Origin of the sequence: Streptomyces sp. NPDC058145, from assembly GCF_042884245.1 — a bacterium.
In the GTDB taxonomy this organism is placed as follows: Bacteria; Actinomycetota; Actinomycetes; order Streptomycetales; family Streptomycetaceae; genus Streptomyces.
The window spans coordinates 354102-411772 of sequence record NZ_JBHVUH010000002.1; the positions used below are offsets into that span (position 1 = coordinate 354102).

General features: G+C 74.0%; 32 protein-coding genes, 1 tRNA gene and 2 pseudogenes (2 of these 35 cut by a window edge). 13 read left to right on the top strand and 22 right to left on the bottom strand.

The annotated features are described in order from the left end of the window. On the bottom strand, positions 1 to 680 hold the 5' portion of the coding sequence (locus ACFVVO_RS05680) for a DUF2156 domain-containing protein (RefSeq protein WP_390051975.1). 328 nt of this gene lie to the left of the window's left edge; the window shows 680 of its 1008 coding nt (coding positions 1-680); it begins with the start codon at positions 678 to 680; its stop codon lies off the left edge, out of view. A gap of 174 nt (positions 681 to 854) precedes the next feature. Here ACFVVO_RS05680 and ACFVVO_RS05685 point away from each other — a divergent pair. The 4 genes from ACFVVO_RS05685 to ACFVVO_RS05700 all read left to right on the top strand — a co-directional run bounded on the left by ACFVVO_RS05685 (position 855) and on the right by ACFVVO_RS05700 (position 3927). Next, positions 855 to 951 (top strand) — tRNA-OTHER (locus tag ACFVVO_RS05685). Positions 952 to 1225: 274 nt separating this feature from the next. Further along, a complete protein-coding gene (locus ACFVVO_RS05690) occupies positions 1226 to 2011 on the top strand; it encodes a BTAD domain-containing putative transcriptional regulator (RefSeq protein ID WP_390051977.1) in 786 nt (261 codons plus the stop codon). A gap of 169 nt (positions 2012 to 2180) precedes the next feature. Then, positions 2181 to 3725, top strand: coding sequence for an acyl-CoA carboxylase subunit beta (locus tag ACFVVO_RS05695; RefSeq protein WP_390051978.1), 1545 nt, complete (start codon positions 2181 to 2183; stop codon positions 3723 to 3725). Between the two features lie 10 nt (positions 3726 to 3735). Next, positions 3736 to 3927, top strand: a complete 192-nt coding sequence (locus ACFVVO_RS05700; protein ID WP_199212386.1) for an acyl-CoA carboxylase epsilon subunit — start codon at positions 3736 to 3738, stop codon at positions 3925 to 3927. Positions 3928 to 3984: 57 nt separating this feature from the next. Here the strand turns inward: ACFVVO_RS05700 and ACFVVO_RS05705 are convergent, their stop codons facing one another. From ACFVVO_RS05705 to ACFVVO_RS05715, 3 genes are all read right to left on the bottom strand, one after another. Continuing rightward, a complete protein-coding gene (locus ACFVVO_RS05705; RefSeq protein WP_390051979.1) occupies positions 3985 to 4602 on the bottom strand; it encodes a DUF6299 family protein in 618 nt (205 codons plus the stop codon). A 72-nt stretch (positions 4603 to 4674) separates the two neighbouring features. After that, entirely contained in the window at positions 4675 to 5094 is a 420-nt protein-coding gene (locus ACFVVO_RS05710) for a RidA family protein (protein WP_390051981.1), read from the bottom strand. Continuing rightward, positions 5091 to 6227 carry an acyl-CoA dehydrogenase family protein gene (locus ACFVVO_RS05715; protein WP_390051983.1) on the bottom strand — a complete coding sequence of 379 codons (1137 nt, stop codon included), beginning with the start codon at positions 6225 to 6227 and terminating at the stop codon, positions 5091 to 5093. The genes ACFVVO_RS05710 and ACFVVO_RS05715 overlap by 4 nt, the downstream gene beginning before the upstream one ends. 157 nt (positions 6228 to 6384) lie before the next feature. On the opposite strand from ACFVVO_RS05715, the gene ACFVVO_RS05720 reads away from it, so the two are divergent. Both ACFVVO_RS05720 and ACFVVO_RS05725 read left to right on the top strand, forming a co-directional pair. Continuing rightward, complete coding sequence (locus tag ACFVVO_RS05720; RefSeq protein ID WP_390051985.1) at positions 6385 to 7977, top strand: AMP-binding protein; 1593 nt, start codon at positions 6385 to 6387, stop codon at positions 7975 to 7977. 15 nt (positions 7978 to 7992) lie between these two features. After that, positions 7993 to 8805 carry a PaaX family transcriptional regulator C-terminal domain-containing protein gene (locus tag ACFVVO_RS05725; RefSeq protein ID WP_390051987.1) on the top strand — a complete coding sequence of 271 codons (813 nt, stop codon included), beginning with the start codon at positions 7993 to 7995 and terminating at the stop codon, positions 8803 to 8805. A 10-nt stretch (positions 8806 to 8815) separates the two neighbouring features. On the opposite strand, the gene ACFVVO_RS05730 is transcribed toward ACFVVO_RS05725, so the two are convergent. From ACFVVO_RS05730 to ACFVVO_RS05740, 3 genes are all read right to left on the bottom strand, one after another. Continuing rightward, entirely contained in the window at positions 8816 to 9220 is a 405-nt protein-coding gene (locus tag ACFVVO_RS05730) for a hypothetical protein (RefSeq protein ID WP_390052352.1), read from the bottom strand. 138 nt (positions 9221 to 9358) lie between these two features. Next, positions 9359 to 11698: a bifunctional salicylyl-CoA 5-hydroxylase/oxidoreductase gene (locus ACFVVO_RS05735; RefSeq protein ID WP_390051988.1), complete on the bottom strand. Its 2340-nt coding sequence runs from the start codon at positions 11696 to 11698 to the stop codon at positions 9359 to 9361. 5 nt (positions 11699 to 11703) lie between these two features. Then, positions 11704 to 12531: an enoyl-CoA hydratase family protein gene (locus tag ACFVVO_RS05740; protein WP_390051990.1), complete on the bottom strand. Its 828-nt coding sequence runs from the start codon at positions 12529 to 12531 to the stop codon at positions 11704 to 11706. Between the two features lie 317 nt (positions 12532 to 12848). Here ACFVVO_RS05740 and ACFVVO_RS05745 point away from each other — a divergent pair, with 317 nt between their 5' ends. Beyond that, the gene (locus tag ACFVVO_RS05745) at positions 12849 to 13301 is read left to right on the top strand and encodes an ATP-binding protein (RefSeq protein WP_390051992.1); all 453 of its coding nucleotides are present in this window, start codon (positions 12849 to 12851) and stop codon (positions 13299 to 13301) included. Here the strand turns inward: ACFVVO_RS05745 and ACFVVO_RS05750 are convergent. From ACFVVO_RS05750 to ACFVVO_RS05780, 7 genes and pseudogenes are all read right to left on the bottom strand, one after another. Further along, a complete protein-coding gene (locus ACFVVO_RS05750) occupies positions 13261 to 14706 on the bottom strand; it encodes an amino acid permease (RefSeq protein WP_390051994.1) in 1446 nt (481 codons plus the stop codon). The genes ACFVVO_RS05745 and ACFVVO_RS05750 overlap by 41 nt on opposite strands. A gap of 137 nt (positions 14707 to 14843) precedes the next feature. Beyond that, positions 14844 to 15851, bottom strand: coding sequence for an ornithine carbamoyltransferase (gene argF, locus ACFVVO_RS05755; protein ID WP_390051996.1), 1008 nt, complete (start codon positions 15849 to 15851; stop codon positions 14844 to 14846). A gap of 62 nt (positions 15852 to 15913) precedes the next feature. Next, complete coding sequence (locus tag ACFVVO_RS05760) at positions 15914 to 17137, bottom strand: arginine deiminase (protein WP_390051998.1); 1224 nt, start codon at positions 17135 to 17137, stop codon at positions 15914 to 15916. A 100-nt stretch (positions 17138 to 17237) separates the two neighbouring features. Further along, positions 17238 to 19391: a RiPP maturation radical SAM C-methyltransferase gene (locus ACFVVO_RS05765; protein ID WP_390052000.1), complete on the bottom strand. Its 2154-nt coding sequence runs from the start codon at positions 19389 to 19391 to the stop codon at positions 17238 to 17240. 212 nt (positions 19392 to 19603) lie between these two features. Beyond that, the gene (locus ACFVVO_RS05770; RefSeq protein WP_390052002.1) at positions 19604 to 22144 is read right to left on the bottom strand and encodes a polynucleotide kinase-phosphatase; all 2541 of its coding nucleotides are present in this window, start codon (positions 22142 to 22144) and stop codon (positions 19604 to 19606) included. Beyond that, complete coding sequence (locus tag ACFVVO_RS05775; RefSeq protein ID WP_390052004.1) at positions 22141 to 23664, bottom strand: 3' terminal RNA ribose 2'-O-methyltransferase Hen1; 1524 nt, start codon at positions 23662 to 23664, stop codon at positions 22141 to 22143. The genes ACFVVO_RS05770 and ACFVVO_RS05775 overlap by 4 nt, the downstream gene beginning before the upstream one ends. Before the next feature lie 192 nt (positions 23665 to 23856). After that, positions 23857 to 24366 (bottom strand): annotated as a pseudogene (locus tag ACFVVO_RS05780) (DUF5753 domain-containing protein); the annotation flags it as partial. Positions 24367 to 24368: 2 nt separating this feature from the next. On the opposite strand from ACFVVO_RS05780, the pseudogene ACFVVO_RS05785 reads away from it, so the two are divergent. Next, positions 24369 to 24572 (top strand): annotated as a pseudogene (locus ACFVVO_RS05785) (SAM-dependent methyltransferase); the annotation flags it as partial. 280 nt (positions 24573 to 24852) lie between these two features. Here ACFVVO_RS05785 and ACFVVO_RS05790 read toward each other — a convergent pair. The 5 genes from ACFVVO_RS05790 to ACFVVO_RS05810 form a co-directional block, all read right to left on the bottom strand. After that, positions 24853 to 25776, bottom strand: coding sequence for an LLM class F420-dependent oxidoreductase (locus tag ACFVVO_RS05790; RefSeq protein WP_390052006.1), 924 nt, complete (start codon positions 25774 to 25776; stop codon positions 24853 to 24855). Positions 25777 to 25890: 114 nt separating this feature from the next. Beyond that, positions 25891 to 26376, bottom strand: coding sequence for a DUF6099 family protein (locus ACFVVO_RS05795; protein ID WP_390052008.1), 486 nt, complete (start codon positions 26374 to 26376; stop codon positions 25891 to 25893). A 179-nt stretch (positions 26377 to 26555) separates the two neighbouring features. Further along, entirely contained in the window at positions 26556 to 26900 is a 345-nt protein-coding gene (locus tag ACFVVO_RS05800) for a nucleotide pyrophosphohydrolase (protein ID WP_390052010.1), read from the bottom strand. Continuing rightward, positions 26897 to 28174: an AAA family ATPase gene (locus tag ACFVVO_RS05805; RefSeq protein ID WP_390052012.1), complete on the bottom strand. Its 1278-nt coding sequence runs from the start codon at positions 28172 to 28174 to the stop codon at positions 26897 to 26899. Before ACFVVO_RS05805 ends, ACFVVO_RS05800 begins: the two co-directional genes overlap by 4 nt. A gap of 96 nt (positions 28175 to 28270) precedes the next feature. Then, the gene (locus ACFVVO_RS05810) at positions 28271 to 28660 is read right to left on the bottom strand and encodes a cell division protein SepF (RefSeq protein WP_390052014.1); all 390 of its coding nucleotides are present in this window, start codon (positions 28658 to 28660) and stop codon (positions 28271 to 28273) included. 269 nt (positions 28661 to 28929) lie between these two features. Here ACFVVO_RS05810 and ACFVVO_RS05815 point away from each other — a divergent pair, with 269 nt between their 5' ends. The 5 genes from ACFVVO_RS05815 (at position 28930) to ACFVVO_RS05835 (ending at position 36834) form a co-directional block, all read left to right on the top strand. After that, positions 28930 to 30651 (top strand): hypothetical protein, encoded by a 1722-nt coding sequence (locus ACFVVO_RS05815; RefSeq protein WP_390052016.1) that lies wholly within the window; start codon positions 28930 to 28932, stop codon positions 30649 to 30651. Between the two features lie 108 nt (positions 30652 to 30759). Continuing rightward, positions 30760 to 32577, top strand: a complete 1818-nt coding sequence (locus ACFVVO_RS05820; protein ID WP_390052018.1) for a methylmalonyl-CoA mutase family protein — start codon at positions 30760 to 30762, stop codon at positions 32575 to 32577. Beyond that, complete coding sequence (scpA, locus tag ACFVVO_RS05825) at positions 32577 to 34751, top strand: methylmalonyl-CoA mutase (protein WP_390052020.1); 2175 nt, start codon at positions 32577 to 32579, stop codon at positions 34749 to 34751. The genes ACFVVO_RS05820 and scpA overlap by 1 nt, the downstream gene beginning before the upstream one ends. Positions 34752 to 34757: 6 nt before the next feature. Then, positions 34758 to 35762 (top strand): methylmalonyl Co-A mutase-associated GTPase MeaB, encoded by a 1005-nt coding sequence (gene meaB / locus ACFVVO_RS05830; RefSeq protein ID WP_390052022.1) that lies wholly within the window; start codon positions 34758 to 34760, stop codon positions 35760 to 35762. Positions 35763 to 36360: 598 nt separating this feature from the next. After that, positions 36361 to 36834, top strand: coding sequence for a hypothetical protein (locus tag ACFVVO_RS05835; RefSeq protein ID WP_390052024.1), 474 nt, complete (start codon positions 36361 to 36363; stop codon positions 36832 to 36834). On the opposite strand, the gene ACFVVO_RS05840 is transcribed toward ACFVVO_RS05835, so the two are convergent. The 3 genes from ACFVVO_RS05840 to ACFVVO_RS05850 all read right to left on the bottom strand — a co-directional run. After that, on the bottom strand, positions 36788 to 37492 hold the full coding sequence (locus tag ACFVVO_RS05840) for a GNAT family N-acetyltransferase (protein ID WP_390052025.1): 705 nt from the start codon (positions 37490 to 37492) through the stop codon (positions 36788 to 36790). The genes ACFVVO_RS05835 and ACFVVO_RS05840 overlap by 47 nt on opposite strands. Positions 37493 to 37632: 140 nt before the next feature. Further along, positions 37633 to 40866, bottom strand: coding sequence for an ACP S-malonyltransferase (gene fabD, locus ACFVVO_RS05845; RefSeq protein ID WP_390052027.1), 3234 nt, complete (start codon positions 40864 to 40866; stop codon positions 37633 to 37635). Next, positions 40863 to 57671 carry the 3' portion of an amino acid adenylation domain-containing protein gene (locus ACFVVO_RS05850; protein ID WP_390052029.1) on the bottom strand. Its footprint extends 1248 nt past the window's final position, so only the last 16809 of its 18057 coding nucleotides appear in the window; its start codon lies beyond the right edge, outside the window; its stop codon occupies positions 40863 to 40865. Before ACFVVO_RS05850 ends, fabD begins: the two co-directional genes overlap by 4 nt.

A 57671-nucleotide genomic window follows, 5' to 3' on the forward strand; every position in this document is an offset into this window, starting at 1 on the left:
GGGATTCGGCGGCTGAGGTCGTGCATCCAGCCGGCCCGGCTGCCGTAGACCGGCGAGTACGAGATGTACGCGACCGGGGCGCCGTCGATGGTGCCGACGAAGAGCCGGCGGTGTTCCTGGGCCTCGCCGCCGATCTGGCCGACGAGGAACTCCAGTTGCTGGGCGCCGCCCTTGGAGCCGAGCCAGGCCTGGTCGATGGTGGCGATGGAGTCGGCCACGTCGCCCGCGTCGACCTCCTGGATCCGCAGGCCGTTGCGGAGCGCGCGGGAGATCTTGTTGCGCAGCTGCATGAACTTGGTGCCGCGCAGGGTGAACTCGGCGAGGCTCACCGCCCAGGAGGCGCCGACCTGGTTGACGGTGAAGCCGAGCCGGGCGTACCGCTCGGCGTCGGCGCGCTGGAGCTGGATGCCGACGAGCCGCAGCCCCTCGTCGCGGACGTGGCCGCGGAAGGCGTCGAGCAGGGTGCCGTAGTCCTCCTCGGCGGCGAAGGGGCCGCCGAGCTGGACGGCCCAGCGGCCGGTGCGGCGGTACACGATCACACCGTCCGTGCCCGGGACGGTGAAGATACTGTTTCCGCTGTTGAGGGCGAGGAACGCACTCGCGTTCTCGCTTGCCGTGTGGGCGCGCAGGGCGTCCAGAACCGGGTTGTCCGTGACGGTTTCGGTGGTGGTGGCGGTCATTCCCATACCCCTTTCGGGAGCGTTTTCCTTCGAAGGGAGTACAACACCGGAAGGACGTCCGGGAAAAGAGCCGAAAGGAATTCATTGCCTGCGTCAGAAGCGTGTCAGCTTTCCGTCAGCGCAGGGTGCCAATGTTGTTCCCGTGAACGGCACGGGAAACCGGGCCGGAAACACGGAGAGGTGCCCGGAGTGGCTGATCGGGGACCTGGAGCACGCCTCGAGGTCGGGCCGGCGACGGTCCACGCAGGTTCAAATCCTGCCCTCTCCGCCACAGTCCGGAATTCCGCACGGGGGAAAGCGAATTGCTGATCCGGCATGCGAATCGCCCGTATCCCCCTCCGGTGCCGCGCCAATGGCGGCACGACACCGGATACCCCTGAACCGCCGGCCGCCCCCCGTCCCGGCGGAGCAACCGCCCCGGCGGGACGTCCAGGAAGCAGACGCCCGCCGGGGCGCGGCGCATTCGGTCACCCGGTCTTTTCACCGCAGCACCACCTCAGAAAGAGACAACCTTCGCCAGGAATTTTCACCAAAGGGGGGAAGACATGCTGAGGTTCTCCATTCTCGGCGCACTGCAGATACTCACCGCCGCCGGCCCGGCGGACATCTCGGGCGACCTGCAGCGCACACTGGTGCAGACGCTGCTGGTCAGCGAGGGCCAGCCGGTGTCCGGGGAGGGTCTGGCCGAGGAGATGTGGGGGGACGCCGTCCCCGACAACCAGGCCAACGCCCTCCAGGCCCATGTCAGCCGGTTACGCCGCAGGCTCCGCGACCTGGAGCCGGACCGGCCGTCCTCCCGGCTGACTATGCACCCCTCCGGCTACCGGCTGGGCGTCGGCGAGGGCGAGCTGGACGCGGCCGAGTTCATCAGGGCCGTACGGCTGGCCGAGTCGGCCACCGCGGCCGACGCGGCGCGCACCGCGCGGCTGCTCGCCGACGCGCTCGGGATGTGGCGTGGCCCGGTCTTCGGCGGATTCGCCGGCGGAACCCTGTGCCAGCTCGCGGGCGCCCGCTACGAGGAGTACCGGATGCGCGCCATGGAACTGCGCTTCGACGCCGAACTGCGGCTCGGCCGCCATGCCGCCGTGCTCGCCGAGCTGACCGAGGCGCACACCAACCACCCCCTGCGGGAACGGTTCTGCGAGCAGCTCATGGTCGCCCTGTACGGCTCCGGCCGGCAGGCCGACGCCCTCGACGTCTTCCACCGGATGCGCCGTCAACTCGACGACGAACTCGGCATCCAGCCCTCCCCCGCCCTGCGCCGCGTCGAGCACGCGATCCTCTCCCACGACCCCGCCCTCACCGGCGACGCCCGCCTCCAGCCCGTCTGACGCGCCCGCGCCGCGTAAGCGGTCCGTCAGTCCCCGGTCAGTCCGCATTGCCACGCTCGACGGGCGAGTGGAATCACCACGCCCCATGGGGCCTGTCCGACCATTCCCGCCTGCCCGGCGGGCGGACGACGGGTATCGCCGGACAGGCCCCACCCACGGAGGGGGAGACATGAGGTCCCAGGTCGAGGAACTGGCCGGCATACGCGAGCGCGTGCTCGCCGGCCCCAGCGAGAAGGCGACCGCCGCTCAGAAGGCCAAGGGCAAGCTCACCGTGCGCGAACGCATCGGCCTGCTGCTCGACGACGGCTCCTTCCAGGAGGTCGAACCGCTGCGCCGGCACCGGGCGAGCGGTTTCGGCCTGGAGACGAAGAAGCCCTACACCGACGGTGTCGTCACCGGCTGGGGCACGGTGGAGGGCCGTACGGTCTTCGTCTACGCCCACGACTTCCGGATCTTCGGCGGCGCCCTGGGCGAGGCCCACGCCGCCAAGATCCACAAGATCATGGACATGGCCATCGCGGCCGGCGCCCCCCTGGTCTCCCTCAACGACGGCGCGGGCGCCCGCATCCAGGAGGGCGTCACCGCGCTCGCCGGCTACGGCGGCATCTTCCGGCGCAACACGAAGGCCAGCGGTGTCATCCCGCAGATCTCGGTGATGCTCGGCCCGTGCGCGGGCGGCGCCGCCTACAGCCCGGCGCTGACGGACTTCGTCTTCATGGTCCGCGAGACCTCGCAGATGTTCATCACCGGCCCGGACGTCGTCAAGGCGGTCACCGGCGAGGAGATCACCCAGAACGGGCTCGGCGGCGCCGATGTGCACGCCGAGACCTCCGGCGTCTGCCACTTCGCCTACGACGACGAGGAGACCTGCCTGGAGGAGGTGCGCTATCTGCTCTCCCTCCTGCCCCGCAACAACCGCGAGAACCCGCCCCCGGCGCCCTGCGACGACCCGGCCGGCCGGCGCTGCGAGAGCCTCGCCGACCTGGTGCCCGCCGACGGCAACCGCCCGTACGACATGACCAAGGTCATCGAGGAGGTCGTCGACGACGGCGAGTACCTGGAGGTGCACCAGCGCTGGGCGCGGAACATCATCTGCGCGCTGGCCCGGCTGGACGGCCAGGTGGTCGGGGTCGTCGCCAACCAGCCGCAGAGCCTGGCGGGCGTGCTGGACATCGAGGCGTCCGAGAAGGCCGCCCGCTTCGTGCAGATGTGCGACGCGTTCAGCATCCCGATCGTCACCCTGCTCGACGTGCCCGGCTTCCTCCCGGGTGTCGGACAGGAGCACGGCGGCATCATCCGGCACGGCGCGAAGCTGCTGTACGCCTACTGCGACGCCACCGTGCCGCGCATCTCCCTGATCCTGCGCAAGGCGTACGGCGGCGCCTACATCGTGATGGACTCCCAGTCGATCGGCGCCGACCTCACCTACGCCTGGCCCACCAACGAGATCGCCGTGATGGGCGCCGAGGGCGCGGCCAACGTCATCTTCCGCCGCCAGATCGCCGAGGCCGACGACCCGGAGGCCCGGCGGGCGGAGCTGGTCAAGGAGTACAAGGCCGAGCTGATGCATCCCTATTACGCGGCCGAGCGCGGTCTGGTGGACGACGTGATCGATCCGGCCGACACCCGCCGCGTCCTGATCGGCGCGCTGGCGATGCTGCGCACCAAGCACGCCGAGCGTCCCGCCCGCAAGCACGGTAACCCGCCCCAGTGACGGAGGTTTCATGAGCGCGTCCCCCACTCCCCCCATCCGCGTCGAGAAGGGCCAGGCCACCGACGAGGAGCTGGCCGCCCTCGCGGTGCTGCTGCTCAGCCGCACCGCCCTGGCCGGGGCCGGCACCGAGCCCGGCTCCCCCGGCACCACCTCCTGGCGCCCGCACGCCTACCACGCCCCGCACAGCTGGCAGCGGGCCTGATCCGGCGGGCACCGAGTCCCCCTGCGGCCCGGCACACCCGGGCCGCAGGGGGCGCGCTCAGTCCTGGACGAGCTTGATGTCCTGCTGCCGGACGGCGTGGAAGTAGGGCATCGGCGCGAGGCCCGAGGGCCGCAGCTCCAGGAGGGCGGCCTCGACGTGCGCCGCACCGGCCTTGAGCGGCTCGGCACCGGCCTTGTGCGACTTCTTCCCGGCCTTCCGCGCCGCCTTCCCGGACTCGGCCGACGCGCTCCCGGCCTTCCGCGCCGCCTTCCCGGACTCGGCCGACGCGCTCCCGGCCTTGGGCGACGTCTTCTCCGCCTCGGCCGACGCCTTCCCGGTCGTGATGGATTCCGTACCGCTCTTGATCGCTTCCGTGTCGGCCTTGCCGGAGTTCGACCAGTGGTGGTCCGTGCCGTCGCACACGGCGCTGGTGCCGCCGATGGCGTACTTGATGCCGGGGTCGGTCCCGGTGACCGAGGAGCTGACGAACACCGGTCCGCTGCTGCCGATGCAGCGGTAGGTGCCGGAGAGGGTGATGGTGCCGTCGGCGGCGATCCGGCCGGTGGCGTCGACGGTGAGGCGCTCGGTCGGGTCGGCGCCGGCGGCCGGTGCGACGACGGCGCACAGCAGCGCGGCGGCGCCGAGGCCGGCGGCGAGGGCGGGGCGTACGGGCATGGGGGGTACCTCCCGGTCACGGGGTGTGGGGGTTCCACTCGTACCGGGCGGTCCGGGGGCCCGCCGTGACCGTCACCCCTTCGGTGGCGCGTCCCCCGGCAGCACCGCGAACCCGTCCAGCTCGACCAGCGCCCGCTCGTCCCACAGCCGTACGACCTGGACGACCGCCATCGCCGGATAGTCGCGGCCCGCCGACTCCCGCCAGACACGGCCCAGTCGGCGGGCGTGGGCGCGGTAGCCGGCGACGTCGGTGGTGTAGACGGTGACACGGGCGAGGTCGGCGGGGGTGCCGCCGGCCGCGCGCAGGGCGGTGAGCAGATTGGTGAGCGCCCTCTCGAACTGCTCGACCAGCGTGTCGCCGGTGACCTCGCCGTCGCCGTCGAGGGCGGTCTGGCCGGCCAGGAACACCAGCCGGCTGCCGGTCGCGACGACGGCGTGCGAGAAGCCCGTGGGCGGGGACAGCTCGGGCGGGTTGACGCGCTCGGTGCTCACCGGGCCTCCCCCTCGGGCCGCGTGGCGTACAACTCCTTTGCGATGATGCCCCGTTGCACCTCGCTGGCGCCCTCGTAGATGCGCGGCGCGCGCACCTCGCGGTAGAGGTGTTCCAGCAGGTGGCCGCGGCGCAGCGCGCGGGCGCCGTGCAGCTGGACGGCGGTGTCGACGACGTACTGCGCGGTCTCGGTGGCCAGCAGCTTGGCCATCGCGGCCCGCGCCGGCACATCGGCGGCGCCCTCGTCGTACGCCGTCGCCGCCGCGTACACCATCAGCCGGGCCGCCTCGGTGCGCAGGGCCATCTCGGCGACCTGGTGGGCGACCGCCTGCAGGTCCCGCAGCTTGCCGCCGAACGCGTCGCGTTCGCTGGTGTGCTCGAGCGTGGCGTCGAGCGCCGCCTGGGCCATGCCGACCGCGAAGGCGCCGACGCTGGGGCGGAACAGGTTGAGGGTGCCCATGGCGACGGCGAAGCCGCGGTCGGGCTCGCCGAGCACGTCGTCCGCGGTGACGGGGACGGCGTCCAGGTACAGGGCGCCGATCGGGTGCGGGGAGAGCATCTCCAGCGCGGAGCCGGTGAGGCCGGGCCGGTCCGCGGGGAGCAGGAAGGCGGTCACCCCGCGGGCCCCGGCGCCGGGCGTGGTGCGGGCGAAGACGGTGTAGAAGTCGGCCTCGGGGGCGTTGGAGATCCAGCACTTCTCGCCGGTGAGCCGCCAGCCGGAGCCGCGGTCCGATTCGGCCGTGAGGGCGAGGGCGGCCGCGTCGGAGCCGGCCCCCGGCTCGCTCAGCGCGAACGCGGCCACCGCGCTGCCCTCGGCCACCCGGGGCAGCCAGCGCTCGCGCTGGGCGGCGGTGCCGTGGGCGTGCACCGGATGGGCGCCCAGGCCCTGGAGGGCGAGGGCGGTCTCGGCCTCGGTGCAGGCCTGCGCCAGCGACTCGCGCATCAGGCACAGCTCCAGGGCGCCGGAGGTGAACAGGCGGGCGAGCAGGCCGAGTCGGCCGAGTTCGGCGAGGAGGGCCCGGTTGACCCGGCCCGGCTCCCCCTTGTCGGCGATCGGGCGCAGCCGTTCGGCGGCCAGGGTGCGCAGCTCGGCGCGCCGGGCGGTCCGCTCCGGTCCGAGTGAGAATGCGGGCACTGCCGGTCCTCCCTCCGGGGCGGGCCGGCGATGACCCTCCCGTCTTCTTCCGACGGTATCGCGCACAGTTGACTGTCGTCACCAACACGATACGCTCCAGATGCGAGCGCAGTCAGGACGCCCGTCTCGACGCCGTCAGGCAAGGGGGCGCACCGCCATGAACGTCTCCGCCCACGTCGACACCTTCACGCGCGACCATCTTCCGCCGCCGGACGAGTGGCCCGAGCTGCGCTTCGACCTGGCGGAGCTGCGCTACCCCGAACGGCTCAACTGCGCCGCCGAGCTGCTCGGCCACGGCGCCCCGGACCACCTGGTCTTCCACACCCCGGACGGCCCTTCGTGGACGTACGGCGTCCTGCGCGCCCGCGTCGACCGGATCGCCCATGTCCTCACCGGCGAACTGGGCGTCGTACCCGGCAACCGGGTCCTGCTGCGCGGGCCGACCACCCCCTGGCTCGCCGCGTGCTGGCTCGCCGTGCTGAAGGCGGGCGCGGTGGCGGTGACCGTGCTGGCCCAGCAGCGGCCGCACGAGCTGGCCACGATGTGCGAGATCGCCCGGGTCCGGCACGCGCTGTGCGACATACGGGCCGTGGACGACCTGGCGAAGGCCGGGATACCGGACCTGCGCATCCTCGCCTACGGCGGTGAGGCGCCCGACGACCTGCTGCGCCGCCCGGCGCCGGACACCCCCTTCCCGGCGGTCGGCACCGCCGCCGACGACGTCGCCCTGATCGCCTTCACCTCGGGCACCACGGGCCGCCCGAAGGGGTGCATGCACTTCCACCGGGACGTGCTGGCCGTCGCCGACACCTTCTCCGCGCATGTGCTGCGGCCCCGGCCCGACGACGTGTTCACCGGCAGCCCCCCGCTCGGCTTCACGTTCGGGCTGGGCGGTCTGGTGATCTTCCCGATGCGGGCGGGCGCCAGCGCGCTGCTCCTCGAACAGGCGGGGCCGCGCCAACTGCTGCCGGCCATCGCCGGGCACCGGGTCTCGGTGTTGTTCACCGCGCCGACCGCGTACCGCGCGATGCTGGAGGCGATGGACGGCCACGACGTCTCGTCGCTGCGGCGCTGCGTGTCGGCCGGCGAGAACCTGCCCGCGGCCACCTGGCGGGCGTGGCACGAGCGCACGGGGCTGCGCATCATCAACGGCATCGGCGCCACCGAGCTGCTGCACATCTTCGTCTCCGCGGCCGACGAGCGGATCAGACCCGGCACCACGGGGTTCCCGGTCCCGGGCTGGCAGGCGCGGGTCCAGGACGCGAACGGCGACCCGGTGCCGGACGGCGAGCCGGGACTGCTGGCCGTCCGCGGCCCGGTCGGCTGCCGCTATCTCGCCGACCCGCGGCAGCGGGAGTACGTGCGCGGCGGCTGGAACGTCACCGGCGACACCTACGTACGCGAGGGCGACGGCTACTTCCGTTATGTGGCCCGCGCGGACGACATGATCATCTCGGCCGGCTACAACATCGCGGGACCGGAGGTGGAGGACGCCCTGCTGCGCCACCCCGACGTGGTCGAGACGGCGGTGGTCGGCCGCCCCGACGAGGTGCGCGGCCAGGTGGCGGTGGCCTACACGGTGCTGCGGGACGGGGCGGCGCGCGACCCCGAGCCGCTGCGCGCCTTCCTCAAGTCGGAGCTGGCGCCCTACAAGTGCCCGCGCGAGTTCGTCTTCCTCGACGCCCTGCCCCGTACGGCCACCGGCAAGCTGCAGCGGTTCCGGCTACGCACCGCCGGTGACCGGCCGTGACACCGACGGCCTAAAATGATCAACGTGTCCGAGCAGCACGCCCCCAGGTCCCTCATCGTCACGCTGTACGGCGCGTACGGCCGCTTCATGCCCGGCCCCGTGCCCGTCGCCGAGCTGATCCGGCTTCTGGCCGCGGTCGGGGTGGACGCGCCCTCCGTCCGTTCCTCGGTGTCCCGGCTCAAACGCCGCGGGCTGCTGCTGCCCGCCCGTACCCGGGCCGGCACGGCCGGATACGAACTCTCGGACGAGGCGCGCCAGTTGCTGGAGGACGGCGACCGCCGCATCTACGCGACCGCTCCCCCCGAGGACGAGGGCTGGGTCCTGGCGGTGTTCTCCGTGCCCGAGTCGGAACGGCAGAAGCGGCACGTCCTGCGCTCCCGGCTGGCGGGCCTGGGCTTCGGCACGGCGGCGCCCGGGGTGTGGATCGCCCCGGCCCGTCTGTACGAGGAGACCCGGCACACCCTGCGCCGCCTGGCCCTCGACCCGTACGTCGACCTCTTCCGCGGCGAGCACCTCGGCTTCGCCGCCACCCCGCAGGCCGTCACCCGCTGGTGGGACCTGACGGCGATCGCCAAGACACACGAGGGCTTCCTGGACGCCCACTCGCCCGTCCTGCACGCCTGGGAGCGGCGCACCGGCACCCCGCCGGAGGAGGCCTACCGGGACTATCTGACGGCCCTGGACTCCTGGCGCCACCTGCCCTACACCGACCCGGGACTGCCCGCCCGGCTGCTGCCCGCCGACTGGCCGGGGGTCCGCTCGGCGCAGGTGTTCCGGGGGCTGCACGAGCGGCTGCGCGACGCGGGGGCGGAGTTCGTGGGGGCGTGAGCCCAGCGGGTCAGAAGCGCCGCAGCCGCATCGCGATGCCGTGCCCGACCGCGAGGTAGAGCACCGCGGGCAGTCCGTAGTCGAGCAGTACCCGGAGGTTCTCCGTGTCCATCGTGAAGATGTCCTGCGACCACCAGGCCAGCGCGTCGGCCACACCCTCCACGAACCCCACGAAGACGTTCGCGTGGTTGGCCTCCAGCAGGTAGAGCAGGATCCACAGCCCCAGGAACGCCGCCGCGACGTCGGCGACGGTGTGGATGATCAGGGCGGTGCGCTGGGTGCCCGAGCCGTCCCCGCGGCGCTGCCGGCCGGGGCCGGCGGGCCGGTAGGCGGGCTCCGCGTACTGCGGCTCCGGGGCCGGGGGGCCGCCGTAGCCGTATCCGGGGGGCTCGGGCAGGGGCCTGGTGTCGTTCATCGCGGTCTCGGTCTCTCTCGTCTCCGGCATGGACCAGCCGAACGTAGCCAGCCGAAGCGGAACAAGCGGTTCAGGAAACGTGCGAATCACGTGGAAGGCGTGTGACCGGTACCGCGCGGCTCCTCCTCGTCTCCCCGGTCATCGTCCGCCGAGCGACAGCCGGGGCTTCGGCGCGTCCGTGCGGCCGGTCTGCGGTCGTCTGCTGCCCGCCCGGTAGGGATCGGGCCAGGCCACGCCGGGCCCCTCGTAGCCCTGCTCGGCGGCCGCGTGCAGCGTCCAGTGCGGGTCGTACAGATGCGGCCGGGCCAGTGCGCACAGGTCCGTACGCCCGGCCAGGATCAGGGAGTTGACGTCGTCCCAGGAGGAGATCGCGCCGACCGCGATCACCGGGACCCGGACCTCGTGCCGGATGCGGTCGGCGAACGGTGTCTGGTACGACCGCCCGAACTCCGGCCGCTCCTCGGCCACCACCTGCCCGGTGGAGACGTCGATCGCGTCGGCGCCGTGTGCCGCGAAGGCCCGGGCGATGCCGACCGCGTCCTCGGCGCCGGTGCCGCCGTCGGCCCAGTCGGTGGCGGAGATCCGCACGGTCATGGGCCGTTCGTCCGGCCACACCGCGCGCACGGCGTCGAAGACCTCCAGCGGGAACCTCAGCCGGTTCTCCGGCGAACCGCCGTAGGCGTCGGTGCGCCGGTTGGTGAGCGGGGAGAGGAAGCCGGAGAGCAGATAGCCGTGGGCGCAGTGCAGTTCGAGCAGGTCGAAGCCGGCCCGCGCGGCCCGCCCGGCGGCCGCGGCGAACTGCTCCCGGATGTCGGTGAGCTGGGCGCAAGTGAGGCCGCGCGGGATCTGACTGCCCGGCTTGTAGGGCAGCGGGGAGGCGGCCACCAGCGGCCAGTTGCCGTCGGGCAGCGGCTCGTCCATCCCCTCCCACATCAGCCGGGTGGAGCCCTTGCGGCCGCTGTGGCCGAGCTGGACGCCGATCGCGGTGCCCGGTGCCCGGTGGTGCACGAAGTCGGTGATCCGCCGCCATGCCTCGGCCTGCCGGCCGGTGTAGAGGCCGGCGCAGCCGGGGGTGATCCGGCCCTCCTCGCTCACGCACACCATCTCGGTCATCACCAGGCCGGCCCCACCGAGCGCTCGGGCGCCCAGGTGGACCAGGTGGAAGTCGCCGGGAACACCGTCGTCGGCCGAGTACATGTCCATGGGCGACACCACGACCCGGTTGCGCAGGGTCAGGCCGCCCAGCCGGAACGGGGTGAACATGGGGGGCGTGCCCGGCGGGCAACCGAACTCCCGCTCGACGGCCCCGGTGAAGTGCGCGTCGCGCAGCCGGAGGTTGTCGTGGGTGACCCGGCGGCTGCGGGTGAGCAGGTTGAAGGCGAACTGGCGGGACGGCTGGCCGAGGTAGCGGCCCAGGTCCTCGAACCACTCCAGGCTGGCCCGGGCGGCCCGCTGGGTGGAGGCGACGACGGGTTTGCGCTCCTCCTCGTAGGCGGCCAGCGCGCGGGGCACGTCGGGCTGTTCCCCGACGCACGCGGCCAGCGCCAGCGCGTCCTCCACGGCGAGCTTGGTACCGGAGCCGATGGAGAAGTGAGCGGTGTGGGCGGCGTCGCCGAGGAGGACGACGTTGCCGTGCGACCAGCGCTCGTTGACCACCGTGCGGAAGGTCGTCCACGCCGACTTGCCGGAGCGCAGCGGCCGTCCGCCGAGGGCGTCGGCGAAGATCTTGGCACAGCTCTCCACGGACTCCCGCGGCTCGGCCTCGTCGAATCCGGCCGCCCGCCAGACCTCCTCGCGCATCTCGACGATCACGGTGGAGGCGCCGAGTCGGTTCTGCGGATCGGAGGGCCCCGTTGAGGGGTGGTGGCCGGGAGACGGGCGGGCGTACGGGTAGGCGTGCAGTTGCATCACGCCGTGCTCGGTCTCGGCGATCTCGAAGCGGAAGGCGTCGAAGGCGAAGTCGGCCGCCAGCCAGATGTAGCGGCAGCGGTGCGCGCTCACCCGGGGCCGGAACGCGTGGGCACAGGCGTCGCGGGTGGTGCTGTGGGCTCCGTCGGCGGCGACGACCAGGTCGTACTCCTCGGCGAGCCGGGCGGCCGGCGGTGCCACGGTGCGGAAGCGGAGGTCGACGCCCAGGGAGCGGCAGCGCTCGTGCAGGATCTCCAGCAGCCGGCGCCTGCCCAGCGCGGCGAAGCCGTGTCCGCCGGAGGTGTGCCGGGTGCCCCGGTGGACGATGTCGATGTCGTCCCAGCGGACGAAGTCGCGCCGCAGGGCCTCGTGGACCACCGGGTCGGCGTGCTCAATACCGCCCAGGGTCTCGTCGGAGAGGACCACGCCGAAGCCGAAGGTCTCGTCGGGGGCGTTGCGCTCCCAGACGGTGACCTCCCGCGCGGGATCGAGCCGTTTCAGCAGCGCGGCCGCGTAGAGACCGCCGGGGCCCCCGCCGGTGATCGCCACGCGCAGGGGGCGGCCGGCCATCGCGGCTACCTCCCCCGCCACTTCGGCGGCCGCTTCTCCTGGAAGGCGGCGTGGAACTCCGCGTAGTCCTCGCCGTTCATCAGCAGGGCCTGGGTCGAGGCGTCCAGCTCGATCGACGCGGCCAGCGGCATGTCGAGCTCGGCCGTGAGCAGCGCCTTGGTCTGGGCGTACGCCAGGGCGGGTCCGTCGGCCAGGCGGCGGGCCAGGTCCAGCGCCGTCTCGTCGGTATGACCCTCCTGGGCCGGCACGCTGATCAGGCCGATCCGCTCGGCCTCCGCCGCGCGCACCGGTTCGCCCAGCATCAGCAGCCGGGTCGCGTGTCCGAGCCCGACGACGCGGGGCAGCAGATAGGCCGCGCCCATGTCGCCGCCGGAGAGGCCGACGCGGGTGAAGAGGAAGGCGAACCGGGCCGAGGGGTCCGCGACGCGGAAGTCTGCCGCCAGGGCGAGCACGGCGCCGGCGCCCGCCGCCACGCCGTGCACGGCGGCGATCACCGGGAACGGGCACTCCCGGATCGCCCGGACCACCTGGCCGGTCATCCGGTTGAAGTCGAGGAGCTGGGCGGTGTCCATGGACAGGGTGGCACCGATGATCTCGTCCACGTCGCCGCCGGAGCAGAAGCCGCGGCCCTCACCGGCCAGCACCAGGGCGCGGACCGACCGCTCCCGGGACAGCTCGGCGAGCAGGTCGCGCAGGTCGGCGTAGGCGCCGAAGGTGAGGGCGTTGAGCTTGTCGGGGCGGTCGAGGGTGACGGTGGCGACACCGTCGTCGAGCTGGACCCGCAGGTGCTCCCACGTGGAGGTGCGGGCGGCGGAGCCGGTGAAGGGACTCATGACGTGCGGCCTCCTAGAGGGGGCGGTGCCTCACGTTGCTGCGGTGGTGCCTCACGGTGCGGTACCCCATGAAGCTATCACCTGTTTGTGACTGTCGTCACGATGGCGCGACAACATGCTCCGGGACGGCCGGGTCCCGTCACACGCGTCACCGGTCGTCCACAGCCGCGTAACAGTGGACTCGGCGGGGCGAGGCGGGGCGTCCATCCGGGTAGGCCGCCGATGGCGGGGCAGAGCGGCCCCGCGCGGTGCCCCTCGACGGTCCTCGTGGCCGGGCCCGTACCATTTCCACGGTTGAAAGCAGGACAGCCTGCTCCATGAACGGACTCGCCTTGTACGAACGCCCCGCCGAATCGGCCTCCTGGCGCATCGCGCTGCCGCACACCACCGCGGCGGTGCCCGTGGCGCGTGCCCTGGTGCGGTCGGCCCTGGCGGAGGTGGAGCACGCGGCCGACAGCGACACCGCCGAGCTGCTGACGGCGGAGCTGGTGGCCAACGCGGTGGAGCACACCGCCGGGGGCGGCCCGATCGAGCTGGTGGTGGAGCTGCGGCCGGGCGGCTGCCAGGTCGAGGTGCACGACCCGGACCCGGCGCCGCCCGGGCATCTCACCCGTCCGGTGATCGAGGAGCCCGACCTCTGGCAGGAGGGCGGGCGCGGGCTGCTGCTGATCCGCGCCCTCAGCTCGTCCTGCGGTCACCGCCCGACCGCTTCGGGCAAGGCGGTGTGGTTCAGACTGCCAGTCGTTCCCGGTCAGCGGCGTCCCGCGTGACCTCGGGGGAAACCTGGGCCAGCGTGGAGTGCCGGCGCCCGTAGGCGGCGTAGACCGCCAGGCCCACCGCGAGGAACACCGCGAACTGGATCCAGGTCCGCCAGCCGGTCTCGTACATCAGGTACAGGCAGAAGCCGACGCCGAGCAGGGGTCCGACCGGGTAGAGCGGCACCCGGAAACTGCGGCTCAGGCCCGGCTCGCGGCGGCGCAGGGCGATCACCGCGATGTTGACGACGGCCATGATCGCGAGCGTGCCGATGGTGCACAGGTTCATCACGGCGTCCAGGGAGGCGAAGGCCGCCGGGACCGCGAAGACGACCGCGACGATCAGCGTGCCGGCCACCGGGGTGGAGGTGCGCGGCGACACCTTCTCGAAGACGCGCGGGATCAGACCGTCCCGGGACATCGACATCAGGATGCGGGTCTGGCCGTACATCACGGCGAGCACGACGGAGGCGATGGCGACGACAGCGCCGAAGGCGATGACACCGCCGCCGATGGCGGAGCCGGTGACCTCGTCGACGACGTACGACAGCGCGGCGGGCCGGCCGGCGACCTGCTTGCCGCCGATGGCGCCGATCGCGGCGACCGCGACCGCGCAGTAGAGCAGGGTGACCAGGCCCATGCAGACGAGGATCGCGACGGGGATGTCCCGGCGCGGGTTCTTCGCCTCCTCACCGGCCGTGGTGATCGCGTCGAAGCCGATGTAGGAGAAGAAGGCGGCGGTGGTGCCCGCGCCTATGCCGCCGAGGCCGGCCGGGGAGAACGGGGTCAGGTTGCCGTGCTTGAAGGCGCTGTAGCCGACGGCGCAGAAGACCAGCAGGACGACGAGCTTCACGGCGGCCATCGCGGCGGTCGCCCGGGCGCTCTCCCGCACCCCGCGCACCAGCAGCACGGACGCCATGGCGATGACGATCACGGCGGGCAGGTTCACGATCCCGCCGTCGCCCGGCCCCGCGGACAGCGCGGCCGGCAGTTGCAGGCCGGTGAGGCTGTGCAGGAGCTCGTTGACGTACTCGCTCCAGCCGACCGCGACCGCCGAGATGGAGACGCCGTACTCCAGCAGCAGGCACCAGCCGACCAGGAAGGCGGTGGACTCGCCGAGGCCCGCGTAGGCGAAGGAGTACGAGGAGCCGGAGACCGGGATCGCGCCGCCCAGCTCGGCGAAGGAGAGCGCGGTGAAGACGCAGGTGATCGCGGCGAGGACGAAGGAGATGACGACGGCGGGGCCGGCCTGGGCGACGGAGTCGGAGAGGCCGACGAAGATGCCGGTGCCGACGATGGCTCCGACGCCGAAGCAGATGAGCTGGAAGAGGCCCATCGTGCGCTTGAGGCCGTGGCCCTCGCGGTCGGCGCCGGACTCGGCGACGAGCAGCCGCGGGGACTTGATGCGGTGAGCGGGCATGGGGGGTGGTGCTCGTTTCTGGTGGTGCGGGCGCCCCGGTGGGGGCGCGGCGGCGGCCGGGAGGGGGTGGTCCGGGCCGCCGTTCAGGATAGGGCCTGGTGAAGCGGATGAGGCAAAGGTCCGCGCGGGGCGGCGGGTCAGGCGAGGGTCGCGACCAGGATCGCCTTGATGCTGTGCAGCCGGTTCTCCGCCTCGTCGAAGACCACCGAGTGGGCGGACTCGAACACCTCGTCGGTCACCTCCAGCGAGGTCAGACCGTGGGTCTCGAAGATCTCCTGGCCGACCTTGGTGCCGAGGTCGTGGAAGGCGGGCAGGCAGTGCAGGAACTTCACGTCCGGGTCGCCGGTGGCGCGCAGGACGTCCATGGTCACGGCGTAGGGGCCGAGGGCGGCGATCCGCTCGTCCCAGACCTCCTTGGGCTCGCCCATGGAGACCCAGACGTCGGTCGCGACGAAGCCGGCGCCCGCGACGCCCTCGGCGATCTCCTCGGTGAGGGTGATCCGGGCGCCGCTGGACTCGGCCAGCTCGCGGGCCCGGTCGACGATCTCCTGGGCGGGCCAGTAGGACTTCGGGGCGACGATCCGTACGTCCATGCCGAGCAGGGCGCCGGTGACCAGGTAGGAGTTGCCCATGTTGAAGCGGGCGTCGCCGAGGTAGGCGAAGGCGGTCTCCCGCAGCGGCCGGGTGCTGTGCTCGGCCATGGTGAGCGCGTCGGCCAGCATCTGGGTGGGGTGCCAGTCGTCGGTGAGCCCGTTGTAGACGGGCACACCGGCGTACGCGGCCAGCTCCTCGACCTTGTCCTGGCTGTCACCCCGGTACTCGATCGCGTCGAACATCCGGCCGAGGACACGGGCGGTGTCCTTCACGGACTCCTTGTGCCCGATCTGCGAGCCGGCCGGGTCGAGGTACGTCGTGGTGGCGCCCTGGTCGGCGGCGGCGACCTCGAACGCGCAGCGGGTGCGCGTCGAGGTCTTCTCGAAGATCAGCGCGATGTTGCGGCCGCGCAGGTACTGGGTCTCGGTCCCGGCCTTCTTCGCCGCCTTCAGCTCCGCGGCCAGCTCGACCAGGCCGCGGAACTCGGCCTCGGTGAAGTCCAGCTCCTTGAGGAAGTGGCGGCCGGCGAGGGCGGTCGGGACAGTCGCCATGGGGGCGCTCCAGGGGTACGGGTACTCGGGACTGCTGGAAGTCTATACGACCTTCCACATTTCTATACAGGTGCCCGCTCCACAGGACAGCTCATGCACCGCGGTCCGCCCCGGCCGCGCCCCAGCTCGCTGCCCGGGATCTCGATCACCTCGATGCCCTGTTTGCGCAGGTGCGTGTTGGTGGTGGAGTTGCGTTCGTAGGCGATGACGACGCCCGGTTCGACGGCGAGCACGTTGCAGCCGTCGTCCCATTGCTCACGCTCGGCGGCGTGCACGTCCTGGGTGGCGGTGAGCACCCGGATCTCGCCCAGCCCCAGCGCGGCGGCGATGGCGCGGTGCATGTGCTCGGGCGGATGGTCGGTGACCTTGAGCTCCCGCTCCCCGGCGCCCGGCTCGATGGTGTACGAGCGCAGCATGCCGAGCCCGGCGTACTGGGTGAAGGTGTCGCCGTCGACCATGGTCATCACCGTGTCCAGGTGCATGAAGGCCCGCCGCTTGGGCATGTCGAGCGCGACGATGGTGTGCGCGGAGCCCGCGGCGAACAGCTTGTGCGCCAGCATCTCCACCGCCTGCGGGGTGGTGCGCTCGCTCATGCCGATCAGGACGGCGCCGTTGCCGATCACCAGGACGTCGCCGCCCTCGATGGTGGAGGGGTAGTCGGCCTGCCCCCGGGACCACACATGGAACGTTTCGTCACGGAACAGCGGGTGGTGCCGGTAGATCGCCTCGAAGTGCACGGTCTCGCGCTGCCGGGCCGGCCTGCGCATGGCGTTGATGGAGACGCCGTCATAGATCCAGGCCGAGGTGTCCCGGGTGAAGAGGTGGTTGGGCAGCGGGCGGAGCAGGAAGTCGTCCAGGTCCATGACGTGGAAGCGGACGGAGGCGGGCTCCGCGTGACCGTCCAGGAACTCCCGCTTGGTCATGCCGCCGACCAGCGCCTCGGCCAGCTCCCCGGAGACCATCCGGTCGAAGGCGGCACGCAGGTGGCCGGTGGCGAGGGGGCCGTACTCCTTCTCGTCGAAGACGCGGTCCAGGACGAGGGCGCGGGCCTCCGGGATCTCCAGGGTCTCGGTGAGCAGGTCGCCGAAGAGGTGGACGGCGACCCCCCGGTCGCGCAGGACGTCCGCGAATCCGTCGTGCTCGGCGCGCGCCCGGCGCACCCACAGCACGTCGTCGAAGAGCAGGGCGTCCTTGTTGCTGGGGGTGAGCCTTTTGAGCTCGAGGTCGGGCCGGTGCAGGATCACCCGGCGGAGCTGCCCGGCCTCGGAGTGGACGTGGTATGCCATGCCTCCATCCTGGCCACCGGTGCCCGCCTTCACGCTCTTCTCGGCCGTTTCCGCCTCCACCTGTTTTCGTCCCTCGGACGAGAAGGGCGTTCGGGAGCGTTCAGATCGCGGTGCAGGGCACCGGCCAGCGGCCGACGCGCGGGGGAAGGGTCACCGCGCGGCCCTCGGCGACCCGCACCAGCCGCTCGGCGGCGAGCAGGTCGACGGCCGCCCGCTGCACGGGGTCCAGCGCGTCCAGCGGGGTGGGCTCCATGAGGAGGTCGAAGGCGGCGAGGAGGTCGGGGTGGTCGAGGGTGAGCCGGACCGCCGTGCCGGGCTCCCTGCGGTCCATGACGGTGACGAAGCCGGGGCCGCGCCGGTGGTAGAAGGCTCCGGGGACGGGGTCCGCCGGGTCCGCCGGCCCGGTGACCGCGCCGGACTCGGACACGCGGACCGGCTCGCCCCAGGTGGGGAGGCAGACATAGGTGGCGCCGTCGCGGAAGAGCAGGCCCAGGCCGAGCGCGTGGTGGATCCAGTCGTCGAGGGCTCCGGCCGGCACCTCGTGGCCGTCCTCGGCCAGCAGCCGGTGCAGGGCGGGGACGGTACGGCCGTCCTCCAGCCGGCGCAGGGCCCCGGCCCGCCAGCCGGTGAGGCGATGGACGGCGGGCGGCCGGCCGTGCCGTCGGTCGTGCACCAGCAGTTCCGCGCCGTCCTCCTCGAAGAGCAGCCGGGAGTGCGGGTGGCCGGCCCGCCACTCGGCGACCGCCGCCTCGAGCCGCCGCTCGGCCGGGCCCGCGAGCCCCGCGTCCTCGGTGTCGAACAGGTAGACCAGATCGGCGAGTTCGGACTCCGGCAGATCGTAGACGTGCTGGTACATCCCGGCCGGGCGGCGCTTGCCGAAGCCGAGGGCCGGGTCGGTGAAGTGGGGGCTGAAACGCTCGAGCTGGATGCGGTGGGCGCCGCTCGGCGGCTGGAGGTGCACCAGCGCGGGGAGCTGGTCCACGACGGCGTCGTAGTCGGCCGCCGTCTCGCCGGGGAAGCCGTAGAGGAGGTTCCAGGAGCAGGTCAGCGCGTGGTTCTCGCACTCGCGCAGGGTGCGGACGTTGCGGGCGCCGGTGACGCCCTTGTCCATGAGGTCCAGGACCCGGCTGCCCAGGCTCTCGATGCCGGGCTGGATGTGCACCGTGCCGGACTCGCCGAGGAGCCGGAGCTGGGCGGGGGTGAGGTTGGACTTGACCTCGTAGTGCAGCCGCAGGTCCCAGCCGCTGCCGGCGGCCCGGGGCAGGAAGTCGCGGAAGTAGGCCATGTCGATGATGTTGTCGACGGTGACCACGTCGAGGAGGCGGTGGCGGCGGACCAGCCGGGCGGTCTCCGCCCACAGCCGCTCCCCCGGCTTGGCGCGGAACGCCATGGCGGAGCCGTTGAGCCCGCAGAACGTGCAGTGGTGCTTCTCGCCCCACCAGCAGCCCCGGGCGCCCTCGACCACCAGCTTCGGGTGCACGTACTCCCGTACCGGGGAGGCGTCCAGGGCGGTCTGCCACTGGTCGTAGTCGGGCGAGGGGATGTCGGCGGGTGCCACGGTCCGCCGGGTCTCGGGGTTGGCCCGCGACACCGGACCGTCCCACCAGCACAGCCCGGGGACATCGGCCGGCGCGGTGCCCCGGTCGAGGTGGCGCAGCAGGGCCGGGAAGGCGTACTCGCCCTCGCCGCGCACCACGTGGTCGACGAAGGGATGGTTGCGGTGCAGGGCGTGACCCATGGGGCCGTCGCAGTTGCTGCCGCCGAAGACGACCGTCAACCGCGGCCGGTGCCGCTTGAGTTCCCGGGCCAGCGCCAGCGAGGACACGTTCTGCATGAACGTGGTGGTGAAGCCGACGACATCCGGCTCGGCCGCCAGGATCTCCGCCGCGCAGGCGGCGACGAACGCCTCCGCGTACGGGCGCATGGCGACGGCGGTGTCCACGGGGACGTCCCGGGCGGCCGCGTAGTCCCGCAGCCGGGCCAGGCCCCAGGCGGGGTCCTGGTACAGGACGCCGGAGAAGACCCAGTCACCGAGGCCGTGGAAGATCGCGTCGCTGCCGACCGACACGTAGTCGCCCGGCCGCAGCCGGCCCCCGGAGCGCTCCAGCAGGAACTCCGCCCAGCGCAGCGAGCCGTGGAACTCGGTGACCTCGTCGGCCGGGCGGGTCCGCCGCACCAGCCGGTTCAAGAGGCCCAGTTGCAGCGAGGGCAGGTCCAGCGGATGCCAGGGCATCGTGACCAGGTGGACGCGCATGCTCAGCGGGTCGGCCGCTTCTCCAGGATGGCCGGCCGGCGGTCGGTGCTCCGGTCCTCACGGACCACGACCTTCTTGATCTCCACGTCGCCTGCTCCTCCGCATCCCGGCGCGGGGCGGGGCGAACACCCCTGTGCCGCACGGCCGTCCACCATATGGACAGTCGTGTGTGCGGCACAAGGGTGTTCCGTGACGGTCCGTGGACCGTCGGCTCACAAGCGCGGGTCGACCGGCTCCGACTCCAGGGCGAGCACCCCGAACACGGCCTCGTGCACCCGCCACAGCGGCTCGCCGTCCGCGAGCCGGTCCAGCGCCTCCAGGCCGAGGGCGTACTCGCGGATCGCCAGCGACCGCTTGTGGCCCAGGAAGCGGGCGCGCAGGCGGGCCAGGTTGTCGGGGCGCGTGTACTCCGGGCCGTAGATGATCCGCAGGTACTCGCGGCCCCGGCACTTGACGCCGGGCTGCACCAGCCGGCCCTCGCCGTCGCGCACCAGCGCGCCGAGCGGCTTGACGACCATGCCCTCGCCGCCGCGGCCGGTCATCTCCAGCCACCAGTCGACACCGGCGCGGACCGATTCGGCGTCGCCCGTGTCGACGTACAGCCGCCGGGTGGTCTGCAGCAGTCCGGTGCCGTCGTGCTCCACCATGCGGTCGATCAGCGCCAGTTGCCCGTCGTGCGGGAGCGCGGCGAGGCTGCGGCCCTGGACGGCCAGGATCTGGAAGGGCGCGAGACGGACCCCTTCCAGGCCGTCGGTGGTCCAGCAGTAGCGGCGGTAGGCGTCGGTGAACGCGGCCGCGTCCGCGGCCCGCCCGCGCTGGCGGTCCAGCAGCGCGCCCACGTCCGTGCCACGGGTCGCGGCGGCCTCCAGGGCGGCGAGGGCGTCCGGGAACACCGCGCCGGACGCGGCGCCCACCGCGGCGTACTGACTGCGCAGCAGACCCGAGGCCTTCAGCGACCACGGCATGAGCTCGGCGTCCAGCAGCAGCCAGTCCGTGTCGAGTTCGTCCCAGAGGCCGGCCTCCGAGACGGCCGAGCGCAGACGGCCGAGGATCTCCTCGGTCATCTTCGCGTCGTCGAGGAACGGCCGTCCGGTACGGGTGTACACGGCGCCGGTGGGGCCCTCCACACCGAACCTCGCGCCCGCCGCCTCCGCGTCCCGGCACACCAGGGCGACCGCGCGCGAGCCCATGTGCTTCTCCTCGCACACGACCCGCGCGACGCCGTCCGCCGCGTACTGCGCGAACGCCTCGGCCGGGTGCTCCAGGTAGCCGTCGACGTGCGAGGTGGCCGTCGGCGCCATGGTCGGCGGCAGGTACGGCAGCAGGCGCGGGTCGACCGCGAAGCGGCTCATGACCTCCAGGGCCGCGGCCGCGTTGTCCTCGCGGACCGCGACCCGGCCCGAGTGCCGGGTCTCCACCACCCTGCGGCCGTGCACGTCCGCCAGGTCCAGCGGCCGTCCGTCCTGCCCGCCGGGCGCCTCGCTGCGCAGCGGCTTGGCGGGCTCGTACCAGACCCGCTCGGCCGGTACGTCGACCAGCTCGCGCTCCGGCCAGCGCAGCGCGGTCAGCTTGCCGCCGAACACCGCGCCGGTGTCCAGGCAGATGGTGTTGTTCAGCCAGGTCGCCTCCGGCACCGGGGTGTGGCCGTAGACCACGGCGGCCCGGCCGCGGTAGTCCTCCGCCCACGGGTAGCGCACGGGCAGCCCGAACTCGTCGGTCTCGCCGGTGGTGTCGCCGTACAGGGCGTGCGAGCGCACCCGCCCCGAGGTGCGGCCGTGGTACTTCTCGGGCAGACCCGCGTGGCAGACGACCAGCCGGCCGCCGTCGAGGACGTAGTGGCTGACCAGGCCGTCCAGGAAGCGGCGCACCTCCGCCTTGAACTCCTCGCTCTCGCCCGCCATCTGCTCGATGGTCTCGGCGAGCCCGTGGGTGTGCTGGACCTTGCGGCCCTTGAGGTAGCGGCCGTACTTGTTCTCGTGGTTGCCCGGCACGCACAGCGCGTTGCCGGACGAGGCCATCGACATCACCCGGCGCAGCACGCCCGGGGTGTCCGGGCCGCGGTCGACCAGGTCGCCGACGAACACGGCGGTACGGCCCTCGGGGTGCACGCCGTCGGCGTAGCCCAGCTTGGCGAGCAGGGCCTCGAGTTCGGCCGCGCAGCCGTGGATGTCGCCGACGATGTCGAAGGGGCCGGTGAGGTGGGTCAGGTCGTTGAAGCGCCTCTCGGTGACGACGGTGGCGCTCTCGACCTCCTCGGCCCCGCGCAGGACGTGCACCTTGCGGAAGCCCTCACGCTCCAGGTGCCGCAGCGAGCGGCGCAGTTCGCGAATGTGCCGCTGGATGACCCGGCGGGGCATGTCGGCGCGGTCGGTGCGGGCCGCGTTGCGCGCGGCGCACACGTCCTCCGGCACGTCCAGCACGATGGCGATGGGCAGCACGTCGTACTTCTTGGCCAGTTCGACGAGCCGGCGGCGGCTGTCCTGCTGCACGCTGGTGGCGTCGACGACGGTGCGGCGGCCGGCGGCGAGCCGCTTGCCGGCGATGTAGTGCAGCACGTCGAAGGCGTCCCGGGACGCGCTCTGGTCGTTCTCGTCGTCGGAGACGAGGCCGCGGCAGAAGTCCGAGGAGATCACCTCGGTCGGCTTGAAGTGCCGCCGGGCGAAGGTGGACTTGCCGGAGCCGGAGGCGCCGACGAGGACGACGAGGGAGAGGTCGGTGACGGGGAGGACCCGTCCCGTGGGTGTCTCGGTCATGCCGCCTTCGCCTCCTTCTCGGCGTTCTCGTTCACTTCGGTCTTCTCGTTCGCTTCGGCCTTCTCGGCCTTCTCCGTCCTCGCGTGGAAGACGGCCATCTGGGTGGGCGGCCCGACCTCGGGGTCGTCCGGCCCGACGGGGACGAACCCGACCTCGTACCCGTGCCGTCCGGCCACGGTCGCCGCCCAGGCGCGGAACTCCTCGCGGGTCCACTCGAAGCGGTGGTCGCCGTGCCTGACGTGTCCGGCGGGCAGCGTCTCCCAGCGGACGTTGTACTCGACGTTCGGAGTGGTCACGACGACCGTGCGCGGGCGGGCGTGCCCGAACACGGCGTACTCGAGGGCGGGCAGCCGGGGCAGGTCGAGGTGCTCGATCACCTCGCTGAGCACGGCCGCGTCGTAGCCCTTGAGCCGCTTGTCGGTGTAGGCGAGCGAGCCCTGGACGAGGTTCACCCGGGCCGCCTGCCGCTCCCCCATGCGGTCCAGCTTGAGTCGGCGCGAGGCGACGGTCAGGGCCCGCACCGACACGTCGACACCGACGATCTCGGTGAACCGCACGTCCCTGAGCAGCTCCTGCACCAACTGACCCTGCCCGCAGCCCAGGTCGAGGACGCGTGCGGCGCCGGCCTCGCGGAGGGCGGCGAGGATCGCCTCGCGCCGCAGCACGGCGAGCGGGGCCGGCTTCTCCTCGTCCTCGGCCCCGGTGTCCTCCGGGACCGCGTTGTCGATCGCCTCGACCTCGCTGTCGTCGGCCTCGGCCAGCCGCACCAGCTCCAGCCGCTCCATCGCCTGCCGGGTCAGCGACCAGCGCCGGGAGAGGTAGCGGCTGGTGATCAGCTTCTGCTCCGGGTGCGTGGGCAGCCAGCCCTCACCGGCGCGCAGCAGCTTGTCGACCTCGTCGGAGGCGACCCAGTAGTGCTTGGCGTCGTCGAGGACGGGCAGCAGGACGTACAGATGGCGCAGCGCCTCGGCGAGGGTCAGCGCCTCCGACTCCAGGGCGAGCCGGACGTACCGCGAGTCGCCCCACTCCGGGAACTCGGCGTCGAGGGCGACGGGTTCGGCGGTCACCGTCCAGCCCAGCGGCTCGAACAGCTTTCGCACGAGGTCCGGGCCGCCGCGGGCCGGCAGCGCGGGCACCTCGACGCGCAGCGGCAGGGGCGCGGCGGCCCGCTCCGGGCGGGCCTTGCACACGCCCCTGAGGGCGCTGGAGAAGACGCCGCTCAGCGCGACCGCGAGCAGCGAGGAGGCCGCGTAGGGGCGGTCGTTGACGTACTGCGCGAGTGCCGCGTCGGGCGCTCCGCCGCGGCCCCTGCCCTTGCTCCGCCGCACCAGCGCGACCGCGTCGACCTCCAGCATCAGCGCGGCCGTGCAGCGCTCCGCGTCCGCCTGTGGGTAGAACACGTGCGCGGTGCCGTAGGAGGTGGAGAAGGTCTGCGCCTTGTCGGGATGCTTGTGCAGCAGGTACCCGAGGTCGGTGGCCGGGTGGGCGGCATCGCCGCGCGTGGAGATCGTCAGGAACACACGTCCGATTCTCCCCGCTGTCGCACCAGCTCGACCAGTGGTTTTCCGTCAGCCGGCGGCCCGCAGATCTCCGGCCGTCAGCCACGACAGCGGGTGAATGCTCTTCTGATGGGGGAGGCGGATCCTCCATGCGCATGATGCATGACGCCGCAGCGACGTACGCGGGCCACTCACGTTTATGCCGGACAGGCGTCAGCACGAGAGCAACGTTCGTCTTGCTGCACTGACGAGGTTCTGCGCGTCAGCGCCGTACACGGCGGACTCGCGGAGCGTTCTCCAGGTCCGCAGATACGTGTCGACGCTCACCTCGTCGTCGATCCACAACTCCGCGTGCCAGTTCTCGACGATCACCTGGCGGTCGTCGTAGATCCAGAAGGCGGTGGCCGGGGGGATCTTGAGCGAGGCGGACAGCGGGATGATTCCCAGCTCGACGGTGTCCAGACCGATGGCTCCTGCGAGGCGATCAAGCTGGGCCGCGAGCACCGACGGCGGACAGATCAAGGCGTGAAGGGCGGCTTCCCACAGGATGAGGTGGAAGCGCTTCGAGGAGTCGTACAGCGCTTCTTGCCGCTTCATGCGAGACCGGACCGCTTCCTCGGTGTCACGTGGCGATCGCTGTAGCTCCGCGTATCTCGTGAAGATCGACCGGGCGTAGTCCGGAGTCTGGAGAAGTCCGAAGATCATGGAGGACTCCCAGCCGCGGCATCCCCGGCGCTTACGGCCCGCAGGGCATGTACAAGGGAGGCTTCGCGGGCAAGGCGATGTTCGCCTACCGCTACAGCTACCGCCCGGTTGTGTGGGAGCGCCTGCTCATCCGCGCCGGCTTCGTCACGGCCACCGCGCAGATCCTCGACGCACCGCAGCCTGGGCACATCGGGACGCTTCTGGTCCACGCGGTCGCCCCATGACCGTGTTCCCGAGCCCTGGATTGGGCCCGATGCCGCTACCGAAAGTCGGTCGCATACCGGCGAGCGGGATGAACACCCTCGTCGTGTGACCACCGGCGCGGACGAACTGCAGCGCCTACGTGCCATCTTGACGCGGCTTGAGAGCGTGAAGCGGTGCGAGGTGCTCACCGGCTCTTCGTCCCGGAACCTCATCACGTACGCGAGTAGCCCATCGCTCTCCTCGGCCGCCGTCCTGAGAGGGACGGCCCCTCCACCCAGTATGGCCGGAGGGGCCGGCGGGTCAGGACAGCTGGGTCTGGACCTGGGAGGAGATCAGTTCCAGGTGGTCCAGGTCGTGGAGGTCGAGGATCTGGAGGTAGAGGCGGGTGGAGCCGGTCTCGGCGTAGCGGCCGATCCGGTCGACCACCTCGGCCGGGGAGCCGGCCAGGCCGTTGGCCTTCAGCTCGTCCACCTCGCGGCCGATCGCGGCGGCCCGGCGGGCGACCTCCTGATCGTCCCGGCCGACGCACACCACCAGCGCGTTGGAGTAGGTCAGGGCGTCGGCCCCGCGGCCCGCCTCCTCGGCGGCGGCGCGCACCCGGCCGAACTGCCGCTCGCTGTCCTCGACGGAGGCGAACGGGATGTTGAACTCGTCGGCGTAACGGGCGGCCAGGCGCGGGGTGCGGGTGGCGCCGTGGCCGCCGATGAGCACCGGGATCTTCGGCTGGGCGGGCTTGGGCAGCGCGGGCGACTCGGTGAGGTCGTAGTAGGTACCGTGGAAGTCGAAGGTCTCGCCGGTTTTGGTGGCCCACAGCCCGGTGACGATCTCCAGCTGTTCCTCCAGGCGCGCGAACTTCTCCTTGGGGAACGGGATGCCGTACGCCTTGTGCTCCTCCTCGAACCAGCCCGCGCCGAGGCCCAGTTCGACCCGGCCGCCGGACATCTGGTCGACCTGGGCGACCTGGATGGCGAGCACGCCGGGCAGGCGGAAGGTGCCGGCCGTCATCAGGGTGCCCAGGCGGATGCGCTTGGTCTCGCGGGCCAGGCCGGCCAGCGTGATCCAGGCGTCCGTGGGGCCGGGCAGGCCGTCCACGTTACCCATCCGGAGGTAGTGGTCGGAGCGGAAGAACGCGTCGAAGCCAAGATCCTCGGTGGCCTTCGCCACGGTGAGCAAGGTGTCGTACGTGGCCCCCTGCTGGGGCTCGGTGAAGATTCGAAGGTCCATACACCCATCCTGCACGGCCCCGGTCCCGCCGGCCTCATCGGTACCGCCGGGCACGGCCGTCCCGATCAGGTGAATCCCGTGGTCGCGGGCGCGGAGTCGGTACGGCCCGGCTGGTCACACGCCCGACGGGCTGTCCTCCGCGCCCTCGGGTAACACCTCCACCCGGGCGGCCAGTTTGCGCAGCATCTCCAGGACCCGGTCCCGGGACTCGTCCGCCGCGTCGATGGCCTCCATGCACTGCCAGTACGCCGTCTCGTCGGTCGCGGAGCTGGCCATGCCGACCAGCGCCATGCCGACCTCGCCCAGCAGGCCGCCGAGGCAGAGCAGGGTCTGCCGGGCGTCGTCCAGCTCGGTGAGCTGGGCGGCGCGCAGGTCGCCCAGGTCGAGTTCCGGGGCGTCCAGGACGCCGCAGCCCCGGCCCGCCAGTTCGGTCAGGCCCAGCGCCTCGCCCCGCAGCTCCGGCGGGCCGGACACCGCGAGACGGCTGCCGATCGCCTGGGCCAGGGCCTGCGCCTGCCACACCTCGGCCATGATCTCGGGCCGGTCGGTGCCCTGGACCAGGGCCCGCCTGCTCATCCCGATGAGTCGCACCGCATCCATGCGCTGCCCCCGTCCAGTCCGCCGTGCGTCCTCGCGCGCCCGCGTGAACTCCCTTGTTCACTACCCAGAGTGAGGGCGCCTGAGACGTAAAGCCAGAGATGGGCGGGAAATTGTGGACAACAATTCGGATTCGGGGCGCGTCGTGACTCCGCAGAGTGATAGCGGAGGATGGCGCTCCGTCAGTCGGCGGCGTCCGGCCCCGGGGCCGGGAAACGCTCCTCGTTGCGGTCGATCTTGGCGGACAGGGCGGCCAGCGGGTCGACGCCGAGGACCTGGCAGAGCTGGAGGAGATAGGCGAGGACGTCGGCGACCTCGTCCCGGACCCGGTGCGCGGTGCCCGGGTCGTCCATCACCCGGGCCGACTCCTCGGGTGTCAGCCACTGGAAGATCTCGACCAGTTCGGAGGCCTCCACACTGAGCGCGGCCACCAGGTTCTTGGGGGTGTGGTAGGGCCGCCAGTCGCGCGCGGCGGCGAACTCGGCCAGTCTGCGCTGGAGTCCGGCCAGGTCGGGGTGTTCCGTCACGGCCTCAGGTGTACCACGGTGACCCCCTCGGTCCCCACGGCCCAGGAGGCGTCGCTGACGGCTCCGACACAGCGGATGTGGCCCCGGTCGCCCATCCGGGCCGCCGTCCGCAGCAGCGCGCGCCGCTGGGCCGGGTCGAGGCCGCGGTCGAAGCCGTCGGTGAGCACGGTGAGGGTCCGCAGCGCGTCGGGCACCTCGCCGGGTGTGTCCACGGCCAGCACGCCGGGCCCGGTCAGCAGCACCAGCGCGAGCGCGACGTAGCGCAGCTCGCCGTCGCCGAGCCGGGCCAGCTCGGTGCGGAAGCCGTCGCCCCGGTCGAGCAGCGCCCGTACGGTGCCGTCGGCCAGCGGCTCCGGAACCAGGTCGGCCACCGGACCCGCGCAGCCGCCGCGCAGGGCCTCGACAAGCGCCGCGTGCCGGCGGCCGCACTCGGACCGGGTGCGCCACAACACGTCGGCGAGGTTGTCGCAGCCGGGCAGGAGCCGTCCCGATCCGGTGGGGACGGGGGCGCGCATGCACTTGGGGCGCGGGTCGCAGGGGAAGACCGAGCGCAGGGCGACGACCATCTGCTCGGCGGCGGCGAGCACCCGCCGCTGCCCGTCGGTCTTGCCGGCCACCCGCAGCGGCAGCAGCGGGGTGCCGAGCCGGTCGTCGGGCAGCGGGGCGCGGGTCACCGGGGACGCGCCCGCGGTGTGCCAGGCGGCCTGGACGGCCCGGCGGCCCGGGTCACGCAGGGCGGTCTCCAGCAGGACCACTCCGTCCGCCGTCAGCCGTTCGCCCACGATCCGCAGCTCCGGCTCGGCCTGTACGGCGACGTCGAGCCGGACCGGTCCCCCGGCGCCGTCGGCCGTGCAGCCGATCCGGAACCCGCGGCGCCGCTGCGCGTCGGGCCGCGCCCGCTCCGGCACCCAGGCCACCGGCTCCCGGAACACCTCGTCGAGCGGCGCCCCACCGCCGAGCCGGGCGAGCGCCTCGTACGCCGCGAGCGCGGTCGACTTGCCCGATCCGCTGGGCCCGGCGAACAGGGTGACGGCGCCCAGCGGGAACGCGGCCCGCCGGTGCCCGGCGAAGGCGGACAGCCGCAACTCGGTGACGCGGGCGCGCACGTCGAGCGAGCCGAGGGACGGCTCCCCGGTGCCGCCCGCGAACGGCCCGCCCCGCCCCGGCACCCGGGGGGACTCCGGGACGGTGGGCGGCGGACCGAGGGGCTCGGAAGGTGGTTCCAGGGGGCCGGAAGGCGGCGGGAAACCGGTGGACACGGGAGGGACGGCCATATGCGGACGGTAGGCCTCCGCCAGGACGGCGAACCGTTTTGTCCGCCGCACCTTCCTACGATCGGGGGACCACCCGCGCACCGCGCGGCGGCGGCCTCAGCCCTCCGCCATCCCCGCGCCCTCCATCAGCCCGCTGACCTCGGTGCCGGGCGGCGTCAGCAGGAAGACGTTGCGGTCGACCCGGTGCATCCCGCTGCCCAGGCCGAAGACGACACCCGTGCTGAAGTCGAGGACACGTCTGGCGACCTCGCCCTCCGCGCCGGACAGGTCCAGCAGCACCGGCGCCCCGGCCATCAGCGTCTCGGCGACGTCCCGGGCGTCCGCGAAGACGTTGACCCGCAGGACGACGAACCGGCGCCGCGTCTCGGTCTCGGCGTCCGGCAGCGAGCGGTGGCTCACCGCGGACGGCCAGGCGTCCCGGCCCCGCAGCGGCACGACCTGGGCGAGCCCCTCCCACTGTTCATCGGTGACGTCGTAACGGCTCACCGGCTCCACCTGACCTGATTAGCACCCAATGCCTGCACCAGCCAATTCTTACGCCAAGTCACCCGTTCAGCCCAACAGCGACACACTGCGCGACCGCTCATGCGTCCTGTTCCATCCGGCACATGTACGAATAAACCCCCTTCTTACCGCCCTCACACCGGTCTCTTCATGTCGTTCCCCGCCTCGCTCACCAGCCGCCGCTAGCGTCCGGTGCCGTGCACTTGGCAGAAACACAGCAGGTGACACCCGGGCGGTGGACACGGCCGGCGATGTCCACCGCCCCGGGACGTCACACCGACGACCTCCGCGGCCCCGCGCAGTGGCACCGGGTCCTGACCCTGCTCGCCGATGTGAGCCTCTTCATCGGGACCCGGTCACTGTGGTCACAGGCGGCGACCCACAACCTCTTCCTGGTGGCGGTCGTCTCGCTCTGCTACGTCTCGATCCTGGCCGGCGGGATCCTCGCCCTGACGGTCCGCCGGACGCGCTCGCTGGCCCGCCTCGACCTCGTGGTGCTGCTGACCGCCCTCACGCTCACCGCCTGCGCCTGGTCGCTGAACCACGCCGGCGGCGACGAGGCGGTCCTCACCGCCCAGGCCGCGCGGGAACTGGTCGCCGGGCACCCGATGTACGGGCAGCCCTGGCCCTGGCTGTTCCACGGCCCGAACGTCGCGCTGACGCCGACGATAGAGGGGGGTTACGACCTCACGTACGGCTATCCCCCGCTCGCCCCGCTGCTGGCCGCGCCCCTGCTGTGGGTGGGCGGCGGCGGCGCTCCGGCGACGGCGGCGGCGACGATCGCGCTGATCACCGGCGCGGTGCTGCTGTGGCGGCTGCTGCCGGTGCCCTGGCGGTCGGCGGCGACGATGGCGTGCCTCGGCTTCGGCTTCCTGCCGGGGTACGCCCGTTCGGGCTATCCGGCGATCCCGGCCATGGTCCTGCTGATCCCGGTGGTGGTGGGCTGGCCGCGCATCGGCAGGGGCGGCCGGCTCGGCACGCCGGGGATCGCGCGGGCCGTGTGCCTGGGCGCCGCCTGCGCGACCCAGCAACTGCCGTGGTTCGTGGCGCCGTTCCTGCTGGCCGGTATCCACGCGGTGCGCCGCGGCGAACTGGGCGGGCGTGCGGCCACCGCGGTCTGCGCGCGGATCCTCGGGATCGCCGCGACGACATGGCTGCTGGTCAACACCTACTTCATCGTGCACGAGCCGGGACCCTGGCTCGGCGGCATCGCGCTGCCCCTGACGCAGGGCGCGGTGCTGCACGGCCAGGGCCTGGTGGACGTCTCGCTGTACTTCACGCACGGCAGCGACCACCTCGACTGGTACGGACACGCGAGCGCGCTGCTCGCCGCCGCGCTGCTGGCGCTGTACGTGCTGTTCGTACGGCGGCTGGGCCCGGCGGCGACGGTGCTGCCCTGGTGCGCCTTCTACGTGGCGACCCGGTCCCAGGACGGCTACTACCTGATGATGACCCCGCTGTGGCTCGCGGCGGCGGTCACCGTGCCCCTGTCGGACTTCGCGAACGCCTGGCAGCCGCGCCCCCGGTGGCTCGGGGGCCCGCGCCGCCGGCCGGCGCTGGCCGGCGCGGCCGCCCTGCTGGTGCTGCCCGCGCTGGTGAGCGCGGCCCTCGCGGTGACGGGCCGGCCGCCGCTGCGGATGGACGTGACGGCGGCGCGGCGGGCCACGGCGCGGTCGCTGTCCACGCTGAGCCTGCGGGTGACCAACTCCGGGGACACCGCGCTCACCCCGCACTACATGCTCACCACCAGCCATGGGATGAGCAGATACTGGTCCCTGACGCGCGGTCCGGCCACGATCCCCGCGCACACCACGGCGTCCGTCGAACTGCGCGCGCCGTCCGGCAGGTTCGCGCTGCCGGCCACGGCGGACGCGAAGCTCCGCCTGCGCGCCTTCACGGGGGACCCGCAGACGCTCTCCACCCGGGACCTGCGACCGGCCGAACTGGGCCGGTGGGAGCCACCCGAACGGTAGGAAACCGGGCGGCCGGGTCCTGGGGAGGTGCAGGTCACAGCCGCAGAGAGGGAAACGTCACAGCCCTCGCTCTGCTGCCACATGAGGACCCTGCCCTAGCATCCGAGCATGACGGTCCTGCCTGACGACGGGCTCTCACTGGCCGCCGAGTTCCCTGACGCGACACACGAGCAGTGGCACCGCCTGGTCGAGGGTGTGCTGCGCAAGTCGGGCAAGGAAGTCTCGGGCGCGGCAGTTGAGGACACCCTGTCCACGACACTCGAGGACGGGCTGCGCACCCGCCCCCTGTACACCGCGCGCGACGGCGCGCCCGACCCCGGCCTGCCCGGCTTCGCCCCGTATGTGCGCGGCGGCCGCCCCGAGGGCAACACGGCCGGCGGCTGGGACGTACGGCAGCGGCACACGGCGCTCGGCGGCGGTGCCGACGGCGCGGTGCTGGCCGACCTCGAGAACGGCGTCACCTCGCTGTGGCTGGTGCTCGGCGAGGGCGGCATCCCGGTCTCCGAGCTGGGCCGCGCGCTCGACGGGGTCTTCCTCGACCTGGCGCCGGTCGTCCTGGACGCCGGCCGCGACACCGAGGCGGCCGCCGAGGCGCTGCTGCGGCTGTACGAGGAGAAGGGCGTCGACCCCGGGACGGTGCGCGGCAGCCTGGGCGGTGACCCGCTCGGCCACGAGGCCCGCACCGGCACCCCGCTGGACATGGCCCCCTTCGCCGCCCTCGCCGAGCGCTGCGCGGGCACGTACCCCGGCCTGCGCGCGCTGACCGTGGACGCCCTGCCGTACCACGAGGCGGGCGGCTCGGCCGCGCAGGAGCTGGGCGCCTCCCTCGCCACCGGCGTGGCCTACCTGCGGGCGCTGACCGAGGCCGGGCTGCCGGTCGAGGCGGCCTGCGGCCAGGTGGAGTTCCGCTACGCGGCCACCGCCGACCAGTTCCTGACCATCGCCAAGCTGCGCGCGGCGCGCCGGCTGTGGGCGCGGGTCGCCGAGGTGGCCGGGGCGCCGGGCGCGGGCGCGCAGGTCCAGCACGCGGTGACCTCGCCGGTGATGCTGACCCGCCGCGACCCGTGGGTGAACATGCTGCGCGCCACGGTGGCCACGCTGGCCGCCGGGGTCGGCGGCGCCGACTCGGTGACCGTGCTGCCGTTCGACCACGCGCTGGGCCTGCCGGACGCGTTCGCCCGCCGTATCGCGCGCAACACCTCCACGATCCTGCTGGAGGAGTCCCACCTGGCCCGGGTCATCGACCCGGCGGGCGGCTCCTGGTACGTGGAGCGGCTGACCGAGGAACTCGCCCAGGCCGCCTGGGCGTACTTCCGGTCGATCGAGCGGGACGGCGGCCAGGCCGCGGGCCTGCGCTCGGGCCGGATCCGCACGGACCTGGCGACGACCTGGGCGGAGCGCTCCAAGAAGCTCGCCAAGCGGCGCGAACCCATCACCGGCGTCAGCGAGTTCCCGCTGCTCGGCGAGAAGCCGGTGAAGCGCCAACCGGCGCCCGAGCCGCCGTCCGGCGGACTGCCCCGGGTGCGCCGCGACGAGGCGTTCGAGGCCCTGCGGGCCCGCTCCGACGCCCATCTGGCGGCGACCGGCTCCCGGCCCAGGATCTTCCTGGCCGCCCTCGGCTCGGCCGCCGAGTACACCGCGCGCTCGACGTTCGCCGCGAACCTGTTCCAGGCGGGCGGCATCGAGCCGGTCACCGAGGGCGCCTTCGAGGACAGCGGCGCCACCGAGGCCGTGCTGTGCTCCACCGACGCGCTCTACGCCGAACAGGCCGGGCAGGCCGCCGAGTCGCTGCGCGCGGCCGGCGCCCGGCACGTGTTCCTGGCGGGCCGCCCGGCCGAGCACCCGGGCGTCGACTCGTACGTCTTCGCGGGCTGCGACGCCATCGACGTGCTGTCCGCGACCCTCGACCGCATGGGAGTGTCCTGATGGGAATCCCCGACTTCTCCGGCATCGAGCTGGGGACGCCGGCCGTCGACGGCAGCGCCGAGGAGTGGCGTACCGCCGTCAAGCGGGCGACCGGGAGCGAGGAGCCGCTGTGGGAGACCCCGGAGGGCATCGGGGTCAAGCCGCTGTACACCGGCCGTGACCTGGAGGGCCTGGACTTCCTCGGCACGTTCCCGGGCATCGCGCCGTATCTGCGCGGCCCGTACCCGACGATGTACGTCAACCAGCCCTGGACGATCCGCCAGTACGCGGGCTTCTCCACCGCCGCGGAGTCCAACGCGTTCTACCGGCGCAACCTGGCGGCCGGCCAGAAGGGCCTTTCGGTCGCCTTCGACCTGCCCACGCACCGGGGTTACGACAGCGACCACCCGCGGGTGACCGGTGACGTCGGCATGGCGGGCGTGGCCATCGACTCCATCTACGACATGCGGCAGCTCTTCGACGGGATTCCGCTGGACCGGATGACCGTGTCGATGACGATGAACGGCGCGGTGCTGCCGATCCTGGCGCTGTACATCGTGGCGGCGGAGGAGCAGGGCGTACCGCCCGAGAAGCTGGCCGGGACCATTCAGAACGACATTCTGAAGGAGTTCATGGTCCGCAACACCTACATCTATCCGCCGAAGCCGTCGATGCGGATCATCTCCGACATCTTCGCGTACACCTCGCGGCGGATGCCCCGCTACAACTCCATCTCCATCTCCGGGTACCACATCCAGGAGGCCGGTGCGACGGCCGACCTGGAGCTGGCGTACACCCTCGCGGACGGTGTGGAGTACATCCGCGCGGGCCGGGAGGCCGGTCTGGACGTGGACGCGTTCGCGCCCCGGCTGTCGTTCTTCTGGGCGATCGGCATGAACTTCTTCATGGAGGTCGCGAAGCTCAGGGCGGCCCGGCTGCTGTGGGCCAGGCTGGTCTCGCAGTTCGAGCCGAAGAACAGCAAGTCCCTGTCGCTGCGCACCCATTCGCAGACCTCGGGCTGGTCGCTGACCGCGCAGGACGTGTTCAACAACGTCACGCGTACGTGCGTGGAGGCGATGGCGGCGACCCAGGGACACACCCAGTCGCTGCACACCAACGCCCTCGACGAGGCGCTGGCGCTGCCCACCGACTTCTCGGCGCGCATCGCCCGCAACACCCAGCTCCTGATCCAGCAGGAGTCGGGCACCACCCGGGTCATCGACCCGTGGGGCGGCAGCGCGTACGTGGAGCGGCTGACGTACGACCTCGCCCGCAAGGCCTGGGCGCACATCCAGGAGGTGGAGCAGGCGGGCGGCATGGCGCAGGCCATCGACGCCGGCATCCCCAAGCTGCGCGTGGAGGAGGCGGCGGCCCGCACGCAGGCCCGCATCGACTCCGGCCGCCAGCCGGTGATCGGCGTCAACAAGTACCGGGTGGACAGCGACGAGCAGATCGAGGTTCTGAAGGTCGACAACTCCTCGGTGCGCGCCCAGCAGATCGAGAAGCTGCGGCGGCTGCGCGCGGAGCGGGACGAGCAGGCCTGCCGGGACGCGCTGGACGCGCTCACCCGGGCCGCCGACGGCAACGACAACCTGCTGGAGCTGGCCGTGCGCGCGGCCCGCGCCAAGGCGACCGTCGGTGAGATCTCCGACGCCCTGGAGAAGGTGTACGGCCGGCACGCGAGCCAGATCCGTACCATCTCCGGGGTGTACCGCAACGAAGCCGGCGAGTCCCCGTCCGTGGACCGCACCCGTGCCCTGGTGGACGCCTTCGACGAGGCCGAGGGGCGCCGGCCGCGCATCCTGGTCGCCAAGATGGGCCAGGACGGCCACGACCGCGGCCAGAAGGTGATCGCGACCGCCTTCGCCGACCTCGGCTTCGACGTCGACGTCGGCCCGCTGTTCCAGACGCCGGAGGAGGTCGCCCGGCAGGCGGTCGAGGCCGACGTGCACGTGGTCGGGGTGTCCTCGCTGGCCGCCGGTCACCTCACGCTCGTACCGGCGCTGAAGGAGAAGCTCGCCGAGGAGGGCCGCGAGGACATCATGATCGTGGTCGGCGGGGTGATCCCGCCGCAGGACGTGCCGACGCTGCTGGAGATGGGCGCCACGGCCGTGTTCCCGCCCGGGACGGTGATCCCGGACGCGGCCTACGACCTGGTGAAGCGGCTGTCGGCCGACCTCGGCCACGAGCAGTAGCCGCGTATGGCAGCGATCGATCTCGACACGTATGTGAAGGGTGTGCTCGACGGCAGGCGGGCCCTGGTGGCCCGCGCCATCACGCTGGTCGAGTCCACCCGCCCGCAGCACCGGGCGCTGGCGCAGGAGTTGCTCACCGAGCTGCTTCCGCACAGCGGCCGGGCGCGGCGGATCGGCATCAGCGGCGTGCCGGGTGTCGGCAAGTCGACGTTCATCGACGCGTTCGGCACGCTGCTGACCTCGCTGGGACACCGGGTGGCCGTGCTCGCCGTGGACCCCTCCTCCACCCGCACCGGCGGCTCGATCCTGGGTGACAAGACCCGGATGGAGCGGCTCGCGGTCGACCCGGACGCCTTCGTGCGGCCCTCCCCCAGCGCGGGCACGCTGGGCGGGGTCGCGAAGGCCACCCGGGAGTCGATGGTGGTGATGGAGGCCGCCGGGTACGACGTGATCCTGGTGGAGACCGTCGGCGTCGGTCAGTCCGAGACGGCGGTCGCCGACATGGTCGACTCCTTCCTGCTGCTCACCCTGGCCCGCACCGGCGACCAGCTCCAGGGCATCAAGAAGGGCGTCCTGGAACTGGCCGACGTGATCGCCGTCAACAAGGCCGACGGCCCGCACGAGCGGGACGCGCGGGCGGCGGCACGCGAACTGGCCGGTGCGCTGCGGCTGATGCACGGCAAGGACGCGTTCTGGACGCCGCCGGTGCTCAGTTGCAGCGCCCGCGAGTCGACCGGCCTGGACGTGGTCTGGGAGCGGCTGGAGCAGCACCGTACGCTGCTGGACTCCACCGGCCGGCTCGCCGCCAAGCGGCGGGACCAGCAGGTCGACTGGACCTGGTCGATGGTCCGGGACGAGCTGCTGGGCCGGCTGCACGCGGATCCGGCCGTGCGCGAGGCCGCCCCCGCCCTCGAACAGCAGGTCAGGGAAGGCACGTTGACGGCGACCCTGGCGGCGGAGGGCATCCTGCGGGCGTTCGGGGGACGGCGGGACCCGGCGCCGGGGCAGTGACTCACGGCGGCGGGACCGTGTGCTCCACCACCGCGCTCGGGGGCTCCGTACTGATCGACTCTCCCCGTGCGAAGAGCCACCCCCTGGTCCTCGTCCTCGCCGTGTGCGAGGCGTCGACCGCTGCCTGCGAGGCCCCGCCCGGCGGCCACGGCGGCTCTGGCGGCTCCGGCGCGGAGAGCGGCCCGGACAGCTTCACGGCGCTGCCGATGGCCCGTTTCCCCGGACCACGGCGAGGAGCGGCTCCTGAACCGGGCGCGGTGGACCCTCGCCAAGGAGCCCATCACCGGTGAGAGCCAGGTACTGGTCCAGCGGCGCCGCTGACGCCGGTGCCCGTCATCCCGGGTCGCCGGCTCGGTCCGATGTTGTCCGCGGCCGCCCACAGCGCCCCGTACGGCGGCTGGCCGACGGGAACGCCGACACGGTCGGTACCCGCCCGCTCGTCCCACGCCCGCGCCCGCGCCGTGATCGCCGCGGCGACGGCGCTGACGACGGCCGCGTGCGGCCCCCGGTGACGGCGGGTGCGATTCGCGGCTGAGACGGGGCGGCCCGGGTACCCGGGCCCCGACACACAGGTCGCCTACGTGTGGAGGTGTCGACAGTGCGCACCGGACTACTGCGGATCATCGGGGCGGCGACCCTCGCCTACGGGGCCGCGACGGCGTACCGGCCGGGCCTGCTCGCCAGGCCCTGCGGGCTGGTCGACCCGCACGGTGACGTGGACCCGCACACCGCCATGGTGCTGCGCCCCCTGGCGGTGCGGGACGCCGTGAGCGGTGCGGCGATGGTCGTCGCTCCCCGAGGTCCGGCGCTGGTCACGGCCTCCGCCGTGCGCATCGCCTCGGACATCGGGGACGCCGTCCTCTTCGGCACCGCGCTGCCGGGCCGGTTCCGCCGGGCGGGCGCGGTCGTCACCGCCCTGGGCTGGGCCGCCCTGACGACCAGCGCCCTGATCGCTCCACCGGGGCTCGGGCACCGCGCCCTGCGTATGGCAGCGGGGGGCGTCGTGCCCGACGCGCCCGGGACCGTCATGGAGTGCGGAAGCCGCGGAAGGTCACGTGCCCGCGGGACGTGAACCCCAGTCGCTCGTAGAGCGCGATCGCGCCGGTGTTCGCCTCGGCCACGTGCAGGAAGGGACGTTCGCCGCGTTCCACGATGCGGGCGAGGAGCGCGCCGATCAGCCGGACGGCGTGGCCCCGCCCGCGTGCCTCGGGAGCGGTGCAGACGGCGCTGATCTCGGTCCAGCCCGGGGGCCGCAGCCGTTCCCCGGCCATCGCCACCAGCCTGCCGTTGTCGCGGATACCGAGGTAGGTGCCCAGTTCGGGCGTGCGCGGCCGGAACGGTCCCGGGCGGGTCCGCTCGACGAGGCCGAGCATCTCGGGCACGCTGCCCGGGCCCAGTTCGAGCACCTTCGCGTCGGCCTCCGGGCGAGGGGGCGTGGACCGGCCGGTGCCGGACCAGATCATCTGGCGGCCCTCGAGGGTGAAGACCGGCTCCCAGTCCGGCGGCGGAGTGGCCGGGCCGCTGAACATGTCGGCGAGTTCACCGGAACCGAGCAGCCGGGCCAGGTCGGCCCATTCGGCCGGGTCCGGGTCGGCGGACACCGCGCAGAAGGTCGCCACGTCCGGCACATAAGTGGTGGCCCGGCCGAGCCGGCGGGCGAGATGGGCGTGGTGGCCGCGGAGCGACTCGCCCACCGGGTCGTCGAGTGCCACGGCGTCGCGGTTCACCATCGTGCTGTCCCTCTCGTCCGGCGCGCGGGTCGGTCGCCCCGGGCAGCGATCATAGGCACGCGCCGTCCCGGTGGGCGAAGCCGCCGAACGCTCCGGGCGGGCCGGGCGGGTGCGTGGTCCCCGCCCGGCCCGCCCCGGTGTCAGCCGGCCCGGTGGAAGGTGCTCAGCCGGGCGGTGAGGTGGGCGGCCGCGCCCTCCATCAGGGTGTCGGCGATCGCCTCCACCGTGCGGGCGGACCACGGCTGCAGACCGGTGCCCTCGACCACCTGGTTGAAGGCGCCCATGGCCGGCCCGCAGTGCACCAGGTAGTCCACCCGGTGCCGGTCGTCGCCGGTCACCGCGAGCCGGAGGCCACGGGTGAAGTAGGCCCGGAAGAACTCCGCCAGCTCCTGCTTCGGGTCCGCGCCGGGCGCCGCGGGCGCCGGGTGCGCGCCGCCCAGGTAGCGGTCGAGGATCTGGGTCATGGTCTCGTCGTCCAGCTCGGCCGCCGAGGTGTGCCGGCGCCACAGCTCGTGCAGCCGGGACGCCCGCGCCGGGAAGAACAGGCCCCGCTTGAGATAGCGGGCCCGCGTGCCGAACTCGAACAGCTCGCCCCACGGCGCCGTATCCACGTCGTACTCCCGCGCCGCCTGCAGGACGTCCTTCACCTCGGCGCTGGTGGCGGCCTCTGCGGAGCACTGGTTGACGGAGCCCGTCAGCACGAACTCCGCGCCGAGCAGGAACGCCGCCGCCACCGCCTCCGGGGTGCCGAGGCCGCCCGCGCAGCCCACGTGGACCCGGTGCCCGGACGCGGTGGTGGCCGCGTCGCGCAGCCGCAGCACGGCGGGGAGCAGGGTCAGCAGGTCGGCGGTGCTGGTCAGCCAGCCGCCGTCGGCCTCCACGCACAGGTCGTCCGCCATGGGGCGGCCGGCCGCCGCGCGCGCCTCCTCGGCGGTGACCTCGCCGGTCTCCACCAGCCGGGCGACCAGCCGCTCGGGCGGCGGGGCCAGGAACTCGGCGGCCACGTCGGTGCGGCTGACCTTGGCGATGATCCGGCCGCCCTTGAGCCGGAACCGCACCAGGGCCGGGGTGAGCAGCGGGAAACCGGAGGCCTCCACCAGGTCGATGCCGTGCCGCAGCAGCAGGTCCACCAGCGCCGACTCCTCCTGCGGGGCGCCGTGCCGGTAGAGCAGGTTGACGCCGAAGGCACCGCCGAGCCCCAGGTCGCCGGCCAGTTCCCGGAGCCTGCCGTCGACCTCCTCCAGGGTCAGTCCGCCGGTGCCGAGGAAGCCGAGCAGGCCCGCCTTCGAGGCCGCGCCCAGCATCTGGCGGCCCGAGATCCCGCCGTACAGCGAGCCCAGCAGGTAGGCACGGCGCAGGCCGTAGCGCTCCCGGAAGGTGGCGGCGCCCAGGGTGTCCGCGGTCACCGCGGCGGTGACCGGCGCGGTGAGCGGTGCCCCGGCGGCGGCCGCCGGGGGCGCGGCCGGGGTGCGCCGTTCGGGCGCGGACGGGACGGGGCGCGGGGTGGGGGCGGGCAGCGGCTCCGCGGTGTTCCTGATCTTCGCGACCAGGTTGGTCAGCACCCGGCCGGGTCCGATCTCGACGAAGTCGAAGTCGCCGTGGCCCATCAGCCGGCGCACCGTGTCGGTCCAGCGGACCGGCGAGACGATCTGCGCCGTCAGGGTCTCCTTGATCGCGTCGGGGTCGTACGGCTGCCCGTCCACGTTGGCCAGCACCGGCACCCCCGGCGCCCGCAGGGTGAACCCGTCGAGGAAGCGGGCGAACTCCTCGGCCGTACCGCGCATGTAGCGGGAGTGGAAGGGGGCGCTGACGTTGAGCCGCACCGCGCGGGCGCCCGCGGCCTCCACGGCGGCGCAGGCCGTCTCGACGGACTCGCGCGGGCCGGAGAGCACGAGCTGGTCGGGGGCGTTGTGGTTGGCGATGTCGACGTCCTCGATGCCCGCCTCGGCCAGGACCCGCGGCAGACCCGCCTCGTCCAGACCGACCACGGCCGCCATGCCGCCGCCACCGGCCTCGGCCATCAGCGCGCCGCGCCGCTGCACCAGGCGCAGCCCGGTCTCGAAGTCGAAGACACCGGCGGCGAACAGGGCCACGTACTCGCCGAGGCTGTGGCCGATCAGGTAGTCGGCCGGCACGGGGTCCTCGGCCTGCCGCTCCAGATGGCCGAGTGCGCTCACGGCGTAGAGCGCGGGCTGCGTGAACTGCGTCTGCCCCAGGCGCCGTTCGGGGTCGTCGACGCACAACTCGGCGAGGGAGTAGCCGAGCACACGGTCGGCCGTCGCGGTGTGCTCGGGGTACTTCTCGAACAGCTGCCGGCCCATGCCCCGCGCTTGAGACCCCTGGCCGGGGAAACCGTAGACCTTCATGCGATGTGCCTTCCTTGGTGTCTTCGGTCGGTTCCGTGTCGCCGGGGCGGCCAGTTCGCGGGCCTTGTCCAGCAGGCCCGGGTCGTGGCCGAACGGGCTGAGAAGGGCGAGCGACTTCGATCGCGTGCCCGCCGGGAGGTTGCCTCGGACGAAGTTGTGCAGGGTGCCCGAGGGGCCGAGGTCCAGGTAGAGGAAGTCGCCGCGGGCGCGCATCCGGTCCATGCTCCGCTGGAACTCGATGGGTCTGCGGGCCACCTGCCAGAAGTGCTCGGCGCTCGGCCGCTCGACCAACTCCCCGTCCACGCAGGACACCCAGGGCAGCTCCGGCGGGGCGAACTCGACCTCGTCCAGCGAGGCACGGCACTCGCCGAGCACCTCGTCCATCAGGCGGGAGTGGTAGGCGTACTCGACGGGGACACGCTGGTGCAGCACGTCGGCGCGGCGCAGTGCGGCCTCGGCCCGGTCGAGGTCGTCGTCCGTGCCGGCGACCACGAAGTGGCCCGGATAGTTGCGGGCGGCGATCTCGCAGGCCCGCAGCGCGGGCACCCGGTCCAGCACCCCGGGCCCGGCGAGCACGGCGAGCATGCCGCCGCGCGGGCCGGCCCCGAGTCCCTCGGCCTGGCGGACCAGCAGCCGCAGGCAGGTGTCGGGCGCGATGCTGCCGGAGACGGCGGCCGCGGCGTACTCGCCCAGGCTGGAGCCCAGCAGGTGGTCGGGCTCCACCCCGGCCGAGCGCAGGGTCTCGGCGAGGGCGAGCTCGATCATGACGATCGCCGGGTGGGTGAGCCGGGTGTCGGTGAAGGGGTCGTTGCGGCGCCGGCCCTGGTCGAACAGCCGGGCGAGCACGGACTCGCCCAGCTCCTCGGCCACGACGGCGTCGTGGCGGCGCAGGGCCGCGCGGAACACCTCGTTCTCGGCGAAGAGTTCCCGGCCCATCCCGTAGTACTGCGAGCCCTGCCCGGAGAACATGAAGACCACGGGCAGCGGTCCCGGGGCGGTGCCGCTCATCGGTACGTGTCCCAGAACAGGCCCGCCGTCGCGGACTCGGCGGCTGGAGCGGGCTCGGTGGGTGCCGCGGGCTCGATGGAGACCTCGGACCGGCCGCCGGCGCCCCGTACGACGACCCTGCGGTCGAGCGGGGGCTCGGGCAGCGGGGCGCGGGTGGCGCGGTGGTCCGCCGGGGCGGGCGAGAGCAGCAGGTGCGCGTTGGTGCCGCCGTCCGCGAAGCAGTTGAGCGCGGCGGCTTCGGCGGTGGCGGGCCAGGGGGCCGCCGCGCGCGGGAAGTACAGCGCGGAGGCGTCCAGGTCGAAGTGCGGCAGCGGCTCCTGTCCGGAGCGGAACGGGACCTGGGTGCGGTGGTGGAGCATCAGCACCACCTTGATGAACGCGGCGATGCCCTCGGCGGCCAGCGGGTGGCCGATGTTCGGCTTGACGGAGCCGAGGGCGACCGGGGCCGAGCGGGCCGCGGTGGTGCCGTAGACGCCGTCGATCGCCTTCAGTTCGAGCAGGTCGGTGACGGCGGCCCCGGTGGCGTTGGTCTCCACCCAGCCGACGTCCCCCGGGGCGTGGCCGCTGCGGGCGAGCGCCTCGGTCATCACGGCCTTCTGCGCCTGGAGGTTGGGGGTGGCCGGTCCCGCCGTACGGCCGTCGTTGTTGACGGCGATGCCGCGCAGCACCGCGAGCACCCGGTCGCCGGCGGCGCGGGCGGCGGCCAGCGGCTTGAGGACCACGACGCCGACGCCCTCGCCGAGGACGAGTCCGGCGGCCCTGCGGTCGAAGACGTGGAACTCCGGGCCCGGGTTGAGCAGTCCGCGCCGGCCGAAGACCTGGTGCGCCCGGTCGTCGGCGAGCAGGCTCACCCCGGCGACGACCGCAGCCTCCACCGAGCCGGACCGCAGCGCCTGCACGGCGGTGTCCATCGCGACCAGGGCGGAGGAACAGGCGGTGTCCACGACCAGGCTGGGGCCCTGGAAGTCGAAGAACTGCGAGACGTTCGCCGCCAGGTAGTTCTGTCCGGTCACCACGACCGGGTTCCTGGACCGCTCCAGCGCGCCCGGGTCGGGGGTGTGGGTGGCGCGGCCGCCGACGTACACGCCGATCCTGCGGCCCTTGAGGTCGGCGGGCCGGTAACCGGCATGGTGAACGGCGCTGTTGACCTCCTCGAGCAGCAGCAGCGCCTGCGGGTCCATGGCCGCCACGTCCGCCTCGGACAGCAGGAACGCCTCCGGGTCGAACCGCAGGACGCCGGGCAGCAGGCCGGCGTGGTGGCCGAGCGGGCGGCCGAAGCGCTCCTCGGGGACCGGCCGCAGCGCCGAGCGGCCCTCGCGCAGCAGCTCCCAGTAGGCGTCGGCGGAACCGGCGTCGGGGAAGCGGCAGGACAGGCCGACGACCGCGATGTCCGACGCCGTCGGCGCGGCGGGCGCGGGGGACGCCGGGGCGGGCGCCGGGGCGGTGTCCCGGTCGCGCGGGAAGCCGTTCGCGGGGGTGCCGGCCGGGGGCCCGGCCGGGGCGGGGCCCGGTGCGGGGGCGGATGCGGGTGCCGGCGTGGGTGCGGGCGTGGTCTCCTGCGTCGGAGTACCGAAGACGGTCAGGAGTTCCGTACGGTGCGCCTCGGCCAGGTGCCCGGCGAAGGCGTCGACGGTCGGGTGTTCGAGCAGCGCCGACGGGTCTACGGAGACGTCCAGGCGCTTGGCGACGGACTGGACCAGCTGGGAGACCATGATCGAGTCCATGCCGTAGTCCTGGACCGGTACGTCACCGGAGAGCCGGGCGCGGTCGAAGCGCAGCTCCTCGGCGAGCCGGTCGAGCAGCCAGGAGGCGGCCGCGTCGACCGCCGCACGCACCTGGCCGTCCCCGTCCGGCTCCTGGGCGAGCGCGGCGGGGGCCGTGGGGGCGGGCGCGGCGGGCGCCGTGGGGGCGGCCGGTGACGTGAGGGTGGCCGATGCGGGGTCGAGGCGGCGGGCGGTCAGGCGTCCGGGGTCGAAGCCGGCGTCCGGGCGCGGCACGACCGGCATGACCACCCTGGCGCCGCTGCCCAGCGCCCGCTCCAGCAGGGCGAGTCCCTGTTCGTCGGAGAGCGTCGCCAGCCCGGAGGCCCGGTAGGCGGCGCTGCGGGCCTCGCCCATGCCGGTGTCCTTCCAGCTCGGCCACTGCACGCTGACCAGCGGGAGCCCGTACGGGCGGTGCAGGGCGACCGCGTCCAGGTAGGCGTTGGCCATGGCGTAGTCGCTCTGGCCGACCGCGAGGGCCGGTACGGCGGCGGCGACGGAGGAGTACACGACGAACAGGCTCAGCGGCTCGTCCCGGAACACCTCCAGCAGGGCGTCGAGCCCGAACACCTTCGGGCCGAGGACACGGGCGACGCCGGAGTGCGGCTTGCGCACGAACGCCGGGTTCTCGAAGTCGGTGACGCCCGCGCTGTGCACCACGCCGCCGACCGGGCCGAGCCGCCCGCGGACGTCGGCGAGGGCCTTGGCGAGCGCCTCCCGCTCCTCCAGCGGCACCGCGAGGACCTCCAGTTCCACGCCCTGGCCCGCCAGTTCGGCCAGCGGGCGGAGCTTGCGGCCCAGGGGTCCGTCCTGGGCGATGTGCGTGGCCCACTCGGCACGCGGCGGCAGTTCCTCGCGTCCGGTGAGGACCAGCTTGCGCACCCCGTGCGCGGCGACGAAGTGACGTGCGGTCAGCAGTCCGATGCCGCGCGTGCCGCCGGTGACCCAGAGCACGTGGCCGGCCGGGAAGCGCGGCGCGGCGCCCGCCCCGCCAGGCTCCTCGGTGAGCCGGGCCAGGTGCCGGGTGCCGTCGCGGTAGGCGACCTCGGCGGGCTCGTCGTCGTGGCACAGCTCGTCGGCCACCCAGCGGCAGAGCCGCTCGTCGCCGGCCGCGCCGTCGATCTCCAGGTGGCGGGACCGGACGTGGCGGTACTCGCTCTGCAGCATCCGGTACAGGCCGATGCGGGCCGCGCCGCCGAGGCCGGGTGCGCCCTCGGGGGTGACGCGGGTGACCAGCAGCGCGCGCAGGTCGCGGCGGCCGCGGTCGACGAGGTGCTGCAGCCAGCGCAGCCAGGTGGGCAGCGTGGTGTGGTCGGGCGCCGGACCGGTGCCGGCGCAGCCCGCCAGGTCGACGACGGCGTCGAAGCGGTCCCAGCGGGTGCCGTCCGCGCCGAGTTCGGCGTCCAGCAGGTCGGTGGTGAGCACCTCGGCGGCCGGCAGGAGGGCGGCGAGCCGGGCGGCCAGTGCCTCGGTGCCGGGTGCGGCCAGCACGGCGGTCAGGCCCGGCTGTGCCGTGCGGGCGACGGGCGGGGCGGGCGTCCACCGCCGGGTGAGGAGCATGCCCCCGTCCGCGGGCGCGCCGGCGAGGGCGGCCAGTTCGGCGTCGGCGGCGGCCAGCCAGACCCGGTCCCCGTCGAAGGGGTAGCCGGGCAGTGCCACCCGGCCCGGGTTCCCTCCGTGGTGCAGGTCCGTCCACTCGACGGTCTGTCCCCGGGTCCAGGCGGCGGCCAGGGCGGCGGGGTCGGCGGGCAGCGGTGTGCCGGGGGCGGGGCGGCGCGGGTCGACCACGCCGGCCCAGCTGCCGGCGGGACTGCCACCGGCCGCGAACTCCTCCAGTCGTGCGACGAGTTCGGGCAGTTCCTCGAAGAGGACGGCGAGCCGGTGGGCCATGGCCTCCCGCCCGGTCTGCAGGGTCCAGGCGACCTGCTGGGCCGTCGCCCCGCCGGCCTCCGCGCGCAGGTGGGCGGCCAGGCGCCGGGCCTGCGCGAGCAGCCGGTCGGCGTCCCGGGCGGAGAGGACCGCCAGGTGCGGCCCGGCCGGGGCCGTCGGGGCGGGCGCGTCCGGGCCGAGGTGTTCCTGAAGGATGATGTGGGCGTTGGTGCCGCCCGCGCCGAAGGAGCTGACGCCCGCGGTCCGCGGCCGGACGGTGCCGTCCGCCGGCACCCGGCGCGGCCAGGGCGCCCGTTCGCGCTGGACCTCGAACGGGGTCGACGTGAAGTCGATGTTCGGGTTGAGGCGGTCGGCGTGCAGGGACGGGGCCAGCTCGCCGTGCCGCATCTGCAGCAGCACCTTGGTGATCGCGGCGATGCCGGCGGCCGACTCGGCGTGCCCGATGTTGGACTTGACCGAGCCGATGGGCAGCCGCTCGGGCAGGTCGCCCTCGAAGGCCCGCAGCATGCCGTTGACCTCGACCGGGTCGCCGAGCGCGGTTCCGGTGCCGTGCGCCTCGAGGTAGTCGAGGTCGGCGGGGCGCAGTCCGCCGCGCTCCAGCGCGGCCCGCACCAGGTCGCCCTGTGCCCGGGGGTTGGGGACGCTGTAACCGGCGCCCGCGCCACCGTGGTTGACGGCGGACGCCTTCACCACGGCGAGTACGCGGTCGCCGTCGGCGACGGCCGCGTCCAGGCGCTTGAGCAGTACGGCGCCGGAGCCCTCGGCCGGGACGTAGCCGGTGCCGCCCTCGCCGAAGCTGCGGCAGCGGCCGTCCTCCGCGAGGAACCCGCGCTGGGCGAGCTGGAGGAACTTCACCGGGTGGCTGGAGATGTTGACCCCGCCCGCCACCGCGACGTCGCAGTCGCCGTTGCGGATGGCCAGGCAGGCCTGGTGGATGGTGACCAGCGACGAGGAGCACATGGTGTCCAGGGCGACGCTGGGGCCGGTGAAGTCGAAGAAGTACGAGACCCGGTTCGCGACGGAGGCGTACGACGAGGAGGTCGCGAAGCCCTCGCCGCGCAGCGCGTCCCGCACGCCGTAGAGCTGGTAATGGCCGTACATCATGCCGACGAACACGCCGGTGCGCCCCCCGCGCAGTTGCTCGCGGGTGTAGCCGGCGTCCTCCAGCAGGTGCCAGACCGTCTCCAGGAACACCCTCTCCTGCGGGTCGGTGTGCTCGGCCTCGATCTGCGACATCCGGAAGAACAGCGGGTCGAAGCGGTCGGCACCGCGTACGAAGCCGCCCCACTTGCCGTAGGTCTTGCCGGTGGCCGACTTGTCCGGGTCGTAGAAGATGCCGTGGTCCCAGCGGTCGCCCGGGATCTCCTCGACGCTGTCGCGGCCGTCGCGCAGGTTCTGCCAGAACTCGGTGACGTCGCCGGCCTGGGGGTAGCGGCCGGCGACGCCGATGATGGCGATGTCGTCCGCGCCGCCGGTGGGCACTGCGGAGACCGTCACCGCCGCCGGGGCGGGCTGCGCGGTACCGGCGGCCGGCGGCTCGGTCCCGGGGACCGCCGGTACGGTCCCGGCGATCGCCGGTGCGGCGGTGGTGAAGGCGCCGGGGTGGGCGGTGGCGAGGTGTGCGGCCAGGTCGCGGACGGTGACGTGCTCGAAGAGCAGGGTCTTCGACAGCGGTCCGACCTGCTGTTCCAGGCCGCGGATGAGGCTCATGGTGATCAGGGAGTCCACTCCGTACCGGTCGAAGGGCTCGGTGACGGTGATGTCCGCCTCCGGCGTCTTCAGCTCCTGTGCCAGCAGCCGCAGGACCAGCCGTTCGGCCTCCTCGCGCGATCCGGCGCCGGCGGCGGAACCCGACTCGGCGTCGGCACCGGGCCGGGGTGCGGCCGGCGGGGCGGGCGGCGCGGCCGTGGGGCCGGACAGGGCGGTGAGGATGCGGGCCGGGTCGCCGGGGGCGAGCAGCAGGGCCGGCGCGGTGCCGGCGAGGGCCCGCTCCAGCGCGTCCAGGGCGGGACGGGTGGCCAGCGGGCGCATGCCGAGCACGCGGTCCATGTACTCCTCGGCCTTGGCGTCGACGCGCATACCGCCCTCGGACCACACCGGCCAGGCGGCGGAGAGGGTGCGGCCCCGGCGGGTGCCCGCCCGGCGCCGCTCCTCGCGGCGCTCGGCGAAGCGGTCGAGGAAGCCGCCCGCGAAGGCGTAGTCGGTCTGGCCGGCGTTGCCGAACGCGGCCGCGGCGGAGGAGTAGACGACGAAGTAGTCCAGCGGTTCCCCGGCGGTGGCCTCGTCCAGCAGGGTGGTCCCGCGCACCTTGGCGGCCAGCACGGCGTCCGCGTCGGCGCGTTCCTTGCCGCGCAGGAGCCCGTCGCGCAGCACACCGGCGGCGTGCAGGACACCGCTGACGTGACCGTACGCGCCGCGGGCTTCGGCGATCAGCGCGCGCACGTCCCCCGGGTCGGCGATGTCGGCGAGCACGACGCGGGCGCCGAGGGCGTCGACGCGGGCCCGCGTCGCGGCGCCGGGGGCGGTGCGGGCGGCGAGGACGATGCCGCCGGCGGTCACCCCGGCCGCGCGGCGGGCGGCGGCGATGTGCTCGGCGGCGAGCAGGCCGAGCGCGCCGGTTCCGCCGGTGACGATGTGCGCTCCGGCACCGGTGAACGCCGAGCCGGAGACGGCCGGCAGCGTGGTCCGGTGCCAGGAACGGCGCTCGGGACCGTCCGGCGTGAGCCGTGCCTCGGTCTCCGGGCCGCCCTCGGCGAGGAGTTCGGCGACGACGTCCCGGGCCGGGGTGCCGGACGCGACCGCGAGCACGCCGAAGGCGATGGCCGGGTGCTCCAGCCGGACCGAGCGCGCGAAGGCGGCCAGGGCCGGGTCGGCGGGCGACGCGGCAGGCTCCGGGTGGACGTGGAGATAGGTCAGCGCGTCACGCCGTTCGAGCTGCCAGGCCCGCAGGAAGGCCAGCGCGGTGTGGAAACCGGACTCCACCGCCGCCTCGCAGTCCGGCTCGCCGGCGGACAGGTGCAGGACGCGGACCGGGCCGGACCCCGCGGCGCGGACGGCCGCCGCGGCGTCGAAGCCCGGGCCCAGCGGGACCCGGCGCACCTCGGCGCCGGCCGCGCGCAGCGCCGCGCCGAGCCCGGCCTCGTCGGGCGTGGCCGCGGTGCCGCCGGCGGGCGTCAGCAGCAGGACCGTGCCGGCCGGGCCCGGCCGGCGCCGGGGCGCGGACTGCCACCCGGGTTCGAAGGCGGCCACGGTGCCGGTCGTGGGCAGCGCCCGCAGGGTGAAGGACTCCAGGGTGGCGACGGCCGTGCCGTGCTCGTCGAGCAGGGCCACGTCGAAGGAGAGTGATCCCTCGGGGGCCGGGCGCGCGGCCGGTGTGGCGTGGGCGAACACCCGCCGGGGCAGCGGGGCGTGGAGCCGGGCCGCGCCGAGCGAGAACGGCAGGTACGGCGCCGGGCCCGCGGGGTCGCTCGCGCCCGGTACCAGGCGGCCGGCCGTCTGCAGGGCGGCGTCGAGCAGCGCCGGGTGGAAGACGTACGCGCCGGCGTCGGCGTGCAGCGCTTCGGGCAGCACCAGGGTGGCCAGCACCTCGTCCGGGCCCTCGGCGATCTCCTCGATCACCCGGAAGGCGGGGCCGTAGGCGAAGCCGAGCCGGGTGAAGCCCGCGTAGCAGTCCTCCCCGGTGGCGACGCGGGGGCTGCGGGCGCGGATGCCGGCCAGGTCGACCGGAGCGGGCCGGGGGCCCGGTGCGTCGAGGCGGAGGGTGCCGGCGGCGTGCACCGGCGCGCCCGCGCCGTCACCGCACACCTCGAAGGAGTGGTGCGCGCCGTCACCGGTGACCCGGACGGTCAGCCGGTGCTCGGCCCGGCCCGCCGGGAGCCGCACCGGCGCGGCCCACACCAGGTCGTCCACCCCGCGTACGGGGGTGCCGGCGGCGGCGAGTTCACCGGCCAGGCGGCCCATCTCCAGGTAGGCCACGCCGGGCAGGACGCGCTCGCCGCCGACGACGTGGTCGCGCAGGAAGAACTCGTCCCCGGTCAGCGTCTTGGCGTACACGTGCTCGCCGGGGTTGGAGACGTCGGTGTCCAGGAGGGTGGGGTGCAGACGGGCGGGGGCGCCCGGACCGGCGGCGGTTTCCGGAGCGGCGGAGACGGCCGGCGCCACGGGCGCTGCGGCGGTGCCGGGAGTCGCCCAGTGGCGGGGCCCGGCGAAGGGGTAGGCCGGCAGGTGGACCCGGCGGCGGGCGCCCCGGTGGAGGGCGGACCAGTCGACGTCGGCGCCGCGCAGCCAGTCGGCGGCGAGGCCCCACAGGTCGCCGGGGCCGGCGGCCGGCATGCCGGGGCGGCCGTCCGCCGCCTGACCGGTGCGCACCGCCGAGGGCCGCCCGGCCAGGTGCGCCAGCAGTTCGGCGCGCAGCCCGGCGGCGCTGTCCGCGACGACGGCGAGCCGGTGCGCCATGGGTTCGCGGCCCGTCTGCAGGGTGTGGGCGAGATCGGCGGCCGGGACGTCGTGCCGCCCGAGGTGGTCGGCGAGCCGCTGGGCGGAGCGGCGCAGCGCCTCGCCGTCGCGGGTGGACAGCACGAAGAGCTGCTCGGCCGCGCTGTCGTCGCGGTCATCCGGCATGGGTGGTTCCTCCAGAACGATGTGCGCGTTGGCCCCGCCGAAGCCGAAGGAGCTGACGCCGCCGCGGCGCGGCTGCTCCGCTCCGGCGGCGTCCCGCGGACGCGGCCAGGGCCGGGCGGTGGCGGCGACCTCGAAGGGGCCGCCGTCGAGCTCCAGATAGGGGTTCCGCTCGCGGAAGTGCAGGCTGGCCGGGATCGTGCCGTGCCGCAGCGCGAGGACCACCTTGAACAGGCCGGCGATGCCGGCGGCGGCCTCCAGGTGGCCGATGTTGGTCTTCACCGAGCCGATGGCGCAGGGCCGCGCGGTCTCCGCGAGCCCCTGTTCGGCCCGGATCCGCCGGAACGCGGTGCTCAGGCCGGTGGTCTCGATCGGGTCGCCGAGCGCGGTGCCGGTGCCGTGTGCCTCGATGTAGCCGACGGTGTCCAGTGGTACCCCGGCGCCCCGGTAGGCGTCGACGAGCAGGTCGGCCTGGGCGTCGGGGTTGGGGGCGGTGAGCGAGGTGGTCCGGCCGCCGTGGTTGACGGCGGCGGCCTTGATCACGGCGTGCACGGCGTCGCCGTCCCGGCGGGCCAGGTCGTGGGACTTGAGCAGCACCACGCCCGCGCCCTCGCCGCGCACATAGCCGTCGGCGCGGCTGTCGAAGGCCTTGCAGCGGCCGTCGGGGCTGAGCATCTCGCCCTGGCTGAGCGCCTCGTACACACCGGGGGCCAGGATGAGGCTGACGCCGCCCGCGATGGCCAGGTCGCAGGTTCCGTCGCGCAGGGCGGCGCAGGCCTGGTGGACGGCCGTCAGTGAGCCGGAGCAGGCGGTGTCGACGGCGATGCTGGGGCCGCGCAGGTCCAGCAGGTACGACACCCGGTTGGGGATGACGGACAGCGCGGCGCCGGTGAGGGTGTGGCCCTCGGTGCCGCGTCCCGCGGCCCGCTGCACCTCCAGGTAGTCGGAGTTGGTGACGGCGACGAACACGCCGACGCGCTTCCCGGCCAGCTCGGACGGCCGGTACCCGGCGTCCTCGACGGCCGACCACACCGTCTCCAGCATCAACCGCTGCTGCGGGTCCATGAGTTCGGCCTCGCGGGGCGAGATGCCGAAGAACGCGGCGTCGAACCGGTCGACGCCGGGCGCGAAGCCGCCCCAGCGGGAACGGGAGCGCGGGTGGTCGCGCCAGTCCCAGCGGTCGGCGGGGATCTCGCCGACCAGGTCGTCCCCGGCGGCCAGATGCGCCCAGAACTCCTCCAGGTCGGCGGAGCCGGGCAGCCGGCCGGCCATCCCGATGACGGCGACGTCGGCGCCGGCCGGGGTGTGCCGCTCGCCGCCGGAGGTGTCCCGCGTGCCGGTGCCGGGCGCGCTCCGGTCCCGGCTCACGGCCGCCTCGCGCGCCTCGGAGTCGCCCGGGCCCGGCGTCCCGCTGCCGGTGCCTGCCGTGCCGAAGCGGGCCGGCAGCTCGTGGGCGTGCTCCCGCCACAGGTGCTCGGCGAGGGCGTGCAGGGTGCCCCGGCGGTAGAAGAGGGTCGGGTAGACGGTGATGCCGTACGTTTTGCGCAGCTCGGCGCTGAGCGCGGTGAAGCTCACCGAGTTCATGCCCGTCTCGCCGAGCGGGGTGTGCGAGCCGATGTCCTCGGGGCGCAGGCCGGTCAGGCCGGCGACCATGCGGGCCAGGTCGGCCTCGAGCTCCGCCCGGCCGCCCCCGGCGGCGGGCGGCGCGGCGGGTGCCGGTTCCCGCCGCGCGGGTCCGGCGCCGAAGCGGGCGCGCAGTTCGGGCAGCGGCAGGGCGGCGAGGGTGCCCCGGTCCACCTTCTCGTTGAGGGTGCGCGGGAACCCGGTGACGCGCAGCAGGGTCTCCGGGACCATGTGCTCGGGCAGCCAGGCGCCGAGCCGGTCACGGGTGGGTTCGGCCGCGCCGTCGTCGAGGACGTAGCAGGCGAGCAGGGTGTGCGAGCCCGCGGCGGCGCCCCGGGCCACGACGACCGCCTCGCGGACGCCGTCGACGCGGCGCAGGGTCGCCTCGATCTCCTCCAGCTCCACCCGGAAGCCGCGCACCTTGACCTGGGAGTCGATCCGGCCGAGGTACTCGATCCGGCCGTCCGCCAGGCGGCGCGCCAGGTCGCCCGTGCGGTACACACGGGCGTCGGGTCCGGCGCCGGACGGGTCGGGCAGGAAGCGCTCGGCGGTCAGTTCGGGCCGGCCGAGGTAGCCGTCGGCGACGCCGTGGCCGCCGATGTACAGCTCGCCGGCCACGCCGGTGGGGACGGGCCTGCGGGCGCCGTCCAGGACGTGCAGGACGGTGTTGGCGATGGGCGTGCCGATGGTGACGCGCTCGCCGGGGGCGAGGCGGCAGGCCGCGGACCAGATGGTGGTCTCGGTGGGCCCGTAGAGGTTCCACACCTCCTGGTTCCCGGCGAGCAGGGCCTCGGCGGTGCCGGCGGGCAGCGCCTCGCCGCCGCACAGCACCTTCAGCCGGGCCTCGCCCCGCCAGCCGGCCGCGAGCAGCATGCTCCACGTGGCCGGGGTGGCCTGGACGACGGTGGCCGCGCTCGCCTCCAGCGCCTCGCGCAGCCGCAGGCCGTCCCGGGCGTCCTCGGCCGGGAGGATCTCGACCGTCGCGCCGGTGATCAGCGGCAGGTACAGCTCGAGACCGGAGATGTCGAAGCAGACGGTGGTCAGGGCCAGCAGGGTGTCACCCGGTCCGCAGCCGGGTTCGCGGGCCATCGACCACAGGAAGTTGGTCAGGGCGCGGTGCGGGACGCACACGCCCTTGGGGCGGCCGGTGGACCCGGAGGTGTAGATGACGTACGCGGTGTCGGACGGGCCGGCCGGGCCCGGTGAGGGCAGGGCGGGCGGCTGTTCGGCGGTGTCGACGACGAGCCGTGGCACACCGCCCGGGTCGCCGGTCACGGACGAGTGGGTGAGCATCAGGTGGAGCTTGGCGTCCTCGGCCATGTAGGCGAGCCGGTCGCGCGGGTAGGCGGGGTCGAGCGGCACGTAGGTGCCGCCGGCCGCCTGGACGGCGAGCAGCGCCACCGGAAGACCGGCGTCGCGCGGCAGCAGGACGCCCACGGTGCGGCCGCGGCCGACGCCGGCCGCGGTGAGCCGGGCGGCGAGGGCGTCGACGCGTTCGGTGAGTTCGCGGTAGGTCAGTGCGGTGTCGCGGTGGCGGACGGCGGTGGCGTCGGGCCGTGCCTCGGCCTGCCGCCGTACGAGCTGCCAGACGAGGGTGTCCTCGGGGTAGTCGGCGGGTTCGGGCGCGGCGAGCAGGGCCCGTTCGGGGGCGGTGAGCAGGTCCAGTTCGCCGACGGCGGTGGCGGGCCGGTCGACGGCCGCGGCCAGCAGGGTGGCGAAGTGCTCGCCGAGCCGGGCCACGGTGGCCTCGTCGAACAGGTCGGGGTCGTACTTCAGGGTGTAGCGGCAGCCCTCGGCCTGCTCGACCACCTCCAGGGTGAGGTCGAACTCGCCCTCCTGGTGGACGCCTTCGACCGGGCCGAGGACGACTGCGTCCGCGGGGTCGCCGGTCCGGGCGGCGCGCGTCCAGTTCTGGAAGTAGAAGGCGACGTTGAACGGTGCGCCGGTCTCGGGGTCGGCCCGGCGCAGGTCCTCGGCGAGGGTGATCAGCGGGTAGGCGCTGTGGTCCAGGGCGTCCAGCACCGTCCGGTGGACGCGGCCGATGAGGCGGCGGAACTCCTCGCCGCCGTCGACGCGTTCGGCCAGCACGACCATGTTCATGAAGTAGCCGAGCACGTCGTCGTAGCCACTCGGCGGCCGGCCCGCGGTGGGGGTGCCCACGGCGATGTCGTCCTGGTCGGCGTAGCGGTGCAGCAGCGCGAACCAGGCCGCGAGGACCACGCCGAACAGCGAGGTCTGCTCCGCCGACGCCAGCGCGCGGGCCCGGTCCGTGACGTCCGCCGGGATGTGCCCGTCCAGGCTCGCCCCGCGGTGGCCGGGGACGGCCGGGCGGGGCCGGTCCAGCGGCAGCGGCACGGCGGTGCGGCGGCCGCGCAGCCGTTCGGTCCAGTAGGTGCGCAGCCGTGCGCCCTCGTCGCCGGCGAGCAGGTCGCGCTGCCAGGCGGCGAAGTCGGCGTAGCCGCGGGCGGGACGCTCCGGGTCCGGTGCCCGGCCGGCGCGGACCGCGCGGTAGCCGCGCTCCAGTTCGCGCAGCAGCAGGGCGATGGAGACGCCGTCGAAGACCGCGTGGTGGAAGGTGAGCAGCAGCGCGTTGCGGCCGTCGCCGAGGGTGTGGAGCGTGGCCCGCACCAGCGGTCCGGTGGGCAGTTCGAAGGGGCGGCGCAGCTCGGCGCGCATCCGCTCGCGCAGCTCGTCGTCGGTGACGGAGGTCAGGAAGACCTGCTGGAAGGGCAGTTCGGGTTCGGCCGCGACCCGGACGTACGGCGTGCCGTCGTCGCCGGTGCGGACGGTCGCGCGCAGTGCGTCGTGCCGGTCGACGATGTCCTGCAGGACGGTGCGCAGCGCGAGGACGTCGAGGTCGCGGTCGAGCCAGAGGGCGAGGGGCAGGTTGTACGCGTAGGTGCCGGGGGTGATCTGCTCGATCACCCACAGGGCGCGCTGGCCCTCGCTCGGCGGATGGACGCACTGCTCCGCGTCGGTCCTGGGCCGCAGGACGAGTTCGGCGGCCGCGGCGGCTCCCGGACCGGGGTCCTGGCGCCGTTGTCCGGCCCGGGCCGGTGCGGCGTCGGCCCGGGCGGGCTTCGGGGCGGCCGCGTCGGCCAGCCGGCCGGCGGTGAGGTGGGCGGTCAGCTCGCGCAGGGTGGGGCGTTCGAAGAAGTCACCGAGCGGCACGGCGACGCCGAACGTCTCGTCCACGGCGGCGACGATCTTCATGCCGCTGAGCGAGTCGAAGCCGTAGTCGGCCAGCTGCCGGTCGGCGTCGATCCGCTCGTCCAGCTTCAGTACGCGCTCGACGAGTTCCCGCAGCCGCTCCCCTACGCCGTCGGCGCCGCCGGAAGCCGGGCCGGCCGGTTCGGTGGCCGGAGCCGGAGCGGTCCGCGGCTCGGCGGGGCGGGACGGGGCCGGGGCGGTGGTCCGGGCGGCCGGGTCCGACGTGAGCACGACGCCGTCGCTCTCGGCGACCAGCACGGTCTGGCCCAGCGCCGGGTCGTCGGCGCCGAGGGCGGTGACGGGGGCGTAGCCCTCCTCGTGCAGCAGCCGCGTCCAGCCCGCGGGGGAGGCCAGCGGCGAGTCCGGCAGCCGCAGTTCGCCGTCCCCGAACGCCCACCAGCCCTCCAGGACACCGCCGCCGATGGTGAGCAGGGGCCGTACGGAGGTCAGCTCGTTGAGCACCAGCCAGCCGCCGGGGCGCAGCAGGGCCTTGGCCTTGCGCAGGGTGGCCCGCAGGTCGCTGGTGGCGTGCACGACGTTGGTGGCGAGCACCAGGTCGGCGGTGGCCGGGGTGAAGCCCTGTTCGGCCAGGCCGCGTTCGAGGTTGAGCACCTGGAAGCGGGCGAAGGGGTACTGCGCGGCGAAACGTTCGCGGCCGTGTTCCAGGAAGCGGGGCGAGATGTCGGTGAAGGTGTAGCCGACCCGGTCGGCGTGGCGTGCCAGGGCGGGCAGGACGCGTTCGCTGGTGGCGCCGGTGCCGGCGCCCAGCTCGACCACCTCGACGCGGCGGTCGGCGGGGAGTTGCGGCAGCGCTGCGTCGAGGAAGTGCCGGACGGTGTCGCGGACGAGGAGGTTGAAGGAGTCGGTGAGCGGGTTGCCCTTGTAGAAGTTCTGCACCAGCTTCATCGAGGAGCCGGGGAACATGATCTCGGTGGCGCCCACCTCGCCGCGCAGGATGCGCGGGTAGGCGTCGAGGAAGAGCCGGTTGAGGGTGACGGTGGGCTCGATGTCGGGGTGGGCGGCGGCGATCCGGTCGAACTCCGCCTCCCAGCGTCCGGCCGCCTCGGCCTGGTCCACGGTGTCGACCGCCGCGGTGGTGGTGATCCGGTCGCCGTCGCGGGTGAGGTAGCCGGCGTCCGTGAGGATGTTGAGCAGTGCCTCGTGCAGGCGGGCGAACCGGTCGAGGATGCCGAGGCGGGTGCGCAGTTCCCCGGCGCCGTGCCGTTCGCCGGAGCGCCGCAGGACACCCATGCGCTGGTAGACGCCGAGCAGCATGGGCGCGGAGACGGCCTCCAGCTCCTCGTATCCGGTGAGGACGCGGCGGGCGGCGGGGTCCGGGCCCGGTCCGGCCGCCAGGCTCGTGGCGGACCCGGCGAGGGTGGCGGGATGGCCGCCGGCCGCCAGTTCGCCGTCCAGGGCCGGGTCGTGGCCCATGGCCTCCAGGGCGCGCCGGCCGGCGCGGATCGGCATCGCCTGGGGCAGTCCGCTGCCGAGGACGCGGCGCACGGCGGCGATGCCTTCGGCGGGGCCGAAGTCGCGGATGCCGAGTCCGGCGAAGATCTCGGCGAGGCCCGGTCGCGCGCCCGAGCCGACCTGGCCCCAGTACCCCTGGTTGACGACGGTGACGGGGTGGGGCAGCCGGTCGCGCAGGAACAGGGCGTAGGCGTCCTCGGTGGCGGAGGCGCAGATGTAGGCGCCGTTGCCGGCGAAGCTGCCGAAGGAGCCGGCCGAGGAGAAGTAGGCCAGGAAGTCCAGCGGCCGGCCGGCGACGGCGGCCGCGAGTGCGGCGGCGCCGACGGTCTTGACCTGGATGGCGGCGGTGAACGCGGCCTCGTCCAGCTCGGCCAGCGGGTGGTTGTCGAAGGCCATGGCGGCGTGCACGACGCCGTGCAGGGCGCCGAACCGGCGGTGTGCCTCGTCGACGGCGGCGGTCAGGTCGGCCACGGAGCAGGCGTCGCCGGGGACGTGGGTGACGTCGCCGCCCAGGGCGCGGATCTCGTCGGCGACCGCGCGCTGTGCGGGGCCGGGCTCGTTCCGGCTGAACCAGACCAGCCGGGCCTGATGGTGCCGGGCGAGGTGGCGGCTGAGTTCCTGGGCTATGCCCCCGGTGCCGCCGACGAGCAGGTAGACGCCGCGATCGCGGAAGACGGGGCCGGGTTCGGGCAGGGTGACCCGGCCGAGGCGGCGGACGTAGCGGACTCCGCCGCGCAGGGCGACGGTGCGTCCCGCGGGGTCGGCGGGGAGGGCCAGCACGGCGTCCACGAGGGCTTCGGTGGCCCGGTCGCCGTCGAGGTCGGCGCCGGCGCAGTCCAGGGCGCTGACGCTCAGGTCGGGCCGTTCCTTGGCGACGACCTGGAGCAGTCCGTGCAGTCCGGCGGCGAAGGGGTTGGCGGCGGTGCTGCCCGCGACGGCGTGCACGTCGCTGGTGACCACGACGAGGCGGGTGGGGGCGAGGGCGCGCGCCAGGTGGAACAGGGACAGCGGGCCGTGCCGCAGGTGCTCGCGCGCCTGGCCGAGACCGACGGCGTCGGTGACGGCGGCGCCCGCCCCGCCGAGGTGGATCACCAGGTCGGCGCCCTCGGTGGCCTTCAGCCAGGCCTCCGGGGGCTGTTCGTCGAGCGCGACGAGGTCGACGCGGGCGAGCGGGTCGCGGGCCGCGACCGCCTCGCCGAGCCGCCGTGAGGCGGCGGTCACCAGGACCACGGTCCGGCCGGCTCGCGGCGCCGCCGGAGCGGCGGGGGCGGCCTCGCGCACCCACACCGGGCGGTAGAAGTCGGGGAGTTCCACGACGGGTTCGGGCGCGGGCTTCGCGGGGACGGCGGGCGGCCGGGGTATCCAGTACCGCTTGCGGGCGAAGGGGTAGGAGGGCAGCTCGGTCCGCCTGGCCGTCGCGGGGGTGATACGGGACCAGTCGACGTCGGCGCCCGCCACCCACCGCTCGGCGACCGCCGTCAAGTCCGGTTGTTCCAGGGCGCTTTCGAGCGCCTCGGCCTCGGCGCCGGTGAGGACGACCCGGGTGCGGGTGGCGCGGCCGGTGGTGATCCGGACGTCGGTCCCCCCGGCGGCGTACGCCTCCAGCGCGGCGGCCGCCTCGGACAACCGGCGGGCGGGCATGGCGAGGCGGAACTCATGGGCGGTGCGGCCCGCTTGGAGGGTGTGGGCGACGTCGGCGAGTCGCGGCGCGCCGGGCGCGGGCGCGGTGATCGGGGCCGGTCGCCGTACGGCCGCCACCGCGCCCGCGATGGCGCCGATGGTGGCCGCCGCGCCGAGGGCGGCGGGCGGTTCGCCGTCCAGTTCGGCGGCGAGCAGTTCGTGGTAGCGGGCGAGTTCGGTGACGGAGAACCCGCACTCGGCCAGGTCGGTGCCCAGGTCGAGGTGTTCGGCGGGCACGCCGATGGTGCGCGCGGCGAGGTCCAGGCACAGGCGCTGCGCCTCGGCGAGAGCCCTGTCGGGGTCCGCGTCCGGGGCCGGCCCGCCGGCGCGGCGCAGATGGGCGGCCAGGTCCGCGGCGCAGGCGCGCAGCCGGTCCTCGCTCTTGGCGGAGAGCACCAGCAACTGCTCGCCGTCCGGGGCGGCGGGCGCCTGATCGGCGGTGTCGGGCCGGTACTCCTCCACCAGGACGCAGGCGTTGGCGCCGCCTCCGCCGAAGGAACTGACCAGCGCGCGCAGCGGGGTGTCCGGCTCCGCGGGTGTCCAGGGGGCGAG

Excerpts from the sequence above, each read along its gene's own strand:
- ACFVVO_RS05730 (WP_390052352.1), bottom strand. The coding sequence starts at position 9,220 with ATGAACGACACCAGGCCCCTGCCCGAGCCCCCCGGATACGGCTACGGC.
- scpA (WP_390052020.1), top strand. The coding sequence starts at position 32,577 with ATGGGAATCCCCGACTTCTCCGGCATCGAGCTGGGGACGCCGGCCGTC.
- ACFVVO_RS05795 (WP_390052008.1), bottom strand. The coding sequence starts at position 26,376 with ATGGATGCGGTGCGACTCATCGGGATGAGCAGGCGGGCCCTGGTCCAG.
- ACFVVO_RS05820 (WP_390052018.1), top strand. The coding sequence starts at position 30,760 with ATGACGGTCCTGCCTGACGACGGGCTCTCACTGGCCGCCGAGTTCCCT.
- ACFVVO_RS05815 (WP_390052016.1), top strand. The coding sequence starts at position 28,930 with ATGTCCACCGCCCCGGGACGTCACACCGACGACCTCCGCGGCCCCGCG.
- ACFVVO_RS05740 (WP_390051990.1), bottom strand. The coding sequence starts at position 12,531 with ATGAGTCCCTTCACCGGCTCCGCCGCCCGCACCTCCACGTGGGAGCAC.
- ACFVVO_RS05690 (WP_390051977.1), top strand. The coding sequence starts at position 1,226 with ATGCTGAGGTTCTCCATTCTCGGCGCACTGCAGATACTCACCGCCGCC.
- ACFVVO_RS05745 (WP_390051992.1), top strand. The coding sequence starts at position 12,849 with ATGAACGGACTCGCCTTGTACGAACGCCCCGCCGAATCGGCCTCCTGG.
- ACFVVO_RS05770 (WP_390052002.1), bottom strand. The coding sequence starts at position 22,144 with ATGACCGAGACACCCACGGGACGGGTCCTCCCCGTCACCGACCTCTCC.
- fabD (WP_390052027.1), bottom strand. The coding sequence starts at position 40,866 with ATGAGCGGCACCGCCCCGGGACCGCTGCCCGTGGTCTTCATGTTCTCC.
- ACFVVO_RS05695 (WP_390051978.1), top strand. The coding sequence starts at position 2,181 with ATGAGGTCCCAGGTCGAGGAACTGGCCGGCATACGCGAGCGCGTGCTC.
- argF (WP_390051996.1), bottom strand. The coding sequence starts at position 15,851 with ATGGCGACTGTCCCGACCGCCCTCGCCGGCCGCCACTTCCTCAAGGAG.
- ACFVVO_RS05720 (WP_390051985.1), top strand. The coding sequence starts at position 6,385 with ATGAACGTCTCCGCCCACGTCGACACCTTCACGCGCGACCATCTTCCG.
- ACFVVO_RS05805 (WP_390052012.1), bottom strand. The coding sequence starts at position 28,174 with ATGGCCGTCCCTCCCGTGTCCACCGGTTTCCCGCCGCCTTCCGGCCCC.
- ACFVVO_RS05760 (WP_390051998.1), bottom strand. The coding sequence starts at position 17,137 with ATGGCATACCACGTCCACTCCGAGGCCGGGCAGCTCCGCCGGGTGATC.
- ACFVVO_RS05735 (WP_390051988.1), bottom strand. The coding sequence starts at position 11,698 with ATGGCCGGCCGCCCCCTGCGCGTGGCGATCACCGGCGGGGGCCCCGGC.
- ACFVVO_RS05725 (WP_390051987.1), top strand. The coding sequence starts at position 7,993 with ATGATCAACGTGTCCGAGCAGCACGCCCCCAGGTCCCTCATCGTCACG.
- ACFVVO_RS05705 (WP_390051979.1), bottom strand. The coding sequence starts at position 4,602 with ATGCCCGTACGCCCCGCCCTCGCCGCCGGCCTCGGCGCCGCCGCGCTG.
- ACFVVO_RS05790 (WP_390052006.1), bottom strand. The coding sequence starts at position 25,776 with ATGGACCTTCGAATCTTCACCGAGCCCCAGCAGGGGGCCACGTACGAC.
- ACFVVO_RS05765 (WP_390052000.1), bottom strand. The coding sequence starts at position 19,391 with ATGCGCGTCCACCTGGTCACGATGCCCTGGCATCCGCTGGACCTGCCC.
- ACFVVO_RS05840 (WP_390052025.1), bottom strand. The coding sequence starts at position 37,492 with ATGGTGAACCGCGACGCCGTGGCACTCGACGACCCGGTGGGCGAGTCG.
- meaB (WP_390052022.1), top strand. The coding sequence starts at position 34,758 with ATGGCAGCGATCGATCTCGACACGTATGTGAAGGGTGTGCTCGACGGC.
- ACFVVO_RS05700 (WP_199212386.1), top strand. The coding sequence starts at position 3,736 with ATGAGCGCGTCCCCCACTCCCCCCATCCGCGTCGAGAAGGGCCAGGCC.
- ACFVVO_RS05750 (WP_390051994.1), bottom strand. The coding sequence starts at position 14,706 with ATGCCCGCTCACCGCATCAAGTCCCCGCGGCTGCTCGTCGCCGAGTCC.